Source organism: Corynebacterium sp. KPL1814 (genome assembly GCF_000478175.1).
Lineage (GTDB): Bacteria > Actinomycetota > Actinomycetes > Mycobacteriales > Mycobacteriaceae > Corynebacterium.
The window spans coordinates 114,215-166,084 of the sequence record NZ_KI515777.1 but is presented as its reverse complement, the minus strand read 5'-3'; the positions used below and the strand labels follow the sequence as shown (position 1 = coordinate 166,084).

At 61.6% G+C, this 51,870-nt stretch carries 47 protein-coding genes and 1 pseudogene (1 of these 48 running past the window's edge); 23 read left to right on the top strand and 25 right to left on the bottom strand.

Features of this window, described 5'->3' with window-relative positions:
* From HMPREF1257_RS08835 to purT, 3 genes and pseudogenes are all read left to right on the top strand, one after another.
* Positions 1-549: pseudogene (locus tag HMPREF1257_RS08835) on the top strand (hypothetical protein); the annotation flags it as partial.
* Between the two features lie 135 nt (positions 550-684).
* Entirely contained in the window at positions 685-1,422 is a 738-nt protein-coding gene (locus tag HMPREF1257_RS08830; protein WP_023024047.1) for a class F sortase, read from the top strand.
* 165 nt (positions 1,423-1,587) lie between these two features.
* Entirely contained in the window at positions 1,588-2,940 is a 1,353-nt protein-coding gene (gene purT, locus HMPREF1257_RS08825; RefSeq protein ID WP_023024045.1) for a formate-dependent phosphoribosylglycinamide formyltransferase, read from the top strand.
* A gap of 60 nt (positions 2,941-3,000) precedes the next feature.
* On the opposite strand, the gene HMPREF1257_RS08820 is transcribed toward purT, so the two are convergent.
* Entirely contained in the window at positions 3,001-4,362 is a 1,362-nt protein-coding gene (locus HMPREF1257_RS08820) for an FAD-dependent oxidoreductase (protein WP_023024044.1), read from the bottom strand.
* A gap of 235 nt (positions 4,363-4,597) precedes the next feature.
* Between HMPREF1257_RS08820 and pta the strand changes: the two genes are divergently transcribed.
* Positions 4,598-5,965 carry a phosphate acetyltransferase gene (pta, locus tag HMPREF1257_RS08815; RefSeq protein WP_023024041.1) on the top strand — a complete coding sequence of 456 codons (1,368 nt, stop codon included), beginning with the start codon at positions 4,598-4,600 and terminating at the stop codon, positions 5,963-5,965.
* The gene (locus tag HMPREF1257_RS08810; RefSeq protein WP_023024039.1) at positions 5,966-7,189 is read left to right on the top strand and encodes an acetate kinase; all 1,224 of its coding nucleotides are present in this window, start codon (positions 5,966-5,968) and stop codon (positions 7,187-7,189) included.
* A gap of 3 nt (positions 7,190-7,192) precedes the next feature.
* On the opposite strand, the gene HMPREF1257_RS08805 is transcribed toward HMPREF1257_RS08810, so the two are convergent.
* From HMPREF1257_RS08805 to HMPREF1257_RS08795, 3 genes are read right to left on the bottom strand one after another with little or no spacing between them, the layout of a single operon-like run.
* Complete coding sequence (locus tag HMPREF1257_RS08805) at positions 7,193-10,132, bottom strand: serine/threonine protein kinase (protein WP_023024037.1); 2,940 nt, start codon at positions 10,130-10,132, stop codon at positions 7,193-7,195.
* Positions 10,129-11,148: a glutamate ABC transporter substrate-binding protein gene (locus HMPREF1257_RS08800; protein ID WP_023024034.1), complete on the bottom strand. Its 1,020-nt coding sequence runs from the start codon at positions 11,146-11,148 to the stop codon at positions 10,129-10,131. The genes HMPREF1257_RS08805 and HMPREF1257_RS08800 overlap by 4 nt, the downstream gene beginning before the upstream one ends.
* Positions 11,148-12,593: a hypothetical protein gene (locus HMPREF1257_RS08795; RefSeq protein WP_023024033.1), complete on the bottom strand. Its 1,446-nt coding sequence runs from the start codon at positions 12,591-12,593 to the stop codon at positions 11,148-11,150. The genes HMPREF1257_RS08800 and HMPREF1257_RS08795 overlap by 1 nt, the downstream gene beginning before the upstream one ends.
* A 70-nt stretch (positions 12,594-12,663) precedes the next feature.
* On the opposite strand from HMPREF1257_RS08795, the gene HMPREF1257_RS08790 reads away from it, so the two are divergent.
* The 4 genes from HMPREF1257_RS08790 to HMPREF1257_RS08775 all read left to right on the top strand — a co-directional run bounded on the left by HMPREF1257_RS08790 (position 12,664) and on the right by HMPREF1257_RS08775 (position 15,801).
* Positions 12,664-13,158, top strand: a complete 495-nt coding sequence (locus tag HMPREF1257_RS08790; protein ID WP_023024031.1) for an NUDIX domain-containing protein — start codon at positions 12,664-12,666, stop codon at positions 13,156-13,158.
* Positions 13,159-13,188: 30 nt separating this feature from the next.
* Positions 13,189-14,172 carry an ABC transporter ATP-binding protein gene (locus HMPREF1257_RS08785; RefSeq protein WP_023024029.1) on the top strand — a complete coding sequence of 328 codons (984 nt, stop codon included), beginning with the start codon at positions 13,189-13,191 and terminating at the stop codon, positions 14,170-14,172.
* Between the two features lie 6 nt (positions 14,173-14,178).
* The gene (locus HMPREF1257_RS08780; RefSeq protein WP_023024027.1) at positions 14,179-14,955 is read left to right on the top strand and encodes an ABC transporter permease; all 777 of its coding nucleotides are present in this window, start codon (positions 14,179-14,181) and stop codon (positions 14,953-14,955) included.
* A gap of 318 nt (positions 14,956-15,273) precedes the next feature.
* On the top strand, positions 15,274-15,801 hold the full coding sequence (locus tag HMPREF1257_RS08775; protein WP_023024025.1) for a CAP domain-containing protein: 528 nt from the start codon (positions 15,274-15,276) through the stop codon (positions 15,799-15,801).
* Positions 15,802-16,145: 344 nt separating this feature from the next.
* Here HMPREF1257_RS08775 and HMPREF1257_RS08770 read toward each other — a convergent pair whose 3' ends face one another.
* The 4 genes from HMPREF1257_RS08770 to HMPREF1257_RS08755 form a co-directional block, all read right to left on the bottom strand.
* On the bottom strand, positions 16,146-17,609 hold the full coding sequence (locus HMPREF1257_RS08770) for a phospholipase D-like domain-containing protein (RefSeq protein WP_023024023.1): 1,464 nt from the start codon (positions 17,607-17,609) through the stop codon (positions 16,146-16,148).
* The gene (locus HMPREF1257_RS08765; RefSeq protein WP_023024021.1) at positions 17,610-18,419 is read right to left on the bottom strand and encodes an exodeoxyribonuclease III; all 810 of its coding nucleotides are present in this window, start codon (positions 18,417-18,419) and stop codon (positions 17,610-17,612) included. It abuts the gene before it with no gap.
* A gap of 83 nt (positions 18,420-18,502) precedes the next feature.
* Positions 18,503-19,504 carry an N-acetyltransferase gene (locus HMPREF1257_RS08760; RefSeq protein ID WP_023024019.1) on the bottom strand — a complete coding sequence of 334 codons (1,002 nt, stop codon included), beginning with the start codon at positions 19,502-19,504 and terminating at the stop codon, positions 18,503-18,505.
* 2 nt (positions 19,505-19,506) lie between these two features.
* Complete coding sequence (locus tag HMPREF1257_RS08755) at positions 19,507-20,130, bottom strand: peptide deformylase (RefSeq protein ID WP_023024016.1); 624 nt, start codon at positions 20,128-20,130, stop codon at positions 19,507-19,509.
* On the opposite strand from HMPREF1257_RS08755, the gene HMPREF1257_RS08750 reads away from it, so the two are divergent.
* From HMPREF1257_RS08750 to HMPREF1257_RS08740, 3 genes are read left to right on the top strand one after another with little or no spacing between them, the layout of a single operon-like run.
* A complete protein-coding gene (locus HMPREF1257_RS08750) occupies positions 20,129-20,404 on the top strand; it encodes a DUF3263 domain-containing protein (RefSeq protein ID WP_084529689.1) in 276 nt (91 codons plus the stop codon). The two genes, HMPREF1257_RS08755 and HMPREF1257_RS08750, sit on opposite strands and share 2 nt — an antisense overlap.
* A gap of 23 nt (positions 20,405-20,427) precedes the next feature.
* Positions 20,428-21,369 (top strand): LytR C-terminal domain-containing protein, encoded by a 942-nt coding sequence (locus tag HMPREF1257_RS08745; RefSeq protein ID WP_023024012.1) that lies wholly within the window; start codon positions 20,428-20,430, stop codon positions 21,367-21,369.
* A gap of 44 nt (positions 21,370-21,413) precedes the next feature.
* On the top strand, positions 21,414-22,553 hold the full coding sequence (locus tag HMPREF1257_RS08740; protein ID WP_023024010.1) for a glutamate--cysteine ligase: 1,140 nt from the start codon (positions 21,414-21,416) through the stop codon (positions 22,551-22,553).
* A gap of 126 nt (positions 22,554-22,679) precedes the next feature.
* On the opposite strand, the gene HMPREF1257_RS08735 is transcribed toward HMPREF1257_RS08740, so the two are convergent.
* The 9 genes from HMPREF1257_RS08735 to HMPREF1257_RS12270 form a co-directional block, all read right to left on the bottom strand.
* Positions 22,680-24,185 carry a glycosyltransferase 87 family protein gene (locus HMPREF1257_RS08735; protein WP_023024008.1) on the bottom strand — a complete coding sequence of 502 codons (1,506 nt, stop codon included), beginning with the start codon at positions 24,183-24,185 and terminating at the stop codon, positions 22,680-22,682.
* A 15-nt stretch (positions 24,186-24,200) separates the two neighbouring features.
* Complete coding sequence (locus HMPREF1257_RS08730; RefSeq protein WP_005279458.1) at positions 24,201-24,581, bottom strand: monovalent cation/H(+) antiporter subunit G; 381 nt, start codon at positions 24,579-24,581, stop codon at positions 24,201-24,203.
* Positions 24,578-24,853 (bottom strand): monovalent cation/H+ antiporter complex subunit F, encoded by a 276-nt coding sequence (locus HMPREF1257_RS08725; RefSeq protein WP_023018012.1) that lies wholly within the window; start codon positions 24,851-24,853, stop codon positions 24,578-24,580. The genes HMPREF1257_RS08730 and HMPREF1257_RS08725 overlap by 4 nt, the downstream gene beginning before the upstream one ends.
* Positions 24,853-25,380, bottom strand: coding sequence for a Na+/H+ antiporter subunit E (locus tag HMPREF1257_RS08720; protein ID WP_023024005.1), 528 nt, complete (start codon positions 25,378-25,380; stop codon positions 24,853-24,855). The genes HMPREF1257_RS08725 and HMPREF1257_RS08720 overlap by 1 nt, the downstream gene beginning before the upstream one ends.
* Complete coding sequence (locus HMPREF1257_RS08715; RefSeq protein ID WP_023024003.1) at positions 25,373-27,208, bottom strand: Na+/H+ antiporter subunit D; 1,836 nt, start codon at positions 27,206-27,208, stop codon at positions 25,373-25,375. The genes HMPREF1257_RS08720 and HMPREF1257_RS08715 overlap by 8 nt, the downstream gene beginning before the upstream one ends.
* Positions 27,201-27,701 carry a Na(+)/H(+) antiporter subunit C gene (locus HMPREF1257_RS08710; protein WP_023024001.1) on the bottom strand — a complete coding sequence of 167 codons (501 nt, stop codon included), beginning with the start codon at positions 27,699-27,701 and terminating at the stop codon, positions 27,201-27,203. Before HMPREF1257_RS08710 ends, HMPREF1257_RS08715 begins: the two co-directional genes overlap by 8 nt.
* Positions 27,702-30,710 carry a Na+/H+ antiporter subunit A gene (locus tag HMPREF1257_RS08705; protein WP_023023999.1) on the bottom strand — a complete coding sequence of 1,003 codons (3,009 nt, stop codon included), beginning with the start codon at positions 30,708-30,710 and terminating at the stop codon, positions 27,702-27,704.
* A 247-nt stretch (positions 30,711-30,957) separates the two neighbouring features.
* A complete protein-coding gene (locus HMPREF1257_RS08700) occupies positions 30,958-32,325 on the bottom strand; it encodes a dipeptidase (RefSeq protein WP_023023997.1) in 1,368 nt (455 codons plus the stop codon).
* A gap of 229 nt (positions 32,326-32,554) precedes the next feature.
* The gene (locus HMPREF1257_RS12270) at positions 32,555-32,698 is read right to left on the bottom strand and encodes a hypothetical protein (protein WP_156904629.1); all 144 of its coding nucleotides are present in this window, start codon (positions 32,696-32,698) and stop codon (positions 32,555-32,557) included.
* Between the two features lies 1 nt (position 32,699).
* Here HMPREF1257_RS12270 and groL point away from each other — a divergent pair, with 1 nt between their 5' ends.
* The 5 genes from groL to HMPREF1257_RS08680 all read left to right on the top strand — a co-directional run bounded on the left by groL (position 32,700) and on the right by HMPREF1257_RS08680 (position 37,795).
* Positions 32,700-34,343: a chaperonin GroEL gene (gene groL / locus HMPREF1257_RS08695; RefSeq protein ID WP_023023995.1), complete on the top strand. Its 1,644-nt coding sequence runs from the start codon at positions 32,700-32,702 to the stop codon at positions 34,341-34,343.
* Between the two features lie 631 nt (positions 34,344-34,974).
* Entirely contained in the window at positions 34,975-35,154 is a 180-nt protein-coding gene (locus HMPREF1257_RS08690) for a hypothetical protein (protein ID WP_023023993.1), read from the top strand.
* A 45-nt stretch (positions 35,155-35,199) separates the two neighbouring features.
* Entirely contained in the window at positions 35,200-35,331 is a 132-nt protein-coding gene (locus HMPREF1257_RS12610) for a hypothetical protein (protein ID WP_023023991.1), read from the top strand.
* 150 nt (positions 35,332-35,481) lie between these two features.
* Entirely contained in the window at positions 35,482-36,381 is a 900-nt protein-coding gene (gene ppk2 / locus HMPREF1257_RS08685) for a polyphosphate kinase 2 (RefSeq protein ID WP_023023989.1), read from the top strand.
* A 265-nt stretch (positions 36,382-36,646) separates the two neighbouring features.
* Positions 36,647-37,795: an alpha/beta hydrolase gene (locus tag HMPREF1257_RS08680; RefSeq protein WP_034659559.1), complete on the top strand. Its 1,149-nt coding sequence runs from the start codon at positions 36,647-36,649 to the stop codon at positions 37,793-37,795.
* Positions 37,796-37,898: 103 nt separating this feature from the next.
* On the opposite strand, the gene HMPREF1257_RS11955 is transcribed toward HMPREF1257_RS08680, so the two are convergent.
* From HMPREF1257_RS11955 to HMPREF1257_RS08655, 6 genes are all read right to left on the bottom strand, one after another.
* Positions 37,899-38,663, bottom strand: coding sequence for an Abi family protein (locus HMPREF1257_RS11955; protein ID WP_023023986.1), 765 nt, complete (start codon positions 38,661-38,663; stop codon positions 37,899-37,901).
* Positions 38,664-38,888: 225 nt separating this feature from the next.
* Positions 38,889-42,812, bottom strand: coding sequence for a Pls/PosA family non-ribosomal peptide synthetase (locus tag HMPREF1257_RS08675; RefSeq protein WP_023023984.1), 3,924 nt, complete (start codon positions 42,810-42,812; stop codon positions 38,889-38,891).
* A 2-nt stretch (positions 42,813-42,814) separates the two neighbouring features.
* Positions 42,815-43,273, bottom strand: coding sequence for a MarR family winged helix-turn-helix transcriptional regulator (locus HMPREF1257_RS08670; protein WP_023023982.1), 459 nt, complete (start codon positions 43,271-43,273; stop codon positions 42,815-42,817).
* Between the two features lie 37 nt (positions 43,274-43,310).
* Positions 43,311-43,607, bottom strand: a complete 297-nt coding sequence (locus HMPREF1257_RS08665; protein WP_023023980.1) for a rhodanese-like domain-containing protein — start codon at positions 43,605-43,607, stop codon at positions 43,311-43,313.
* Positions 43,608-43,631: 24 nt separating this feature from the next.
* On the bottom strand, positions 43,632-44,300 hold the full coding sequence (locus tag HMPREF1257_RS08660; RefSeq protein ID WP_023023977.1) for a response regulator transcription factor: 669 nt from the start codon (positions 44,298-44,300) through the stop codon (positions 43,632-43,634).
* Positions 44,297-44,995 (bottom strand): sensor histidine kinase, encoded by a 699-nt coding sequence (locus HMPREF1257_RS08655; protein ID WP_023023975.1) that lies wholly within the window; start codon positions 44,993-44,995, stop codon positions 44,297-44,299. Before HMPREF1257_RS08655 ends, HMPREF1257_RS08660 begins: the two co-directional genes overlap by 4 nt.
* Positions 44,996-45,102: 107 nt before the next feature.
* Here HMPREF1257_RS08655 and HMPREF1257_RS08650 point away from each other — a divergent pair, with 107 nt between their 5' ends.
* On the top strand, positions 45,103-45,789 hold the full coding sequence (locus HMPREF1257_RS08650) for an ABC transporter ATP-binding protein (protein WP_034669079.1): 687 nt from the start codon (positions 45,103-45,105) through the stop codon (positions 45,787-45,789).
* The gene (locus tag HMPREF1257_RS08645) at positions 45,786-47,186 is read left to right on the top strand and encodes an FtsX-like permease family protein (RefSeq protein ID WP_023023971.1); all 1,401 of its coding nucleotides are present in this window, start codon (positions 45,786-45,788) and stop codon (positions 47,184-47,186) included. The genes HMPREF1257_RS08650 and HMPREF1257_RS08645 overlap by 4 nt, the downstream gene beginning before the upstream one ends.
* A 113-nt stretch (positions 47,187-47,299) precedes the next feature.
* On the opposite strand, the gene HMPREF1257_RS08640 is transcribed toward HMPREF1257_RS08645, so the two are convergent.
* Positions 47,300-48,052: an endonuclease domain-containing protein gene (locus HMPREF1257_RS08640; RefSeq protein WP_232208559.1), complete on the bottom strand. Its 753-nt coding sequence runs from the start codon at positions 48,050-48,052 to the stop codon at positions 47,300-47,302.
* A 373-nt stretch (positions 48,053-48,425) separates the two neighbouring features.
* Positions 48,426-48,899: an inorganic diphosphatase gene (locus HMPREF1257_RS08635; protein ID WP_023023967.1), complete on the bottom strand. Its 474-nt coding sequence runs from the start codon at positions 48,897-48,899 to the stop codon at positions 48,426-48,428.
* Between the two features lie 82 nt (positions 48,900-48,981).
* Between HMPREF1257_RS08635 and dacB the strand changes: the two genes are divergently transcribed.
* The 4 genes in view from dacB to ftsH are tightly spaced (at most 12 nt apart) and all read left to right on the top strand, a layout consistent with a single transcriptional unit that may run on beyond the window.
* Positions 48,982-50,268, top strand: a complete 1,287-nt coding sequence (dacB, locus tag HMPREF1257_RS08630; RefSeq protein WP_034659560.1) for a D-alanyl-D-alanine carboxypeptidase/D-alanyl-D-alanine-endopeptidase — start codon at positions 48,982-48,984, stop codon at positions 50,266-50,268.
* Positions 50,269-51,249 carry a tRNA lysidine(34) synthetase TilS gene (gene tilS, locus HMPREF1257_RS08625; RefSeq protein WP_023023963.1) on the top strand — a complete coding sequence of 327 codons (981 nt, stop codon included), beginning with the start codon at positions 50,269-50,271 and terminating at the stop codon, positions 51,247-51,249.
* A gap of 12 nt (positions 51,250-51,261) precedes the next feature.
* Positions 51,262-51,849: a hypoxanthine phosphoribosyltransferase gene (gene hpt / locus HMPREF1257_RS08620; protein WP_005279498.1), complete on the top strand. Its 588-nt coding sequence runs from the start codon at positions 51,262-51,264 to the stop codon at positions 51,847-51,849.
* A gap of 12 nt (positions 51,850-51,861) precedes the next feature.
* Positions 51,862-51,870, top strand: partial view of an ATP-dependent zinc metalloprotease FtsH gene (ftsH, locus tag HMPREF1257_RS08615; RefSeq protein ID WP_023023961.1) — the 5' end (the start) only. Its footprint extends 2,388 nt past the window's final position; the window shows 9 of its 2,397 coding nt (coding positions 1-9); its start codon is at positions 51,862-51,864; its stop codon lies beyond the right edge, outside the window.

Genomic DNA, 51,870 nt, shown 5'->3' with positions numbered 1-51,870 from the left:
GAGGGTGAGGACACTCCGGATGCTGAGAAGCCGAATGAGGTTGCTGAGCACAAGGACATTGATGATAAGGATCAGACCGTAACCTCTGATGACTCCGATGTCCCAGGCAAGCCGTCCAAGGGCAAGATTCCTAAGTGGGCCATCCTGATTCCGGGCATTGGCTTGGGAATCGGCTTGGGCAAGATTATCTTCGGCCACCACGATCACGACCACGGCCACCATGATCACGACAAGTCGAAGGATCGTCCTGAGAAGGAGACCGAGGGCCACGGTGAGCACCCAAGCACCGAGGTGAAGGGCCAGGATACGCCGGATAAGGTTGACCAGAACTCCAGCGAAGAGCCTCGCCCCACCGAGGTGAAGGGTCAGGATACGCCGGATAAGGTTGACCAGGGTACCGACAAGGACGATCGTCCGGTCGAGGTTATGGGCCAGGAGCCTGGAAAGACTGGTAAACCGCTACCGTCCGACGCAGGACGTACGAAGATCAAGTCCGTACCGTCCGGTGCGACCGAGCTTGACCCAGGTATGCAGGACTACATTAAGTAGTGTGAGCGTACTGGTCAGGTAACAGGCGATAGCGCCTGGGCACAACATGTCCCCCTTCAGGGTGTCACCGCACACGCTGGAGGGGGCAACCCATCTGATGAACCATCGAGAAGACCACAATGAGGAGATTGGGCAATGTCTGAGGAGACAGGCCGCGAGGAACCCGTAAGCCGGGGTAAGAAGATCGGCTTTATCGTGCTGGTAGTGGCCGTAATTCTGATGTTGATCCAGCTGGCTCTCTACCTCACCACCGGTGGGGAAGATGATGAGGCTAGTGAGGGGGCATCGGAAAGCGTCTCGGCCGTTGACCCCCCGGACGATAGGGGCGATGCCTACGTCGATGATTCCGGTGCGCAGGAGCACGAATTCGAGCCGGCCCCGGGCCAATTCGAAGGCTTCGAAGGCATGTCTGTGGGCATCGACGGTGAGTACGCCGCCGTGGACCCAGTGCAGGTAACTGACCAGGGCGTGCTGCTGCCGCCACACGATGTCTCCCGCTTGGGCTGGTATTCCGCCTCGGCCGTGCCTGGCGATGCCGGCAATGTTGGCTCCAGCGTGATCACCGGCCACGTGAATTACCAGGGCCAGGGCACCGGCTATGCGGAGAAATTCACCCGGCTGCAGGAAAACCAGGAATTCACCGTGGTCATCGATGGTGAGGAGCGCACCTTCCGTGTGACGGAAAAGCCGTACCGCCTGCCCAAGGGCGGGGATTTCCCGGACGTGGTTAATGACACGGACGGTACCAACCGCCTGGTCCTTATCACCTGCGGCGGCAAGTTCGTCGGCGGTGCGCTGGGGTATGAGGACAACATCATTACCGTGGCAGAGCCAGTAGATGCCCCGGTTCCACCAGAGGCACCCCAGGCCTAGCAGTCTGCTTTAGAGCCCAACGAGCGCCCGGTTCGAGGATGAAAATCCTTGGCCGGGCGCTTGCGTTTATGCACTTCACGCATGTGCGCCCTGGGTGTGGCGGGTATCTATGAAATAATTTGGGGAAGTATCTGCTGCTCGGAGCGGAATCAAAGGAGCAAAGTCATGGATATTCCAGGCAAAATCGCCGGTCATATCGGCACGCCGCTGACGGGCAATGCCACGAAGGTATTGCTGCTCGGCGCGGGCGAGTTGGGAAAGCAGCTGGCTATTTCCTTCCAGTCCCTGGGCCTTGAGGTGCACGCGGTGGATAAGTACCAGGGGGCGCCGGCGCACCAAGTGGCGCACTATAGCTATATCGCGGATATTACTGACTCCGCGCAGGTATCAGAATTGGTGCAGCAGATTCAGCCGCACTACGTGGTGCCGGAGGTGGAAACCGTCGCGGTAGCGGCCCTCGAGCAGGTTGAGCAGTCCACCGATGCCGTCGTCGTGCCCACGGCGCGCGCCTGCGCGCTCACCCAGGACCGCGAGCGGGTGCGCGCGGTGGCAGAAGATATTGGGCTGCCGACCTCCGCCTACCGCTTTGCTTCCTCTGTGGAAGAACTGGAGGAAGCGGCGACGGAGCTGGGATTTCCGTGCATCGTGAAGCCGGACGTGTCCACCTCGGGCAAGGGCCACATGCTGGCGCGGGATGTGGAAGACGTGCGCGAGGCGTGGGAGACGGTGCGCCGCGTGTCCTCGGATTCGCAGCGCGTGGTGGCGGAGCGCTTCGTGGATTTTGACCTTGAGGTCACGCTGCTGGCCATCCGGTCCATCGATCCGGCCACGGGCAAGCTGGCCACGTGGTTTAGCGAGCCCATTGGCCACCGCCACGAGAAGGGCGATTTGGTTGAGGAATGGCAGCCCACAGGCATGAGCGAGATTGCGCTGGAGAACGCGCGCTCGGTTGCGGCGCGCATCTCCAATGAGTTGGGCGGGCGTGGCGTGTACGGCGTGGAGCTTTTCGTCGCCGGCGATGATGTTTACTTTTCTTCGGTCTCCCCGCGGCCTTCGGATACGGCGATGCTTACCGCCTATACCCAGCGCTTTTCCCAGTTCGACCTGCACGCCCGCGCCATTTTGGGCTATCCCATCGATGCCACGTTGATAACCCCAGGCGCCAGCATGTTCTTGCACGCGCAGGAGCCGCTTGCCGATGTCGCCTTTACCGGCATTGCCTCCGCCCTCCACTACGCCGAGACGGACGTGAAGCTCTTTGGCAAGCCCGATGCCTATAAGGGCCGGCGCATGGGGCTTGTGACCACGACGGCGGAAACGGTGGAAGAGGCCCGCGATCGCGCCGCACTGGCCGCGCATAAGGTGAGCGTGACCTCGACTCCTGGCCTGCTCGCGCAGGGCGGTGCGCGCGGCATCGACCCGCAAGCGGACAATGTGCCCGATATCGAGGTTGTTGAATACGAGGGTGGGGTCGAGCTCGACCCCAAGCTGACCTCAGGGGTGGACGATACCGACTAGCTTCGGGGCGCTGCCGACCGTGCCAGTCGGTGCCTAGTCAGGCCCGCAGTGCAGCGCTGATTAGCGCTGCGGGCCGGCGTGCTTGACCATCTCGTCCCACTCGACGATCTTGATGCGCTCGCGGCCGTGCGGCTCGCCGGCGGCTTGCTCGGCGGCGTTGAGGCGGTGCCAGCCGTCCCAGGTAGTGACGGCGATATCGCGGCTGCTGAGCAGGTCGAGGATATCCTGCGGATCGCGCTTGGTGGCGGAGTCGAGCTTGTCCGCCTTGTAATCCTCAAGCAGCATGCCGGTGGTGTCCTTGGCATCGGATTTAGTATTGCCAATCAAGCCCACCGGGCCGCGCTTGATCCAGCCGGTGGTGTAGAGGCCGGGAAGCTTTTCGCCGTCCACATCGGTCAGGACGTGGCCGCCGTCGTTGGGCATGGTGGCCGTGTCGTCGTTGAAGGGAATTCCCTCGACGGACTGCGGGTGGTAGCCCACGGCGCGGTAGACCGACTGCACGGGCCGCTCGGTGAACTTGCCGGTGCCGCTTACGGAACCATCGCCATTGAGCTGGGTGCGCTCGGTTTTGATGGCGGTGACGTGACCGTCATCGCCAAGCACCTCTACCGGGGACTCAAAGAAGTGGATGTAAAGCTTGTGCGGGGCATCGCCAGGCTCGCGCATGGCGTAGGACTCCAGGGTCTGGCAGACCAAGTCGGTGGACTTGGCGGCGCGGCGGGCCTCCTCGGAAGCCTCGTCGTAGATGATGTCTTCCGGGTCCACGATGACCTCAATAGTGGGGGACTCATCGAGCTCCTTGAGCTCCTTCGGCGTGTACTTGGCCTGCGCCGGGCCGCGGCGGCCAAAGACGTGGACCTCCTTGGCGCGGTTTTCCTTCAGGGAAGCGTAGACATTATCCGGGATCTCCGTCACCAGCAGCTCGTCTGCGGTCTTGGCCAAGATGCGGGACACATCGAGCGAGACATTGCCCACGCCCACGACAGCGACGGACTCCGCGGACAGGTCCCAGTCGCGCTCGAAGTTGGGGTTGCCGTCATAAAAGCCCACGAATTCGCCGGCGCCGTAGTTGCCCTCGAGGTCCTCGCCGGGGATACCCATTTCCTTATCGGCGGTGGCGCCGGTGGCGAAGATGATGGCGTCGTAGTAATCGCGCATCTCTTCGACGGTGATGTCCTTGCCCACTTCGATATTGCCCAGGAAGCGGATGTCTTCCTTCTCCATGATGTTGTGTAGCGACTGCACGATGCCCTTAATGCGCGGGTGATCCGGGGCGACGCCGTAGCGAATCAAGCCAAAGGGCGCAGGCATCTTTTCAAAGAGATCGATCTGCACGTCCACATCGGACTTTACGAGGAGTTCAGAGGCGTAAATGCCGGCCGGTCCGGAGCCGACCACGGCGACACGCATGGGGCTAGTCATTTGTTTAGGGTGTCCTTTCTTTAGGTTTTTCTCACATTCTACGCGGTGGCAGTGCGATAAATGCCACACTGCTCTGAGTTATCTACCCCCAGTTTAGGAGGTTGCGGAAGGGCGGGGGAGGGGGTGATTCACGTACAGTGGAGTCGTCACCACGTGCTAGTAACTGTGATGTACGGCATAATGTTACGGCGCGTGTTCCCAGTGTTCCCGTGACGGTAAAGGAAAGGTAATCCGCATGTCTGCATCCCAGTCCACAGTGTTAAGCTCCATCGGCCGCGGCTTCGAAGGCCTCGATATTCCCGCCTTGGCGGAAAGCCTTGGCGCTGAACTGATCCGCTTAGAAGATTTCGACCCCACCGTGGCGGATGTCTTGGCCAACGCGCCCACCGCTACTGCCGGTGCCCTCTTGGTCCAAGGCACCGGCGAGATCTCCTTCGATGCGGAGGTCGCCGCCGCGCTGGGCCTGCCGCTGGTCATTATCTCCGGCGCCCCAGAGCGCGCCGCGGAGCTGGCACGGCGCAAGGCAGAGTCCCTCGGCGCCACCGTGGCAGGCGTCTTCACTGACCTGGAGGCCGTGCCAGGTGCCTTAAGCGCGGCAGAGGAGACCGCACCCGTCATGTCCGCGGACCTCTTCCAGAAGCAGCTCATTGACCAAGCCAAGACGACTGGATCCCACATCGTCTTGCCAGAGGGCGATGATGACCGCATCCTTGAAGCCGCCGATGCCCTGCTGCGCGATGAGGTTGCCCGGCTGACCATCTTGGGCAAGGAATCCGATGTCCAGGCCCGCGCTAAGGAGCTGGGGCTGGATATTTCGGGAGCCAATATCATCGACCACCTGGAATCGCCGCTTGCGGAGGAATTCGCCGCCGATTTCGCGGAACTGCGCAAGAAGAAGGGTGTGACCCTGGAGCAGGCCCGCGAGACCATGCAGGACATCTCCTACTTTGGCACCATGATGGTGCACAAGGGGCTTGCCGATGGCATGGTTTCCGGCGCCGCCCACACCACCGCCCACACCATTAAGCCGTCCTTCCAGATCATCAAGACCAAGCCGAATGCATCGGTGGTCTCTTCCATCTTCCTGATGGTCATGCGCGGGCGCCTGTGGGCCTTCGGCGACTGCGCCGTAAACCCGAACCCGACCGCGGAACAGCTGGGCGAAATCGCCGTGGTTTCTGCGCAGACCGCGTCCCAGTTCGGCATCGATCCGCGCGTAGCCATGCTGTCTTACTCCACCGGCGCTTCCGGCACCGGCCCGGACGTCGAGCGCGCCATTGAAGCCGTCGAGGCCGCCAAGAAGCTCGACTCCTCGGTCAAGGTCGATGGCCCTCTGCAGTTCGACGCCGCCTGCGATCCCGGCGTTGCCGCGAAGAAGATGCCGGATTCTGATGTCGCGGGTAAGGCCAATGTCTTCGTCTTCCCCGATCTGGATGCCGGCAATATTGGCTATAAGACCGCACAGCGCACCGGCGGCGCCTTGGCCGTGGGCCCCATCCTGCAGGGCCTGAACAAGCCGGTCAATGACCTATCCCGCGGCGCTACCGTTCCAGACATCATCAATACCGTTGCCATTACCGCTATCCAGGCTGGAGAGAAATAAATGTCATACGTACTGGTCCTTAACTCGGGATCCTCGTCCATCAAGTTTCAGCTGGTGGACCCAACCGCTACTGCCACCGATGATCCACTCGTCTCCGGCCTGGTGGAACAGGTTGGCGAGCCGAGCGGCGCTATTACCATCAAGGTCAAAGGGGAAAAGGTCACCGAGGAACTGGAAGTTCCCGATCACTCCTTTGGCCTAAAACGCGCCTTTGACCTGATGGATGATCATCAGGTGGGCCCGAAGGACGTCGATATCATCGCCGTGGGACACCGCGTGGTGCACGGCGGCCGCCTCTTTTCGGAACCGCAGCTCATCGAGGATCAAATTGAATCGATGATCGAGGACCTCATCCCGCTGGCCCCGCTGCACAACCCGGCCAACTTGGACGGCATCCGCGTGGCGCGCAAGATCCTGCCGGATATTCCGCACGTGGCGGTCTTCGATACCGCGTTCTTCAATACCCTGCCGCCGGCCGCAGCGCTCTATGCCATCAATAGCGAGGTTGCTTCCAAGTACGATATCCGCCGCTACGGCTTCCACGGCACCTCCCACGAGTTCGTCTCCCAGCAGGTGCCGAAGATTTTGGACCGCGATCCGGAGCACACCCACCAGATCACGCTGCACCTGGGCAATGGTGCCTCCGCGGCCGCCATCCGCAATGGACGTGCCATCGATACCTCGATGGGCCTGACCCCGCTGGCCGGCCTCGCCATGGGTACGCGTACCGGCGATATCGATCCAGGCATCATCTTCCACCTGGTGCGCCAGGCGGGCATGAGCATCGACGAGATCGATAAGCTGCTCAATAAGCAATCCGGTGTCAAGGGCATTGCGGGCGTCAATGACTTCCGTACGCTGCGCGAGCACATCGATAACGGCGATGAAGACGCGTGGCTGGCGTATAACATCTACATCCACCAGCTGCGCCGCTTCATCGGTTCCTACATGATTGCCCTGGGCCGCGTGGACGCGATTACCTTCACCGCCGGCGTGGGTGAAAACGACACCGAGGTGCGCCAGGACGCGCTGTACAACCTGGATATGTACGGCATCGACTTTGATAAGGAGCGCAACCTCGTCCGCTCCGATGAGCCGCGGGTCATTTCCACCGATGATTCCCCGGTCAAGGTCCTAGTAGTTCCCACCAATGAGGAGCTGGCCATCGCGCAGAAGTCCGCAGACGTTGCCGCCAAGGCGCGCGAGGACGGCCTATTTAAGTAGGTCCTAGAAGGTAGTAATAGGCCGGACCTGGTTGGCCAAGTCCACCAGCGCGTAGCGGTGGCGGCTAAACGGGGCCTGGCGGGCAAGTGCCCGCAGGGTCTCGGCCAGGCCGGTGCGCAGGCCGCGCTGGGTAAAGGCGTACTCGAAGAGATCATTCGGCGAGGACGCCCGCGCGAGATCGGCGTTGCGCAGGAAGTTCAGGCCCGCGGAGATGACGGCGATCTTGATTTGGAGAAAGCGCGGCTCGTTGGTGGGGACTTCTTCGAGGCGTCGGGCAGCGCGGCGAATGCGCGATTCCGATAAATCGTGCACGATGAGCTGCAATACGGTGGTCAGAAGCGCCATGCGGAAGTGACGCGAGGCATTGGGGACCTTATCCAAGGTGGCTACGGACAGCTCCACTTGGCCTTCCGCGCGCAATTGGCGGGCAAGCCCGAAGGCGGAGGACACGGTCGTGGGGTTGGTGGCCCAGACGATGCCGTATAGCCGCATGGAATTAAACCGCAGCGCGCCCGGGTCTTGGGTGACGTGGGACCAGACTTCCGGCTGGCCCTCGAAGGCGGAAGAGGGGAGATCCGCCAAGGTGGTGTAGAGGTTGGAGCAGGCGCGGGCTACGGTGGCATCGATTAGCGATGTTTCACTGTAATCAATCTGCTGCAGGATGAGCTCATTGATGGCCGCGATGGCGAGCTTCGGGGCGGCCTCGCCGGGCAATAAATCGAGGACGGTGGCGAAGTACTCCTGGGCATCGACGTAATCATCGTGCAAGAGCTCGGTGATGCCGGCATACCACTGGTAGCGCCAGTCGCGGCCGAGGCGGTCCTCGATGGAGCCTAGCCACTGGCGGGCCTCGTCGGTATAGCCCAGGTCGATCATGGAGCGCACCACGCCGAGGGGAATCTCGGCGGAATGCTCGTATTCCGGGGTCCGCATGGCCTGACGCAGGGTCTCGAGGGCTTCCTGCGGCTCGGCGTACGAGGTACCTTGTAGCAGGCTGGCGCCGACATCGTCGCGGTCTACCAGGGGCGTCGGCAAGGCGGAGACCACCTCGGGGGCGGTGATTTGGATGGTGCGGTCGATGCCATCGATAAGCTGATCCGTGCGAAAGACCAGGTGTTTGGTGCCAAAGGTGGTACGTTGCGGCGAGAAGAGCGAGTGCTGGGAGGGGTACTGGCGGCCGTCGCGGATGGCGAGCACCTCGCGCAGCACGCCGTAGAGCTGGGTGCGCAGCTCCTTGATGGAGCTAAACCGGCGCTGCGGGTCGCGATGGGTCGCGCGCAACAGCAGGCGGTAGAGGGAGAGAAAGCGGCGCAGCTCCGGCTCCTTGGAGGGGTTGGGGATGCCGGGAAGGAAGACACCGTCCTCGCTGGGCAGCTTGAGGCACAGCGCCGCCAGGGTGCGGCCGATGGTGTAGATATCGCTGGCGATGGACGGCCCTTTGGAGGCAACCTCCGGGGCCTGAAAGCCCTGGGTACCGTAGATAAACCCGAAGGCTCCGATGCCGGAAACCGCGCCCAAGTCAATGAGCTTGACCTGGTCCTCGGTGACGATGATGTTATCCGGCTTCAAGTCGTTATAGACCACGCCGCGCGAGTGCAGATACTCCAGCGCCGGCAGGATTTCCAGGATATAGCCAATGGCAATGTCAACGGGAAGCAGCTCGTTGGGCTGCTTATTGCGCCTGCTTCTTAGCGATGGCCCGCCCACGTACTCCATGACGATGAATCCACCGGGCACGCGGTCATCGTCGATGAAGTTAAAAATCTTGACGATGCCCGGGTGGGTAATGTCTGCCAGAAACTCGCGCTCGGCCTCGGCAGCGGCCGTCTCATCGGCTGACTTTTGGGCCTGCATGCCCTTGAGCACGACCACGCGCCCGGAGACGTAATGGTCATTGGCCAGGTAGATCCAGCCCATGCCGCCGTGGGCGATGACACCGAGGATTTCGTATTGCTCCGCGACCATATCGCCCGGTTCCAGCTGCGGCGGCGGAACTTTCTTGCCCTTGATCTTCTCTGTGGGATCGATAAGGGCGGCGGTGGGATTGGCCGGGGTGATAAACGGCAGGCGTACCATGCCATCAGCAACCGGCCGCTCGGTGCGCTGCGTGCCGCGGCGCTCGCGGAAGGTATCGATTGCCTGCCGGCGCGAACGCTCCGAGGACTTTTCCTGCGCCGTTTTTTCATCGCGTTCGCTCTCGCGCTGGGCGCGGATATTCTCTAGGTCCGCGAGCAGGCTGGAGAGGTGATCCGGGTCGATGGATCCATCGTCGTCTTCATCGTCATCGGCGAAGGGATCGAAGGCTACCGCCGAGGTTCCCGGATCCTCCCGGTGCTCGATGGGCTCGCTGGCGAAAGGGTCATACGCCACGGCCGCCGTGCCCACTCCGCCGGTATCGCCGGCATCGTCGCTCTCATCGGCGTCGTTGCCATTTCGTACGCCCTGAGCCGCGGTGCCCTGGCCCTCTGCGCCCGGGCCAGTCGTGCGCTGGCCCGCAGCGTTTGGGCCAGCTGTGCTGCCGCCCGCTGTGCGCCTACCCGTGGCCTCCGTATCCGGGAAGGCAGCCGCGGGAGCCGTGCCGGAAACCTGCGCCGCGGCGGTATCAACATCAGCTTCGCTAGCGCCTTTATTGCTATTGCCAGCGTTATGAGGAGTGGCAGCCGTATCGACGTCGATGTTGCGGTTTGCAGAGTTGGGGCGAGCAGCGGCGGTATCCGGACCAGCGGGGTCGGCGGCGTCGGCTGTACTGGCTGTGCTGGCCGCGTCAGGGGAGTCGGTAGCGCCGAGGTCGCGGTCCTGGCTGCGGTCTTGGTCAGGGTCTTGGTCGCGGTCAGCGTCGCGGTAAGAAGCCTTGGTGGGCTTTCGGAATTGGCGCTGGGTATCGAGGTTTTCGGGCTCTAGGTACTCGAGCTCGTCTTCGCTGAAATTCGGGTTATGCTTCATGACTTATCTTCCTCGATGTATGTACCCGACGGCAGGGTGGGCTCGTCCAGGTAAGCACCTAGCCACCTGTCAAAGATGTCGGACCACGTCCCGTCGCGGCGGATGCGCTCCAAGGTGGAATTGACCTGGCGCAGCAGCGGGCGGGAGTCATGATCCTTGCTAGGGCGGCGCGCGGCAACGCCGTAATTCTCGGTCTTTAGGGGCTCGCCCACGATGGAGGTATAGGAATCCTGCGCGGCCATGCCGGAAAGCAGGGCATCATCAACCACCACGCCATCGGCCTGGTTGAGCTGCAGCGCCATGAGGCAATCGCCCCAGGAGCGGGTGATGAGGATATCGGACTTGGGGGCGCGCTCGCGGATGGTATCCAGCGCGGTGGATCCGCGCACCCCGCACAGCCTTTTGTCTTCCGCATCATCGATGGAATTCATCCCAGAGCTGGTAAGGACCAGCATGCGGGTCTGCGTGGTCATATAGGGGATGGAAAAGGCCACTTCCTTCTCGCGTTCGGGGCTAATGGTCATGGTGCGCACGATGATATCGACGGTGCCATTATCCAGCGCGGCGGTGCGGTCAGAGGATTCGACGAAGCGGAAATCCACCTTATTGGGATCGCCGAAGATATCGCGGGCAATCTCGTGAGCGATATCGACCTCGAAGCCGCGGACATCGCCGGAGGCGGCATCGCGGTAGCTCAGCAGGTTATTGGAGCGGTCCACGCCCACGATAAGGCGCCCGCGCTTGACGATGTCCGGCACCCGCTCCTTCGCCGTTTTGCCATCCGGCCGGTAGGTGCCTCTGAGTTCGGTATCGTCTTCCTTCTTGGGCGCGGTGCTACCGGCTTCTTCTATGGTGGAGCCCTCCGGCAGCGGCGGGCCGGGGCTGGCATCGAGCGCCTGCTGTTCGGGCGATTCCAGCGGCGGGGCGGAGCGAATATCGCAGCCGGCCAGCGCGAGGACACTGCAGGTGGCAACGATGGCGGTCAGCGGTGCGGTAAGCGGTGCTCGGTAGCGCATTAGAGGTACTCCTGCAGTCGAGGACGAATGCCCAGCCACACCGCGAAGATGGCGCACAGGGTGAGCAGGAAGACGGCGGAGGAGACCGCAGTCATGGCGGTCAGCCCGCGCTCTAGGTAGGTGCGCATGGCGATGCGCGCCTGGCCAATGAGCTCCGAAAGCTCGCTATCGAGCTCGTTGAAGGACTGCGCGGCGGTGGTCTCGCCATCCTCAGGATCGGTGATGGTGGCCTGGTAGACCGCCTCATCGTAGTCGCCCTCGCTCAGCGCCTCCATGAGCTTTTCGTGCGAGTCTTGCCACTTTTCGGTGGCGGCGCGGGCGCTGTGGATGAGCTCGGGATCGTTGACCTCGACGTCATCATCATGCAGCGCGCTTTCATAATCCCCCAGCGCCTTTTCAATGGAATCTACCGATCCGGAAAAGCGCTCGAGCGTATCTTCCTCAGACGAGCGCAGCACCAGCGCGAGTGTTTCTGAGGTGCGCGCCTGCTGCGCCTCAATGCGCGAGGCCGTTAGCGAATCCCACGGGCGCGAGGCGGTTTCAAAGCCTTGGTGGCCGGTGGACCAGGTGGCCAAGTTAGACAGCGCGACCCAGAAAACGGCCAAGAAGAGTAGCACAGTTGCGGTTAAAAAGCCGCGGTTAAACCGGCGGCGCGTCTGGCGCCACAGCCACCACTGCGCCACGATGAGGAAGAAAACCGCGGCCAAAAGGCCAGATAGCGGCACCCACTGCGGCGAGGTGAGCTTTTGCTGCTGCTGGTTGACCTTCGCAGTGGTCAGCTGGAATAGCTCGGATGCCGCCGGCAGGATGTGCTCGCGCATGAGCGAGGAGGCATTGGACATATAGGAGTTAGCCACGGCATTGCCGGCGCGGTGGTTCGAGCGCGCCTTTTCAATCATCGCGGTATAAATGGGCAGCTCGCGCTGGATGAAGGTGACGAGATCGCGCACGCGGGCATCGTCAGGCGTGGTGCCCAGCACGGATTCGGTCGCGGCGATGGAGGCGGCATCGATGGCATCGTTATAGCGTTCGCGATTGCCCTCTGATTCCACGCCGGCCTGCACGAACCCGGTGGTGGCGATGGTATCGGCCACCGATAGCGAGCTATAGAGGTGGTGGGCCGCATTGGACATCGGCTCGGTGGTATTAAGCAGCTCGTCGAGGTCGGAGTGGCGGGCGGCGGAAGACTGGGACATCGATAAGCCGGCGGCTCCCAATGCCACCGTGAGGATCAGGGTGACGGTAAAAAGCTTGCCCGGGGTGGTGGAAGCGAAGTAATAAAATCGCCGCAGCAGGCGCGCCGGGCCCGCAAACCATTCCATGGCCCGGTGGGTCAGCCCGCTTAGGGCCGGGCGAGAGGGCGCGGTAACCTCATCCAGCCAGTGATCGCTGGGGTGAGCGTCCTCTTCGCGCTCTGACTCTACCCGCACTGCCTGCTCAGTCATTTACTTAGAATAACGCCCCCAGTGTGCTAGGCGCCACCATTTACCCGCGTGTGTGGCTAGGATAGAAAATATGCATAACCCTCACAGTGGAGACGGCTGGGCGGCGGGCCCCAGTGGCATTCGCGTATGGGGAAAATTCGGTGCCGCCGGCCTCTTCCTCGTCGCCGGGCGCGAGGTGCTGCTGCAACACCGCGCCGCGTGGACCAATAACGGAAATACCTGGGGGATTCCCGGCGGGGCGCGGGACCTACAAGAAAGCCCCACCCAGGCCGCGCTGCGGGAAACGCACGAGGAATGCGCCATCGCGCCTGCCGATGTCGAGGTGCTCGATACCCAAGTAACGGCCGGGCCCTATCCTCCGGCGGGGGATTTGCCGGGGGAGTGGACCTATACCACCGTGTTAGCGCGCACCCGCAGCGGCCTGCGCCTGCCCACCACCGCCAACGAGGAATCGCACGAGCTGCGCTGGGTGGGGCTGGATGAGGTGGAAAACCTGCCGCTTATCGCGCCATTCCGCCATGCCTTTCCCGCCCTGCGGCAGCGGGTGGAAAAACTGTACCGGTAAAGTATCCAAAATTATGGCACTGTAGTGCTCATGATTGAAGTACAGGGACTGACTAAGGATTACGGGTCTGTCCGCGCCGTTGAGGATCTCACCTTCCAGGTAAAGCCCGGTGTGGTCACCGGCTTCTTGGGGCCCAATGGTGCCGGCAAATCCACCACCATGCGGATGATCGTGGGCTTGGACGAGCCCACGGCGGGCCAGATTCGCGTTAACGGCAAACCCTACCGCGACCTGGAGCACCCGCTGCGCGAGGTGGGCGCGCTTTTGGATGCAAAGGCGGTACACCCCAACCGCACGGCCGCGAATCACCTGAAGTGGATGGCGGCGTCCAATGGCATTCCCGCCTCCCGCGTGGATGAGGTACTGGGGCTGGTGGGGCTTTCCGATGTCGCCGGTAAGAAAGCCGGCGGCTTTTCCCTCGGCATGGGCCAGCGCTTGGGCCTTGCTGGTGCTCTATTGGGTGATCCCGGAATCCTCATCCTGGATGAGCCGGTCAATGGCCTGGATCCAGAGGGCATCCGCTGGGTGCGTCAGCTCGTGCGCGCGCTGGCTGCAGAAGGCCGCACCATTTTGATTTCTTCCCACCTCTTGTCCGAGATGGCCCAGACCGCAGACCACCTCGTGGTCATTGGCAAGGGGAAGATGGTTGCGGATAAACCCACCCACGAGTTCGTCCGCGGCCACTCGCAGTCCTTGGTGTATGTGCGCTCGAACCACCTCCCGGAATTCGGTGAGGCCCTAAAGAAGGAGGGCGTGTCCTTTACCGAATCTAAGGATGAGGAGGGCCGCCCGCGGCTCGAGGTCATCAACCAGACCACCGAGTTCGTGGGAGATCTGGCCTATTCCACCGGGGTGCCGCTGCACGAGCTCACCCTGAAAAGCGCATCGCTGGAGGATGCCTTCATGGATCTCACCGGCGATGCCGTGCAGTATCACGCAGACACGCCTGGTGCCTCGGGCGCGCAGGCAGGCCAATCCGGTGGGTTCGCCCGCCCCAACGAGCAGGAGGTTTAATCCGCCATGTTGAATATCTTGAAATCCGAGTGGATTAAGCTGCGCACCACCCGCTCCTTCTGGTGGACCACCGCGCTATTCCTTCTATTTTCGTGGGGGTGGGCCGGTGTCACCGCTGCGTTTACTGAGCCGCTCGATCCGGAAGCCGTTGATATGGGCTTTCAGCCTATTGGAGCCGAGTTCACCGTCGTATTCCTGGTATCCCTGGGCCTGCCGGTGCTGATGATTCAGGCCATCATGCTGGTGACCACGGAATACCGCTTTGGCACCCAAGCCATTACCTTCATGGCCTCCCCGCGGCGTTGGAGCGTGGCCGTGGCCAAGCTGGTCTTATATGCGGTCATCGCGGCCGTACTGACCTTCATCGGTGTGGTGGGCGCGTACCTGCTTACGGATCTGCTTGCCGATAGCTCCATTTCCGCCACCTTCGACCCCTGGAACGATGAAGTCGGCCGCGAGCAGCTGTGGAAGTACCCACTGGCCGCGGTCCTCGTGGTGGCCTTTGCCCAAGGCATCGGCATGCTCATTCGCCAGACTGCGGGCTCTGTGGCGCTGGGCCTTATTTTGTACTTGGGCGTGGATCAAATCGTCAGCATGATGCCCGTGGTAGGCGATAAGATCGGTAGCTTTATGCCCTTTACCGCTTTCCAGAACTGGCTATTCAATGTCCCAGTGGATAACGCACTGTGGACGGAATCCGCAGGCAGCGGCATCGTGTTCTTCATCTGGACCGCCGTGCTGTGGGCCCTTGGCGTGCTGGTGCTGCACAAGCGCGATGCTTAGGCGAGGGTAGGTCTGTTGTTTGAGACATGACTGGTAACCGGCTGATTGTGATCAGCCGGTTATTTTTATTGGTGGTGGTTAATAGCTCGCTCGGAAAAGCAGCCTTTCCGGATGGGAATCTATCCGAGATCCCGAAGGAAAGGCGCACACCGCAGATTAAAATCTTGGCACCATTAAATATAATTTAAGTATATCGGAAATTCAGTTTAAATATTGTCTATACACTGACAATATTTTTCTTTTTCGTTAGGGTTGGAGGTGAAGAAAAAGAAATTGTGTAGAGCAATTTAGTCAAGTTCATCCGAGGGAGTGGTAAGCGTGTCCAATGAAATGCTTCCAGATTCTGTTGAAAAGTTTGTAGCCCCGACTATCGCGGGCGCAGCATTAGTGGGAGGAGGGGTAGCCGCAACTACCCCTCCAGCCAAGGCGCAAGGACCTATCGGTAACGCTTCTGAAGTGGTTAGCAACATGAAACCTGACGGGGTGCGTGCGCACTCTATTGTTAACGAAGTCAATGCAGCAAGGGCGGATCATGGTTTAAATCCCGTGACAGAAAACCCTGCGTTAAACAATATCGCTCAAGACTGGGCCGACCATTTGGTGGGAACAGGGGATTTGCAGCATCGGCCAAATCACTGGGAAACCTATCCGGATAGTATTCCTGCCGGTGGCGAAAACGTCCTTCAAGCATGGGACGATTTCGCAGATGCGAAGCTGGTGAATATGTGGCTGAATTCTCCCAGCCACAGGAAGATTTTGCTAGACCCAGAAGCGAAAACGGTTGGCACGGGCGTTGCCGTTGGGGCGAACGGTGAGCTTTTTGCCGTACAGAATTTTGGACGTTAAAGCAGCGCCTTTTAATAATCCTCTTCGGAATAGGCGCGATATGATCACTCTTGTATTCCCTAAGCTTTTGATACGCTCTCGCGCATAGGCAATGTCAGAAGCTAGGATCAGGCTTTACAGTAAAAGCAATAGACAAGAGGGAAATCTGCGGAGAATCCGGCGTATCTTTCGCAATTAGTTCCAATAATGAACGCCGAGCCGGAGTCAATTAAGTAGGCTACAAACTCATCTCTGCGGTAACACAGTGCGCGGTTTAATGCGCGGTGTTTTATCCTGGCTCTGCAAAAGAAAGCTTGTGTTTAGGTAGCCTATGAGCGGGCTATTGGGGCATCGGCAAGCAAAGCTTATTGCAGGGCCGAAGTTAGCCGCATGACGTTATCGACGTAGCGGCGGACAAAACCGCGCTGGTTCCACTCCTCGAGGGTGAGCTCATGGCACACCGCGCGGTAATTGGCGGCGAGCTGGTTGAACTGGGCGAGGAGATCGCCTTTGGCCACGAGCATGGTGGTCTCATAGTTGAGGCCGAAGGAGCGCGGATCCATATTGGACGAGCCGAACATGCACAGCGGATTGAACTCCTGGTCATCTGGATCCGTGATGATGAACTTGGAGTGCAAAACGTAAGGGTAGGGGAATTGGTAGATATGCACCCCGGCCTCAAGCAGTGCCTGGTAATACGAGGACTGGGCGTGGTTGACCATGAATTGGTCTGCGGTATCGGAGACATAAAGCTCCACATCCACCCCGCGGTAGCAGGCGGTGGTCACGGCCTCTAAGAGGGATTCATCCGGCACGAAATACGGCGAGCACAGCACGAGGCGCTGCTTGGCGTGATGCACCAGGGAGTTAAACATGCGCAGGTTCGGCTCGGTGGTATAGCCGGGGCCGGAGGGAATCATCTGCAGGTAGTTGGCATCGACGGTTTGGGCATCGTCATAGGGCAGCTCATCTAGCGGGAGGTTCTCGCCGGATTCGGTGTACCAATCCACCGCGAAGACCGCGTTCATGGCGGTGACGATGGGGCCGGATAACTCCACCATGTAATCGATCCAAAAGCGGTCAGTGGTTTTATATTGGCGCTTGATCAGGTTGATGGAACCGATAAAACCTACCTCGCCATCGATGATGACGAGCTTGCGGTGGTTGCGCAGATCCGGGCGGCGGAACCTGCCCTTGTGCAGCTGGATGGGCAGCATGAGGCGCCAATCCACGCCGATCTCTGTCAGTTTGTCCCCCAGCGAGGAATAGCCCTTGTACTTAAAACTGCCAATCTGATCCAGCAACAGGCGAACCTTGACGCCGCGCGCGGTGGCGCGGGCGAGGGCCTGGAAAAATACATCCGTGACCTCGTCCCAGGACTGGATATAGACCTCGATGGAGACGTACTTTTCGGCGCGGTCCACGGCCGCGGCGATGGCGCGAATGCATTCATCATAATCCGCATGCAGGCCCAGATTGTGGCCAATGAGCGCCGGAAAGCCGGTCAGTTCGCGGTTGAGTTTGATGACGGATTCCACCTCCGCCGACAGGATGCCCCTGGGATGATCCGGGGTGCGGGCGGAAATATCCTCAAGGCGTTCATTGGCCTCTTGCTGGATGCGGTGGCGGCGCCGGTTGATATACGGCGAGCCCATGAGCAAAAACAGTGGCAGGCCGATGACGGGCAGCACCAGAATGGCCAGCAACCACGCGGTGGAATTGGAGGGCCGGCGGCCTTCTGGCACGAAGCCGACGGCGATGATCTTGATGGAATAATCAATGATGAGGAAGATCAGCTGCCAGAAGCTGAGATCAAGCGACCAGGTCATTTAACGCACGGAATCGAAATCGGGCAGATCGAAATCTGCACTAAGCGGGCAGTGATCGGAGGTCTTTTCGCCAGCGCGTTCTTCCATGTCTACGTGCGCGCCGGTGACGTGCTTGGCCAGCGGCGGCGAGGCCAGCTGGAAATCGATGCGCATGCCCTCGTTCTTGTGAAAGCGCATTCCCTTGTAATCAAAGTAGGTATAGCGCTGGTCTTCGGTAAAACGGCGCGTGACCTCTTCGAGGCCGGCCTCCTCGAGCATCTGGAAGGCGGCGCGCTCGGGTTCGGTGACATGCGTCTTGCCGCGGAAGGCCTCGATATCCCACACGTCCTTATCGCGCGGGGCGATATTGAAATCGCCGGTTAAAAGCAGCTTGGATTGGGCGCGGCCGGCGGCGTAGTGGGAGAGCTGGTAGAGGAAATCCAGCTTGTAATCGTAGTGGCGGTCCGTAATCTCGCGGCCGTTGGGAATATACAGCGACCAGATTTCTACCCCGCGGATGCGCGCACCAAGCGCCCGGGCCTCGCGGTCCTGGGGCTTTTCAGGGTCCTTGGCAAAGCCAGGCTGGTGGGGGAATCCGGTAAAGACTTCTTCTGGTTCTTCTTTGGAAATGATGGCCACGCCATTCCATTGGTTCAGGCCATGGCAGGTGACATGGTAGCCGGCATCCTCGAAGGCCTCGCGGGGGAATTTATCGTCCTTGACCTTGGTTTCTTGTAAGCACAGCACGTCAATATCGTGCGTGTGGAGAAGATCCAGCGCCCGCTGGATGCGGGTGCGAACGGAGTTGATATTCCACGTGGTGATGCGCATGGATAATACAGTACCGCGCGGGCAATGGCCCGGACTAGTCCAGGCCGCGGCCGGCGGGCTAGGCAGACTTGCCCAGCGCGGGGTTAGTCGCGCAGCTGGGCGTAGATCTGGCGGTGCTGCTCGATGAACCCCAGCTTTTCATACAGGCGAATGCCGGCGGTATTAGATGCCAAGACATCGAGGTAGGCGTGCTTCGCGCCCTGCTCGCGCCCCCAGCGCAGCATGTGCTGGCCCAAGAGGGCGCCTAAGCCCTGGCGGCGATGCGAGGGTGCTACCTCCACGGCAGAATATCCCAGCCAGGCGGTGCCGTCGCCGGATTCGGTGATGGTGCCGCGGGTGATGGCAACGGTCTCGCCGCCAATAATCAGCCGCCCAAAGCCCATCGTGCCCTCGATGCGGGCGCGCAGGTATTCCAAGGCCTGGGCAGGCAGCGCCTGGCCGCGGAAGTGGTACATCTCTAACCACGCGTCATCGGGCTGGTCATCGATGCGGAACTCCGCGCCGCTGGGGTGAGAGCCCGGGACCTTGGCGGATAGACCCTCGAGATCGCGCAGGACCATGACGAGGATTTCGGGTTCGGTCTCCCAGGTGGCATCGGCAAGCAGGCGCTCTGCAGGCTTGCCAATGCGCTCCGGGATGAGCAATCGCACCGGGAGATTGTGGCGGCGGTAGAACTCCGTGATTTCCTCGAGCGGGACCGGATTAAAGCCCGCGGAGGGCCCGAGCGGGACGGCGGAATTGGACCGGCCCGTCACGCCATCGCCGGCGCGCATGAGCCAGGAACTGTCCGAGGTCCACGTGTGCTCCTTGCCGGGAAAGGCCTGGGCGGTGGCGTATTCGACGGCGCGAATATCGGAATTGCGCACCATGCGCGGCGAAAGCCGCTTGATGATCTTCAGCTGCTCGGGCGCGATCTCCACGGCCTCGAGGTCAGAGGGGTAACCGCCGACCTGTTGCGGGCGGATGACCAGCGGCTTAAGGCTAAGGACGTGACCAATGACATCGCTGTGCACATCGCCAAAATCGCGCCGGGCCACGACGCGATCGCCTACCTGCACGTCATCGGAACGAAAGATGCGGGACATGATTAATCGTCGTGCCCGAAGGGATCTTCGTCTTCACCCGGCATCCAGGTGTAGCCCGGCTCGGTCCAGCCATTGCGCTTAATGGCCTTCTTGGCCTGGCGCTTGTAGCGGCCGATGAGGGTATCGGTATAGACGTAGCCATCGAGGTGGCCGGTCTCGTGTTGCAGGCAGCGGGCAAAAAAGCCGTAGCCCTCCACGGAAATGTCGTTGCCGTGCTCGTCCTTGCCGGTTACGCGCGCCCAGTCGGCGCGGCCGGTGGGAAAGCCCTCACCCGGCACGGAGAGGCAGCCTTCGTCGTCGGAGCCGTCATCGGCAGGCATGGTCTCTGGAATCTCGGAGGTCTCCAGCACCGGATTGATGACGCAGCCCTTGCGCATGCCGGCCTTATCGGCGGGCAGCTCGGTGCCGTCCGGGCCTTCGGTATCGGGGCAGTGGTACACGAAGAGCCGCTTGCCGATGCCCACCTGGTTCGCAGCCAAGCCCACGCCGTGGGCGACCTCCATGGTCTCGTACATGTCCGCGATGAGCTGTTGCATCTCAGGGCTGGAAATCTCGGATTCTTCCACCGGCGTGGTGGGCTGATGAAGCACGGGGTCGCCGTGGATAACGATGGGGCGAATAGTCATGCTTTACAGTTTAGGCATGAACCCCTTGTCTGACCTAGACGCCGCCATCTTAGATTTTGAGGAAACCGCTCCGCGCAGCATTGGCCGCAAGGAAGAGGCCATCCGCGCGCAGCTGGATATCTCGCCGGTGCGCTATCACCAACGCCTCAACCTGCTTCTTGATGCCCCCGCTGCCGCCGAATCCCATCCTCTCTTGGTGGCCCGGTTGAAGCGCCTGCGGGAGGAGCGTGAAAACACGCGGCGCGCCGCGCGGGGAAATACCCCACCGCGTTAGAACTGGCTACTAATGTTACTGAAGTGACTAAAGAGAATCCGGATAATCTATACGACCAGCAATTCGACGACGCCCCAGATGGTGCCGCTGCGGAGGATGCCGCCGCGGCCGATTATGGCGATGCTTATTATGACGACGCCTACGACGGCGCTAATGACGATGAGATAGGCGGCGAAGACGCTGCTGCTGGCGCTGCGGGTGCCGGCGCAGGAGCCGCTGCGGCCGCAACCGGCGGCGGTGGGGGAGGCGCCCACGCCAAGAAGGGTGGTTTACCACTGCGCGGGCTTGCCATGGTGTTGATCGCCGTGGCCGTGATGCTTGGCCTCTGGGGCCTTTATGCCATGACCTCGGAGGATGACGATTCGACCGTCGCTTCCGATTCCGAGCAGTCGAAGTCAGACGGCTCCGCCAATGGTGGCCAGGAGGGCAACGGCGCCGGCGGGCCTGCCGCGGATGGCGCGCGCGGCGATGGCTCCCGCGACGGGGCTAATAACCAGCCGCCTCGCGAAGGCGAGGGCGATAACGCGCACCCGAACGCCGGCGCCGAGGGCGAGGCTAACCGCGATGCCGGCCGCGATGCCGGTGCACGCGGCGGAGGTAACGATCGCGGCGGGGATGAAGCTCGGGCTGGCGGCAACGATGCGCCGTCCGCTGCGCGCGACCGCAATGACATTAAGGTCAGCGTTCTTAATAACTCCGGTGAATCCGATAAGGCCAAGAACGAAGCCGACGTGTTGAAGGACGGCGGCTTCAAGGTGGGCTATGTGGGCAACCTGCCAGGCGACGTCCTGACCGTGCCCAAGACCACCGTCTTCTACCCAGAAGGCGATACCTCCGCGGAGTCCTTGGCTAAGGAAGTCGCCGCGCGCTACCAGGCGGAAATCAAGCCCATGAATAAGGACCTGCCCAAGGAAGCTACCGAGGACGGCGCCGTTGTGGTCGCCCTCGCCGTCCCCCAGGCCTAAATAAAATTCATGGAATATTACCTGCCACCCGTTAAGCTGGACCAGTGAAGATTCCGGCAGAAGTATTCGCCCGTTCCCCCGAGCCCACGCTCGGGGTGGAATGGGAAGTCGCGCTCGTGGACCGCGACTCGCGCGATCTCGTCCCGCGCGGGGCTGAGCTTATTGATCTCGCCACTGCCGCCCACCCAGATATTCACGTGGAAAAGGAATTCCTCCAGAATACGGTGGAACTAGTCACGGGCATTTGCACCACGGTGCCAGAAGCCATTGCGGAGCTAGAAACCTCGCTGGCGGCCGTGGAAGAAGCAGCTGCCAAGCTCGGCATCGATGTGTGGGCCTCTGGCGGGCACCCGTTTACGGATTTCCGGGAAAACCCGCTTTCAGATAAACCCAGTTATCAAGAGATCATCGCCCGCACCCAGTATTGGGGAAAGCAGATGCTGCTGTGGGGCACACACGTCCACGTTGGCATCAGCCACGAGGATCGCGTCTGGCCCATCATCAATGCGTTGATGACGAAGTACCCCCACCTTTTAGCCATTTCTGCCTGCTCGCCTGGGTGGGAAGGCCTCGATACGGGCTACGCCTCCAACCGCACGATGCTCTATCAACAGCTGCCTACCGCTGGCATGCCGTATCAATTCTTCACGTGGGACGAGTGGCAGTCCTATATGCGGGATCAGGCCATCTCCGGGGTCATCAACCACACCGGCTCGATGCACTTTGATATCCGCCCAGCCTCGAAGTGGGGCACTGTAGAGGTCCGCGTATCCGACGCCACCTCGAACCTGCGGGAGCTATCCGCCGTCGTCGCTCTCACGCACTGCTTGGTCGTGTACTATGACCGCATGATTGATGCGGGCGAGGAGCTACCCGTCTTGCAGCCGTGGCATGTGGCGGAAAATAAGTGGCGCGGTGCGCGCTACGGCATGGATGCCCTCGTTATTACATCGCGCGATACGGACGAGGCTTGGGTCAAAGATGAATTGGCCCAGATGATAGAAGAACTCACGCCCTTAGCCCGCGAGTTGGGCTGCGCGGAAGAGCTGGCCTTGGTGCACGAAATCATCGACGGCGGCGCCGGATACGAACGCCAACGCCGCCTTTTTCAAGAAACCGGCAGCTGGCGCGATGTCGTCGAAGAAACCTGCCGCGAGCTCCACACCTTCCGGCCGGTGCGCTAATTAGCTAACCGGTCACCGACTAGGCGTGTGCTCAGTGATCGCACGCCTAGAGCCACACCGGAAGTAGCTGGGCGCGGCCGGCGCAGGGTGCGCAGATTGCTGCCGCGCCCCGCTGCTGCGTACCGCTTAGTCGTTATCTAGGGCGTGGCGGCCGCCGGGGGACGGGGGAGCCGGAATATCGGTATAGCCCTCGGTGGAGGGAAACTCGCGGGTCTCAGGGTTAAATACTGGGAACTCTGCGGTTTCGTCGGTAGTGGCAGAACCCCGTGCGGTAGCGCCAGACGCGTGAGCTCCGGCTGTCTGAGTGCGTTGCGGCTGGGCGTGCTGCGGCTGGGCGTGCTGGGGCTGCTGGGCGCGGTGCTGTTGGGCGTGCTGCGGCTGAGCAGCACGCTGTGCCGCGTGCCGGCCGCCGCGGGCGTCTTCCTCGCTGGGCTGGGTGCCGGGGATAAATCCCCACAGGGCATAAAAGGCGATGTAGAGGATGCCGGAGGCGGTGAAAAGGAGCATGGCCCAGGGCTGGAAGTCCAACTGGTTCAAAGAGCGGTTGGAGCCCTCGAGCCAGAAGGCTGCGGAGACAAAGGGCAGCAGTACGACGCACATGGCCGCGAAGGAAATGAGTGCTGCTACTTGCGCACCGATGACGCCGTGCAGGCGCTTGCCCAGTGCCTGGTTGACGGAGATGAGGACCACGATGGCCAGCGGGAAGACCCAAACCCAGTGGTGGTACCAGGAAAAGGGAGAGACCAAGCACGCGCAAATGCCGGCAAGGGACATGGCGGCGGAGTTATTCTTGTGCTTCATCGCGGTGCGCAGGGCCAGGCAGGTCAATACGAAGACGACCGCGACGGCGGCGAGCCACATCCAACCGCCGTCGATGCCCCACGCGCGCACCATGACCGAGCGGATGGATTGCGCACCCGGGTTGGTGTGTTCACCCACGCGGGAGGAATTGAAGATGGCATCGGTCCAGAACACCCCGGCATCCGGAATGGTGACGAAACCAATCGCAACGGTCACCGCGAAGGTAAGGACGGAGATAACCGCCTGCCACCAGCGCCTCTGGAATAGGAGCACCAAGCCCATAAAGGCCGGGGTGAGCTTCAAGCCTGCGGCGAGGCCGATGCCAATTCCGGGCAGGGCCCTCTTTTTTGGAATGACGTCGAGGGCGACCAAAAACATCAAAAAGACGTTGATCTGGCCATAGAACAAGGTGCCGTACATCGGCTCTACAGCCGGGGCGCACAGCACCAGTAGGATGGCAACAACCCAGGTCAGCGGAGAAAGTTTAAGGCCGCGCTCGTGGAAGACCATGAGGATGACGGCCAATAAGGCAAGGATGGTGCCGCCTTGCCAGAGGATGATAAGGGGGTCATCGGCAAGCGCGGAAATCCACTTGAACAGCGTGCCGGCAAAGGGCGGGTAGGTAAAAGGAAGGTTGCCAATATAAGCGTTGTCATAAAGGTTGGCGCCGTTAGCCACCTCGCCGCCGGCGAGCCAGTAAATCTTCAGATCCAGCGGCACGCGCCAGATAAAGGCATTGGGGCCGTCGTATTGGCTATAGCGGGAGATGCTGAAAATAAAGAAGGCAACCAATAGAGCGGCCAGAGTAGGCAGTCCGTAGAGCTTTTTCACGGTTAAAGGTGCCTCCTATTTGCGGCGCAGCGAACGGCCGGCGGGGCGATCATTGCGCGACATCGATTCCTCGGAACCATACAGGCCTTCACGGCGTGCAATGCGTGAGGTGCGCTGCGCGGTCACCGGGCTGGTAAACATCGCAAACAGTACCAGCAAAATAAGCATACCCAAATCACCACGCTCGGCCATACTGAATGATTCCGCGCCAGTAATGCGGATGAACGCACCCATGATGGTGAGGATGAGCCCGGTGGTCTGCGGCTTGCTCACGGCGTGGACGCGGGACATCGTGTCCTTAAAGCGGGCCAGGCCAATGGCGGCGGCGAGGATGAGCAGGCTGCCGCTGATGACGAGGATGAGCGAGAGGATATCTGCGATTAGAGACCAACTCATTGGTTATCCCTCTTCCTAAACCTGGTAACGGACACGGTGGAGATGAAGCCGAGCAGCGCGATGACCAGCATGGCCGAGACCACGGAGGTATCTAGTGACCAGCACATGTAGGTCGCCAGCGCGCATTGGAACATGGCGGTAAAACCGTCCATTCCCACCAGCCGGTCGAGGGAGTTGGGCCCAGTGATAATGCGCCAGACGGTAATTAATACGGAGACCCACAGCAAGAATGCGGGAACCAGCAGGATGGCGTGATAGATCTGCGGATCCATTATGGGTGGCTCCTTTCAAAGATCTCGATCATGGAAGATTCTAGGCGGGATACGGCATCGATTTCGCGCTGGATCTGCGCCTCATCCCGGGCATCCAGGATGTGGATGGTGATCATGCGATTGGCGATGTCAATGTCTGTCACCGTTCCTCCCGGCTGCAGGTTGTACAGCGTCACCGCGAGGGAGAGGATGAACTCATTTTCTAGGCGCATCGGCAATTCCAGGATGGCGGTTTGGGGCAGCGGCTGCGGCCGGGAGGCCAGCCAGCCCACCTTGAGGGAGGCATAAAACAGCTCCCAGAACCAGCGCAGCATGTAGCGGAAGAATTTGCCCCACGCGACCTCGACGCCGGCAATGGGCATCGCCGGCAGTGGCAGGGCGAAGACGATGACCAGGGCGACGAGGAGGCCGCCGACCACATTGCCCACCGTGATTTCGCCCATGAGCATGCACCACATGACCGTGATCCAGACGGTAAACCACGGCCGGAAGCGGTAGCGCAGACCGGCAAAGCGGCTCTTAGTCATCGCGGGCCTCCTTCTTTACTGGCGTAGGGCTTTCTGGTGCCCTCGATTTCGTCGACGCGTCCGAGCTTGGTGTCTCCGAGCTCGACGTCTCCTTGGCAGCAGATTCCGGATCGTGGGTCGGGCCGGGGTCCGGCAGCAGGTGGCTGCGCTCTTTGTAGGAGTCCGCGCCGCCTTCGTAGCGGTCCTTCTGGTCAAGGTGCCGGGTGGGGTTATCGGCATTTTCGCCCAATACGGCGTACTGATAAATGGAGGTATCCTGCGCGGATTCGGCCGCGCGGGAGGTGACACCGGAAATCGGGCCGGCTAGGAAGGTGATCGAGGTCGAGGCGATGACCAGCAGCGCGGTGGCGCCCACCATGCCGAACGGCACGCGGCCGACATCCTGGCGGGAGGAGAACTCGACCTCATCGGTGATATCAGAAAGCGGGGCGGGGCGTGCTAGGGCGACGTTGCCCTCGGGGGCATCGGCGCGGTCGCGCTGGAAGCCCTTGGCCCAGACCAGCATCATGACGTACAGGGTCAGCAGCGAGGTCACTAGCGCGCCACCGATAAGCACCCACGCCAGCCAGGAGCCTTCGTTGGCGCCCGCCTGAATGAGGATGATCTTGCCCAAGAAACCAGAGAACGGCGGCACGCCGCCCAGGTTGATGGCCGGAATGAAATACAGCACGGCGATAAGCGGGGCGGAATACATCAGCGAGCCCAGGCGCCGCAGCGAGGAGGTACCGGCCTGGCGCTCGATGAGGCCGACGACGAGGAAGAGCGCGGTTTGTACCAAAATGTGGTGGATGGCGTAGAAAATGGCGCCGGATAGCCCCTGGGCGGTGCCCAAGGAGACGCCGAAGATCATATAGCCGATGTGGCTGACCAGGGTAAAGGACAGTAGACGCTTAATATCGGTCTGCGCGATGGCGCCCAAGATACCTACCAGCATGGTGGCCAGCGCCACCCACATCAGCACGGTATCGAGGCCACCATTGGTAAAGATGGACGTGCGCGCGCGGATGATCGCGTACACACCAACCTTGGTGAGCAGGCCGGCGAACACGGCCGTGACCAGCGAAGGCGCGGTGGGGTAGGAGTCCGGCAGCCAGGCGGCCAGCGGCACCACCGCGGCCTTGATGCCAAAGGCCACGAGCAAGGTGGCGAAGATGGCGGTGCGGGTGCCCTCCGGGATGTCCTGCATGCGCTGGCCAATCTGGGCCATGTTCATGGTGCCGACGGAGGCATAGACATACGCTAGCGCCAGCAAGAAGATCATGGATGAGGCCATCGAGACCATCACATAACCCACGCCGGCGCGCACGCGGCCTGCCGATGCTCCCAAGGTCAACAGCACGTACGAGGCGACGAGGAAGACCTCGAAGCCGACGTAGAGGTTAAAGAGGTCGCCGGCCAAGAACGAGATATTCACGCCCATGGTCAGCAGCATGTAGGTGGGCAAAAAGACCGCGACCGGTTCATCCTTGGTGCCATCGCGCACACCCTGGGAAATGGCGTACCAGATGACGGAGAACAGCACCACAGAGGAGGTAAAGAGGATCATCGTGGAGAGCCGGTCCGCCACCAACGTGATGCCCACGGGGGCGTCCCAGCCGCCTATCTGCAGGGTCTGTATGCCATGGAAATCCACTATTATGATCAGGCTCGCGTTCACCGCAGCCGTAATCAGCAGGGAGAAAAAGGCGATCTGGCGTTGCACATTAGGCATGCGGGCAAACAGCAGCGAGAGCGCCGCGGCCACAGCCGGGATGATGACGGGCAGCGGGATGAGGGCGCCGACGTACGGGTACATTGTTTCGGCCGCCTGGTGGAATGGCTCAGTCATCTTCGGCTCCCTTCACCGGCTCCTCGAAGGATTCGGGGCCGAAATTATCGCCTTCCTTGGTGGCCCGTCCGGTGGCGGGGTCATTGGAGGCATCATGATCCGCGCTCGCCGCGGCGTTGCCGGGCTTGGAGGCCTTAGCGGCAATCGCGGTATCTTCGGCGTCATCTTCAATGACGTCGGCGGTGCGGTAGCGGTACTGGCGGTAGGCCAAGGTGAGAATAAAGGCCGTCAGCGCCATGGAAATGACGATGGCGGTAAGGATCATCGCTTGGGTAAGAGGATCCGCAATATCGCTGCCATAAGGCTGGGCCTCGCGGCCATCGATGGGCGGCGAGCCCGCCGGGCCACCGGCCTGCAGCATAAAGAGGTTGGCGCCATTGCCCAGCAAGAGCAGCCCGAGCATCATCTTGGTCATGGCGCGGTCGAGCAAGAGGTAGATGCCCGCAGAAACCATTACTCCGGCGGCGAGCAGGAGGAAGAGGTTGGCTTGCATTTATTTCTCCTTTCCTGCGTTATCCCCGGAACCTGTGCCGGAGGAGCTCGTTGCGGCTGGTATCTTTTCTTTTTTCTTCTCTTGTTTTTGCGCCCGTTGGGCCTTTTGCTTGGTGCTGCGCTCCCGGTTCTTCCGCGCCAGCGAGCGGGCGCGGTCGCGGGCGCGCTGCTTACGCATCTCTTCTTCTTCATCCAGCTTGGCGCCGAGCGAGCTGAGCACGTAGAGCGTGAGCCCCACGACGATGAGGTAGACGCCCAAGTCAAAGACCAGCGCCGAAGGCAGCGAGACCGCGCCGATAAGAGGGATCTCGGGCGAGGTATATCCGCTGGTAAGCGGCGGATGGCCAAAGAACATAGGCACCACCACCGCCAAGGCAGAGAGGGAGAGGCCAGCGCCCATGGTGCGCCCGGCATCGATGGGCAGGGCCTCATCGAGCTCCGCGCGGCCACCGGCCAGGTAGCGCAGGATGAGCGCGAGTGCGGCCACAAGGCCACCGGCGAAGCCGCCGCCTGGCGCGTTGTGCCCGGCAAAGAAGAAGTAGAAGGACAGCGCCATCATGGAGGGGAAGAGCACGCGGGTGGAGACATCGATCATCAGCGAGCGGTTGAGCGCCTGCTCTGATTCCGAGCCCGCGGCCAGCCAGCGCCGGCCCGTGACCTGCAGGGTAGGCCGGCGGCTATCCCTAGAGAAGGATTGGGTGCGATAAATCAGGGAGGCCACGCCGAGCGCGGCGATGATAATCACCGTGATCTCGCCAAAGGTATCCCAGGCGCGCAGGTCCACCAGCAAGACGTTGACGGCATTGGCGCCGTGGCCTATCTCCTTAGCCAGCTCCGGCATGTACTGCGAGATAGGTTCTGCCGAGCGCGCGTTGATGGCAAACATCGCCACGATGGTGACGGTCAGGCCGGTGCCAACGGAGAGCCAGGCGCGCAGGCGTCCCATCTTCGGGTCCTGCTTCCACTCGGTAGACGCCGGAATGCGGCGCAGCACCAGCATGAATAGCACCATGATGATGGTTTCCGTGAGCAACTGGGTCAGCGCCAAATCCGGGGCACCGTGGATGGCAAAGACAAAGGACAACGAGTAGCCGGTGATGCCGACGATGATGACGGCGGAGAGACGGTTATCGGTGACCGTGGCTGCGATGGCGGCCACCATCATGATGATGGCGGCGACGACCTGCCAGGGGTTTTCTGCAACCACCATGCGGATATCCGTGAGATCACCGGTAATCAGCATGGTCAGCGGCAGCACCATGAGGGTGGCGAAGATGACGGTCAGGTTGAGCTGCAGCGAACCGCGCTGGGTGACGGCCGTGGTGCGCAGGGAGAGCTTGCGCAGGGTGGAGATGACCTTGTCGTAGACGGCGTCGGCATCGCCAAGTGCGGGGTACGCAAACTGCCATTGCTCCAGGACCTGGCGGCGCCAGTGCACGATGATTCCGGCCACGATGATGATGGCGGATACGCCCAAGGTCACTGACCACCCGTGCCAGAGGGCTAGGCCGTGGTGCTCGCCTGCCCCAAAGGTGGAATCGAGGTGCTGATCGATGGTCGCCGAGAGCGCCTGCGGCGCGAGGCCGAGCGTGATGGTCAGCGCGGTGAGCACGGCGGGGGCGAGCCACAGGCCCACGTTGACCTTGTGCATCGTGGCCACGGCCTTAGAGACGCCGTCTTTATCCTCGGGGAGGTTCTTGGTGGCAAAGGCACCCCACAAAAAGCGCAGGGCATAGGCCATGGTGAGGATGGAACCTGCCACATAGGCTACCAGGATCATATTGCGCGGCATGCCAATAAGCAGCTCTTCGTGCATGGTGGATTCCAGCACGGCCTCCTTGGAAACGAAGCCAAAGAGCGGGGGAACGCCCGCCATGGATAGGGCGGAGATAATGGCGATGCCGTAGAGGAAGGGCTGCTTGCGGCCGAGGCCGGATAGCTTCGTAATATCGCGCGTGCCAGAGCAGTGGTCGATGGCGCCGACCACCATGAAGAGTGCGGCTTTAAAGAGCGAGTGGGCAAAGGTCAGCGCTAGGCCCGCCTGCATGGCCTCCCGGGAGCCAACCGCCACGATGGAGGTGATAAAGCCCAGCTGGGAGACCGTGCCATAGGCCAAAATGAGCTTGAGGTCTTTTTGCTTCAGCGCCATCCAGCCGCCGAGCAGCATGGTAAATACGCCTAAGGAAATGACCACGAGGTGCCAGGTGGCTACCTCGTACATATCCGGTGCCAGGCGAGCGATCAGGTAGATTCCGGCCTTGACCATGGCCGCGGAGTGCAGGTACGCCGAGACAGGCGTTGGCGCTGCCATAGCACCCGGCAGCCAGAAGTGCGCCGGCACGATGGCGGACTTGGTGAGCGCGCCGACCAGGATGAGCACGATGGCGACGGTGACGTATGGGGTTTGGGGGAAGTGATCGTAGGCGTGGATTTCGCTAAACGTCCACGCCCCTGTTTGCCGGCCGAGCAGGCAGATGCCCATCAGCATGGACAACCCACCCAAGACGGTGACCATCAGGGCTTGCTGCGCGGCGCGGCGCGAAGAGGCGCGCTCGGCATAGTAGCTGACCAACAGGTACGACAAGAGGGAGGTGATCTCCCAGAAGACGTACATGAGCAGCAGGCTATCGGAGGTGACAAGCCCAAACATGGCGGTGGCAAAACCCACCATCTGGCCGGCGAACATGGCAAGGCGGCGGCGCGTGGAATCGAAATAGCCCCAGCAATACAGCAGGACCAACGCGCCCATCCCTAAGATGATGAGGCTAAAGAGCCCGCCCAGGGCATCCATGCGCAGATCCACGGCGAGGTGCGCGGCCGGCATCCACTCGATGGTGTAATTCAGCGCGCCGCCGTCGTGGAAGGTACCCCGGGCAAAGTGCGCGAGGGTCCACACGAAACCGACACCGGGAACGATTGCCAATAAACCAAAGGCTGGGCGGCCCACATTCATAATGAGCAGCGGTGCAACCACGGTGGCAACGATGAGGGCACCCAGAAGTATTAGCACGTTGGAATCTGCGCTCCTTAGGTTGTGTCAAGTTCTCAGACCCTCATTGCCGCGGGGCGTGGCGATATGCGCCATAGTCATATACACACCAAGACAGTTCGTACTCGGCCGAGTACGAACTATCCCACGTGTGCAAGCAGCGTGGCCGGAAACGGGGTCAACTCGTCGAAAGTTTACCGGTTTTTCCACAACTTCGAAAGATTATTTTTAGCACACAGTATTATATGCCGCCGTTGCGCGCATGTTCTTACGCGTAGCGCTGCAAGAAAAGCGCCTCCGCAGCGGCGACGTGCTCGATCTCGGTGGGATCGACGGACTCATTGGCGGAGTGGATGGTGCACTTGGGTTCCTCCACGCCGTAGAGGGCGATTTCCGCGTTGGGGTGTGCCTCTTGCAGCTCGGTGGTCAGCGGGATGGAACCGCCCATGCCCTGCGCCGCGGTTTCCTTGCCATAGGCCTCGGAAAGGCACTGGCCCAACAGCGCCACGGCGGGTTTTTCCGGGTCGGTGGAAAAACCGGCATTGGCCTCCACGACCTCTGCCTTGATGTGCGCGCCCCAGGGGGCGTGGTTTTTCACGTGCTCGCAGACGGCCTCGCCAATGGCGCGGGCATCGGTGCCGGCCGGAACTCGCAGGTTCAGCTTGGCCGCCGCGGTAGCGGGAACGGCGTTGACGGCCTCAGCCACTGGGGTAGAGGTAAAGCCGGTCACGGAAATGGCCGGGCGGGACCACACCATGTCTGCCACCGGGGTAGCGCCCTCCGGGTCTTTGGAGCCCATGATCTCGGTGCCCTCGAGCAGCTGTGCGTCGCCGCGGAAGGCCTCGGACGGGTATTCCTGGCCTTGCCAATGGGCGCTGGTATCCACGCCATCGATGGTGGTGCGACCGTACTCATCCGTGAGCGAATCCAGCGTGCGCATTAGCGCCTTCACTGCGTCTGGGGCAGCGCCGCCGAATTGGCCGGAGTGCACGGGCGCGGCCAGGGTATTGACCTCGACCTCAATCTGCGCGCCGCCGCGCAGGGAGGTGGTCAAGGTGGGCTGGCCCACCGCGGCATTGCCGGCATCTGCAATCAGGATGGCATCGGCAGCGAAAAGCTCCGGGCGGTCCTTGATGAGCTGGGACAGGCCCTCGCCGCCGCGCTCCTCGGAGCCCTCGATGAGGTACTTCAGGTTTACCTTCGTGCCGCCATTGGCCTCGAGGGCGCGCAGGGCCGCCAGGTGCATGGCCACATTGCCTTTGCAGTCTGCCGCGCCGCGGCCGTACCAGCGGGTGGTGCCCTCGGCATCGGCGCGCTCGGTCAGGGTGAACGGATCGGATTCCCAGGCTGCGCGGTCTCCTGCAGGCACGACATCGTAGTGCGAGTACAACAGGACGGTCTTGGCGCCTTCTTCACCCTTGCGCTCGCCCAGAATGGCGGTGGAACCATCCGCGGTGGTGATGGTTTCTACCGTTGCCCCGGCTTTTTCCAGCGCGGCCTTCACCCACTGGCTTGCGCCCTGGGCCTGGTCCTCCAAGCCCGGCTCATTGTGTACGGAGTTGAATCCCACGAGCTCGCTGAGCTGGCGGAAGATGGTGTCACGGTCGCTACGTATGGTGTCAATCATATCTGTCATGCAATCCACGGTACCTTGAGCGCTTGGGCCGCAAGACCGATCCTCACGACAATTCCTATGCATTCCTGCCCGCGCTTGCCGATGCCCCCACCTTCCCCACCGCGCCACCTTCCGCCTCAGCCGTCCTTCCGAGGGGAAGTGCCACAGCGCGGTGTGCGGCGGGCAAAAGATCGCTACAGGCAAGCGCGTTGTTTCTTGCAGTAGGGGTAGGAGAGTGCCAGAATGGGCGTTAGCACTCGGACAGGATGAGTGCTAGATAAATCTCCATCGTTGTGGTTGAGGTTGGTCCACACTCACCAGCCATGCCGTCGCGGGCGTCCGCAGCGAGAAAGACGTGAGTGTCGTCCTCAATAAATCCAAGGAGCACAAACACTATGGCAAAGATTATCGCTTTTGATGAAGAGGCCCGCCGCGGCCTTGAGCGCGGCCTGAATACTCTGGCTGACGCAGTCAAGGTCACCCTCGGACCCAAGGGCCGCAACGTCGTCCTAGAAAAGTCCTGGGGCGCACCGACCATTACTAATGACGGCGTTTCCATCGCTCGCGAAATCGAGCTCGAGGATGCTTACGAAAAGATCGGCGCCGAGCTGGTCAAGGAAGTTGCCAAGAAGACCGATGACGTCGCCGGCGACGGCACCACCACCGCAACCGTTCTGGCACAGGCACTCGTCCGCGAAGGCCTGCGCAACGTAGCCGCTGGTTCCAACCCAATGGGCATCAAGCGTGGCATCGAGACCGCAACCAAGAAGGTTGTGGACTCCCTGCTGTCTTCCGCCAAGGAAGTAGAAACCCAGGAGCAGATCGCTACCACCGCTGGCATTTCCGCCGCAGACCCGGCAATTGGTGAAAAGATTGCCGAAGCTATGTACACCGTGGGTAACGGTTCCGTAAACAAGGACTCCGTTATCACCGTGGAAGAGTCCAATACCTTCGGCGTGGACCTCGAGGTTACTGAGGGTATGCGCTTTGATAAGGGCTACATCTCCGGCTACTTCGCTACCGATATGGAGCGCCAGGAGGCGGTGCTGGAGGATCCGTACATCCTGCTGGTCTCCTCCAAGATCTCCAATATCAAGGACCTCGTTCCGCTGCTGGAAAAGGTCATGCAGTCCGGCAAGCCGCTGCTGATCATTGCTGAGGACGTTGAAGGCGAAGCCCTGTCCACCCTCGTGGTCAACAAGATCCGCGGCACCTTCAAGTCCGTTGCCGTGAAGGCCCCGGGCTTCGGTGACCGCCGCAAGGCCACCCTGCAGGACATGGCCATCCTGACCGGCGGCCAGGTCATCTCCGAAGAGGTTGGCCTTTCCCTAGAGACCGCCGAGCTGGAGTACTTGGGCCAGGCACGCAAGGTCGTTGTCACCAAGGATGAGACCACCATCGTCCAGGGTGCTGGCACCCAGGAGCAGATCGATGGCCGCATCAAGCAGATCCGCGCTGAGATCGAGAACTCCGATTCCGATTATGACCGCGAGAAGCTGCAGGAGCGCCTGGCTAAGCTCTCCGGTGGCGTGGCCGTGCTCAAGGTCGGTGCAGCCACCGAGGTTGAGCTCAAGGAGCGCAAGCACCGCATCGAGGACGCTGTCCGCAACGCCAAGGCAGCCGTGGAAGAAGGCATCGTTGCCGGCGGTGGCGTTGCCCTGCTGCAGGCCGCTACCGTTCTCGACTCCATCGAGGCCGAAGGCGATGAAGCCACCGGTGTAAAGATCGTCCGCGAGGCACTGTCTGCACCGCTGAAGCAGATCGCTCACAACGCTGGCCTGGAGCCTGGCGTCGTCGCAGATAAGGTCTCTGGCCTGCCCGCAGGCGAGGGCCTCAACGCCGCTACCGGTGAGTACGTCAACCTCATGGAATCCGGCATCAATGACCCGGTGAAGGTCACCCGCTCTGCACTGCAGAACGCTGCGTCCATTGCAGCACTGTTCCTGACCACCGAGGCTGTTGTGGCCGATAAGCCAGAGCCTGCCGGCTCCAACAACGCTATGCCTGACGCTGACGCTATGGGCGGCATGGGCTTCTAAGAGCCCTCCACCACGCCTGGCGCATACTGAGCTCCCGCTCTTATATGCGCTTGAGTCTGGCGAAAGCTGCGCCCCTCACTGTGTGCTGAACGCACGCGGCGAGGGGCGCAGCGGCGTTTTATGCCCCTTTTGTGAAGCGCTGGGGCGGATCCCCCTTTGAGGAACCAGAGGATACGAACGGATCCGTTTGTATAGCTTGGGATCTACTTTTCGTTACATCGTCAGCCGCTTCAATCGCCTTTAGTTACCGGAACTAACCCCGTATTAGGGTAAAAAGCGGGCAAAAACCGCAGTAATGAAAACTAATTCCATATAAATCTCCAGCACCGCATTGATAGGAAAATTCATCATCAATCCTTACGATGTTAATTTTTCCTTAACCTTGCGACGAAGGGGCTGTGCGGTAGCCCCAGTTCAGTGGCATACAGCTGTAATTAAGGTAAACAGTTGAAGTAAAAATCCAGTGAAAATTTTTTATGAAAACTTAAGGAGCTGAGAAGGTTTCTGGAAATCTGGGGTTGCTTCCCTGAAGCCCTATGGCAAAATACTTCTCGTAGCGCCCACCGAGGGTGCCTGCACATTGCACAGCCCTTTCGGGGTACAAGCTTCGGACCTATTCGAGGAGAAAAACATGAACGTGGATCTCGCCACCATCCAGATGCACCTAGACAACTTCGTAAACACCCAGGAAGGCTGGTACAAGGTACTGTCCGGCGTTACCGAGATTCTTTCCTTTGGTAACTTGAAGAACGCAGCTGAGACTGCTACTGAGGCAGCTTTGCCGGACGCAATCACCGAACTGTCTTCCTAGTAATCTAAACCGGATTACTTTCCATCCCATTTTAAGGAGACCATAATGGAAATCATCACTTTTTCCTCCAAGGCAAACGGCGTAGCTAACACCATCGTAGAAGCTGGCCACGACATTGTTAGCCCGTTCATCGACATTGCTAACGGTGCATCCCAGCTGATCGGCATGTTCGTCTAAGAGCATCCTCGGGTGAGCCTTAAGGCTTACTAAACAAGGAAGACCTACCGGTTTCGGTAGGTCTTTTTTCGTTTTTCTTTCCTTTATTTTTGGGGTGCACCTGCGAAAAGTTAGCGCGCTAGATGTCTAAATTCGGGTTACACTTGGTGCATGGCTGATATTAAAGACGACGACCTTCCTGAGATTGACCTTGCAAAAACCGACGGCTTCGTCGTTGACGGAACGGATGAGGATGATCCGTCGCTGATCATGCCGGATGGCTCTCCGGTGCAGACGTGGCGGGAGAATTACCCTTATGAAGAGCGTATGACTCGCAATGAATACGAGTCCATTAAGCGCGCACTTCAAATCGAGCTATTGAAGTGGCAGAACTGGACCAAGGAAACTGGCCAGCGCCACATCATTTTATTTGAGGGCCGCGATGCTGCCGGTAAGGGCGGAACCATCAAGCGTTTCAATGAGCACTTGAACCCGCGTGGTGCGCGCACCGTCGCGTTGGAAAAGCCATCCCCACGTGAGTCCACCTCCTGGTATTTCCAGCGCTATATCGAGCATTTCCCGGCTGCCGGCGAAATCGTCTTCTTTGACCGCTCGTGGTACAACCGCTCCGGCGTTGAGCGGGTGATGGGCTTTTGTACCGAGTCGCAGCACGCGGAGTTCCTGCGCGAGGTGCCCATGCTAGAAAACATGATCCTGGGATCGGGCATTTCGCTAACCAAGCTGTGGTTCTCTGTTACCCGGAAGGAACAGCGCACGCGCTTTGCTATCCGCCAGATTGACCCGGTGCGCCAGTGGAAGCTTTCGCCGATGGACCTGGCTTCTCTGGATAAGTGGGATGACTACACGCGTGCGAAGGAAGAGCAGTTCCGTTATACGGATACTGAGGAATCGCCGTGGATTACCATCAAGTCCAATGACAAGAAGCGCGCTCGCGTCAACGCGATGCGGTATGTCTTGTCCAAGTTTGAATACACCAATAAAGATTACGACGTGGTGGGTGAGCCGGACGGGAACATCGTCAAGCGCGGTCGCGACCAGATTGGTGATTAGTAGCGTTAATCCCTAGCGCCGTTGAGCGGGAAGATCGAGGAGATCGGTCTTCCCGCTTTGCTATGTCTAAGGCCTCTGATGTCGCTTAACCATCTTCATGGCGGCAGCCTGAGGGTGCCTGATAATTCTCACAGCTATTTCTTAAAAAGCTGGCAGCCATAAATAAAAAATACTTGAATTACGTTCCCGGGGAAACTACTATCAAGGTGACCTAAAAGTCATCCTATCAATATGCGTGACACAAACCACTAAAAGGAGTACGTACATGATGAGGGAGAAACTGTGCGTTCTGGCTACCGCAACCGCTGTATCCATGGCGCCCATCGCAGTATCAGGAACGCTCACCGCTACCGCCTTTGCAGAAGGCGGCCAGCCAGTAGCAGAGGTGGCGGCAGATAAGACCGACGTTCTCGGTCGCTCCACCGTTTCTGATAAGCAGATCGCCGATGAAGACGGCTACTTCGATAGCCACGACGGCGAGGGCGTGAAGATTTACTACCGCAAGCAGCTGGTAGAAAACCCACGCGGCAACGTCGTGTTGGCACACGGTGTGTCTGAGCACTCTGGCCGCTATGACTACGTGGCCAAGCGCCTGCTGGACGCTGGCTACAACGTCTACCGCCTGGACCACCGTGGACACGGTAAGTCTGCCTCCGGCAGCACGCCGCTGGGGCACATCGATAACTTCCAGTACATTCTCAATGACTTCGACCGCGTCGTCGATATGGCTAAGGGTGAGCACCCCGATGTAAAGACCTTCCTGCTGGGCCACTCCATGGGCTCGTTGACCGTTCAGGCATACGGTATTCGTGAACCTGGCAAGGTTGATGGCATCATCACCAATGGCGGTGGTGCACCGTTGAACCTGTCCGGTAAGAAGGCGACGGGCGAGACCATCACGCCGGACGAGATCTCTGAGGTGCAAAAGCAGCTCGACCCCACCCTGTTCGAGCGCCTGCCGTTGGCGGATATCACCAGCTTCAACGCCCACTACGCGCAGAACCTGATCCCGCACCGCACCTACATTGGTGCGCAGTCGCCGGAGTTCACGAAGAAGATCATGCTGTCCAACCCCTTTACGGAAGGCATTTCCACCAGCCAGGCCGTAAAGGACGAGTACGCGTCTAGCCCGCTCATCGCGCAAAAGACCAGCGCCGGTACCGCGCTGCAGTTGGGTGCTATCGCTACCTACGATGCTGTGAACGCGGACCTGTTCACCGCGCCGACGCTTATCATGCACGGCACCAAGGACGGCATCGTTCCGCCGTACTTCTCCCAGGACTGGTACAACTCCATTTCCTCTGATGACGTGGAATACATCAACTGGGAGGGCCAGAAGCACGAGGTCTTCAACGAGCCAGCCGCTGACCAGGCCCTCGACACCGTGGTGGACTGGCTGGACCGCCACGTGTAGAAGATAGCGTGTCTCGGGTTCAATAGGCCCGGCACATAATGACCTGCTTTCCCTGCCGTTGGGTTGGTACTTAGGCTTTAGCGGCCTGGGGAAGGTGGGTCATTTATGATTTGTTTGAATTATTTAGACCTGCGTAGAAGGTGTCCAACTCGGTGAGAATTGCTGTTGTTGGCAGGTTTTCCGTGAGGTAAGAGGCTAAATCACGGTCCAACATCGCTGCTACATCTTGGCAGGCCTCGTGGCATTCTCTAGGCCGTAAACGAGTATCTGTGCCCGTGACAGGGATGCCGCGAAGGACTACAGACTCGTGATGCGCAACCCTATTTCTAATTTTCTTTATCTCGAGGATTTTGGAATGAACCCACTTACGGGTCAGACCGTGAGTGGAATATTCTGGATCTTTCTTCCGAGCTACTGAATTCGCACCTGGGAAGACAGAAATTAAGGCTTGGCGGGACCAAATTCTGTCATGATCAGCATTGTTGAAAGGGGCTGGTAAGCCCGTGGAGCCTCCTGTATCGAGGATATTTGTCCAAGTTCTAAACATCGAAGCAGCAATGACCCTTCCTCCTAGCCTTCTGCTTCGTTCGGTATTCTTGGTGAAGTCTCTTGGCAGGCTATTCCATGCTTCTGTGATATTGTCTCGAACCCGTTTATCGAACCCCATCTCGAGCTTGCAATACCAATCATCTCCGTATTCGGTGCTGAGATATCCAGAAACTGAGTTACGTAATGCTACTTCGATGAAGGCTATCTCGTGAAAAAGGGAAGCACTAAGGTGGCGATCGAGTTCGTAGAGCTCAAAAGCCTTATCTGTGGATCCACCGGTTTTGTAAGGTAGGGCTCCAACCTGTTTTCTGATAACCACTCTTTTTTAATCCGTTTACTACTCATGGCTACCAACTTAAGGGCTCTTTAAAAATATTTTTGATTGAGGCGGCACGTCCGATTATACTCGGTATAGTATTCCCCTCCTTGTGGTGGTCAACCGTTCAGCGGCTTGGCTGAGGAGGGGTCTTTTGCTTACAGAACCCCGGCTTGAGGTTGACCTTGTGGTGGTCCCTCTAAAGCCGGGGTTCGGTGTTTGCGTGGGTTAACCCCACGGCTCGATGGGGTTGCCCTGCCAGGTGGCGTTGGCGGGGACGCGGTCACCGCGCATGACCAGCGAACCGGGGCCGACGGTGCTGGATTCGCCAATGAGCGAGGCGGGCAGCGCCACCGAATGAGAGGCGAGCGTGGAGCCGGCCTCGATGGTGACGGTATCCAGGCTCATCACGCGGTCTTGGAATAGGTGGGTCTGCACCACGGTACCGGGCCCCACGGAGGCGCCGGCGCCGACGTGGCAGAGATCGGTTTCCGGGAACCAGTAGGAATCGATCCAGGCGCCCTTGCCGATGTCCACTCCCAGCCCCTGCAGGCCCAGGTTGATCTCTCCTGTGCCGTAGGTGTGCTGGAAGAACCACGGGGCGGCGACGACCTCCACGAAGGTGTCCTGTAGCTCGTTGAGCCAGACGAACACACTCCACAGCGGGTGGTCGGCCGCGCTGTGCGTGCCCACGCAGATCCACTTCACGGCGATGGTCACCGCCATGGCGATAGCGCCCATGGCCATGAGCACGAGGCCGGAAAGGGCCCAGGTGGTGGGGAAGCCGACATCGGCAAGCAGGTAATACAGCGTCCCCAGGGTGGCGGCGAGCAGCATGGCCGAGAACATCGGCGCGAGGAGGCGCATGGTCTCCACGACGCCGCGGGCGGCCTTGAGCTTGAAGCCCGGGTTGTAGGTCAGCGCCTCGGCGGACTCGGCGGGGGCATCGATCTGCGCGGTAACGCGCCGCATGCGCTCTGGCGGGGAACCCCACCAGTTGGCCCCGGACTTCGTCTTCTTCGGGGTGGAGGACAGCACCGCGACCAGGGAGTTCTTGGAAAGTTTGCGCCCAGGTGCGGTAATGCCGGAGTTGCCCACGAAGGAGCGCTTGCCCACCTTGGCCTCGCCGGAGTGAATCCAGCCGCCGCCGAGCTCGTAGCCGCCGATCATGGTGTCATCGGCAAGGAAGGCGCCGTCTTTGACGTCCGTGAGCGCTGGGATCATCACGGCGGTGGAAATCTCCACGTCCTTGCCAATGCGCGCGCCCAAAGCGCGCAGCCACCGCGGGGTCAGCTGCGAGGCATAGAGCGGGAAGAGCTGCGTGCGGGCCTCATCCATGAGGCGCTCGATGGCCCACAGGCGCCAGCCGGCGGCAGAGCGCACCGGGTTCACGCCGGGCGAGATGCCGATGGACAAGATGCGCACGCCCAGCCAGGTCTGCAGCATGTAGGTGGCAAAGGCCGCAAGCGCCGCGAGTGGAGCGAAGAGCACCGCGCCGACGAAGCGGTTCCCGTCCGTGGAATGCACCAGCGCCAAATCCACGATGGCGCCGACAAGCACCGCGATGAGCGGCTGCGCGGCCAGGAACAGCGAGGTCGCACCGTAAATAGCCACCCACCAGGGGCGGCGCTTCGGCGGCTTGGAGGGGAAGCGGTGCTTGGAGCGGCCCACCTTCTTCGCAGGAGAGCCGGACCAACGCTGGCCGTCCTTGATCTTCTTGCGGCCGGTGACGGTGGAACCCGCCTCCACGTGGGCGTACTTGCCCACCACGGTGCCGGGCAGCAGGGTGGAGCGCGCGCCCACGCGGGCGCCTTCCTTGATGTCGATGGCGCCGACGTGGAGCACGTCGCCGTCGAGCCAGTAGCCGGTGAGATCGACCTCCGGTTCCACCGCGGCGTGCTTGCCCAGGGTGAGCAGGCCCGTCACCGGTGGCAGCGAGTGCAGGTCCACGCCGCGCTTCATCTTCACGCCCAAGGCGCGGGCGTAGTTATTGACCCAGGTAGCGCCCGCGATAGAGCGCGATCCGGAGGCATCCGCCCACCGCTCCGCGGCCCAAATACGCAGGTGGGTCGAACCACCGCGCGGATAATCGCCGGGCGTGATGCCGGCGGTAATCAGGCGCGCACCAAAGCCACCGATGGGTATGCGCCCCAGCGGCGTGGCAAAGATGAGCACCAACGCAATGACCAGCCACCACGGGAAGGGCTGCGCCCGCTCCACGCCCAGAGCGGAGGCCACCGTTGAGCCCAGCATGAGCCAGGCCAGCCAGGTGGTCGCCGCCAGCGTCATGGCGGGGATCTGCAGTAGCGTTTGCGCCACGCGGGTCTTCGCGCCGACCGGGGTGACCTCGCGCAGCGGTTTCTGTTGCTCCGCCACGGGGCGCGGTTCGGCGCCGGCGATGAGCTCCGCCAGCGAACCAAGACGTGGGTGATCGTAGAGATCGCGCACGGCCACGGTGGGGTAGCGATCGCGGATGCGGCCCACCAGCGTCGCCGCGGCCAGGGAGGTACCGCCAAGGTCGAAGAAATCGGCGTTCTCATCCTCCACGGATACGCCGAGGGTCTCGACCCAGAGCTCGGCCAGCCACTTCTCGGTCTCCGTCAGCGTGGTCGATTCCACGCCAACGCCGGGCAGCGGCCACGGCAGCGCCTTCTTATCCACCTTGCCGGAGGTGCGCACCGGCAGCTCATCCATCACACAGATACGCGGGACCAGCGCCGCAGGCATGGTTTCCGCCAGGCGTTCATGGGCCACGCCGTGGTTAAAACCGCGCGCCTCATCTTCCAGCGAGACGTATCCCACCAGCACGGATTCACCGCCCGGGGTCTTTTGCACAGCCACGGCGGAGTTATAGACGTTATCCAGCGCGGCGACGTTCGCGTCGACCTCACCCAGCTCAATGCGGCGCCCGCCAATCTTTACCTGGTCATCCACGCGGCCCACAAAGTACAGGCCGTCTTCTTCCAGGCGCACGTGATCGCCGGTGCGGTAGGCGCGCTGCCAGCCCATGGATTCCAGCGGCGCGTACTTCTCCGCATCCTTCTGCGGGTCCAGGTAGCTAGCCAGGCCCACGCCACCGATGACCAATTCGCCGGTCTCGCCCAAGCCAACGGGTTGCCCCTGCTTATCGATGACCACCAAATCCCACCCGTTCAGCGGCAGCCCGATCGAAACCGCGCGCCCCGGAATCATCCGTTGCGCACAAGCGACGACCGTTGCCTCCGTGGGGCCGTAGGTATTCCACATCTCGCGGTCCTCGGTGGCCAGGCGGTCCACCAACTCCTGGGAGCAGGCCTCGCCGCCGACGATGAGCAGGCGGATATTATCCAGCGCTTCCGCTGGCCACAGGCCCGCCAGGGTAGGGACCGTGGAGACGACGGTGATATCGCGGCGAATCAGCCACGGTCCAAGGTCCATGCCAGACCGCACCAAGGAACGCGGTGCCGGGACCAGGCAGCCGCCGTGGCCCCAGGCCAGCCACATCTCCTCACAGGATGCGTCGAAGGCAACCGAAAGCCCGGCCAGCACGCGGTCTTCCGGGCCGAGCGGGCCGTGGGGGTGATCGACGAGGAAGAGGCTGGCCTCCGCGTCCACAAAGGCGGCCGCCGAGCGGTGGCTGACGGCAACGCCCTTCGGCTTGCCCGTGGAACCGGAGGTAAAGATGATCCACGCGGTGTCTTCTGGCCGCGGGGCCTCGATCTCCTCGGCCGCGTGGCGCGGGTTCTCACGCAGGAAGCGGAAGCCCTCATCGCTGAACAGGCCATCAATATCGGCCTCACCAAAGACCATCTCCGCGCGCTCATCCGGATCGTCCGCATCCACCGGCACGTAGGCCGCGCCGGCGGCCAGAGTAGACAGGATGGCGAGGTAGAGATCACGCTTGCCAGACGTCATCCGGATGCCGATGCGATCGCCGCGGCGCACGCCATTGACGTGCAGCTCTGTGGCCCACAGCTGGACCTCGTGGACGAGTTCGGCGTAGGTGATGATCTCGCCATCATCAAGCGCGGCGGCTTCTGGGTGAATCTCCGCGGTGGTCGTGATGATGTCCCACAACGTCCGCGGGCGCGGGGCCAGATCGCGCAGGAGGTACTGCTGCGGGACGCTGGGAAGTTCTGTATTAGACCTACTACATTCTTCGGGCTCGTCCATGCTTATGCCTCGTCCTCGTCTGCGGCGATGATGGCCTTGGCCAGCTTGCGCAGGTGCTTGAGCTGCTTATTGGTGGATACGTCGAGCGCGTCATCCTCGGCGTTGGCGACGAGCTCCGCCAAGTCCTTGTGGGTCTTGGTGCCCTTCTTGGTGCACGCCACGATCTGGCGGCGGCGGTCCTTGGGATCGCGCTCGCGCTTGGCCCAGCCGCGCTCCTCGAGGGCATCAATAAGCCGCACCATATCGGAGGCATCGATGGCCAAGGTCTCAGACAGGAAGGACTGGGAGGCGGCATCCGCCTCGACGAGGCAGGTAAGCACCCAGAACTCGCGGATGGTCGTCTGCTTGGTCTGCAGAGCCACCTCGACGCCATCGCGGGTGCGACGGCGCAGGCGCTCTAGCTGGAAGGACGGGGATTCGAGCAGGGAGGTTGGTATGCCAGAATTATTAGTGGAAGCCATACCATCATCATAATCTCAAAAGATGGGTAAAGGCCAATTAATTGCGAACGACGGGCAGGCCATCCGCTTCCCACTTATCGGTGCCGCCCTCAACATTAATAACGTCCCAGCCCAGGGAGTTCTCCAAATACTTGCAGACCTGCGCGCTGCGCCCGCCTAGGTGGCAAATCACATAAATATCGCGGTCCGGATCGATTTCCTGGATGCGACCCGTTATCTCGCTCATGGGAATATGGGTGGCGCCCTCCGCATGCACGGTGGCCCATTCGTCGTTTTCGCGCACATCGATAAGCTGCGCGCCTGCTGGAACTTCGGTTGGCTGTACGTTTTGCATACCCCGCAGTCTACGTGCCGCGCGCTAGCCGCCGTAGGTGGCCGCGGACAGATACTGCAAGATTGCCTTCACGCGGCGGTTATCCTCGCTGGGGTCCAGGCGCAGCTTGGTAAAGATATTGGAGACGTGCTTGGCCACCGCAGCGCCCGAGAGCATCAGCTCGGCGGCGATGTCCTTATTGGACTTCCCGCGCGACATGAGCTCCAGGACCTCGCGCTCGCGGGGGCTGAGCTCGCCCAACCCGCTGCGCCCAGAGCGCATGAGTGCCTGCGCCACCGTCGGATCGATGACCGTGCCGCCCTGGGCCACCACCTCGAGGCTGGCCAGGAAATCGCGCACCCCAGAGACGCGATCCTTAAGCAGGTACCCGGTGCCCGCATCCGGGGAATCAAAGAGCGCTACCGCATACGCCGGCGCCACGTACTGCGATAGCACCATCACCGGCAGGCCCGGATAGGCGCGGCGCAGCGCCACCGCCGCCTTCAGCCCATCATCGCCCATCTCCGGTGGCATGCGCACATCCGTTATCACCACATCCGGCAACTGGGCACTCAGCTTGCCGATGACCCCCTCCAGCTCCACCGCCGTTCCCGCCCTGCCCAGGACCTCGTGGCCGCGGCGCTCCAAGAGCCCGGCAAGGCCCTCGCGTAGGATCGCGGAGTCATCCGCAATCACAATCCTCAATCCACTCATGCTGATACTCCCGTCTGCCCACGCTCCAAGAGGAGCGGAATCGTGCACCTTACCCGCGTTGGGCCGCCTTCCGGCGAGGACAGCGACATCTCCCCGCCAAAGGCCGCCAGCCGCTCGGCCATGCCGGAAAGCCCGCGCCCCGGCTCCACCCGCGCTCCGCCCGGGCCCTCATCCACCACCGAGATATGCAGCGCCGCATCCGAGGTGATGAGCACCGAGACCGGCGCGCCCGGCGCGTGTTTCGCGGCATTGGTCAGCGCCTCGGTACCGAAGAAATAACCGCAGGCCAGTACGCTGGCGGAAAGCTGCGGCAACGGGTGTGGGGCGTAGACGCTGACGTGGGGGCCGTGGGCGGAGGCGGCATCGGCAAGCGCGGCGACCAAACCGTGATCCTGGAGGACCTGCGGGTGAATGCCGTGCACCGTCGCGCGCAGCGAGCGCAGGCCGCGATCCACGTCCCGCTTCGCGGCCTCCAGCAGCTCGGCCTCGGCGCCGGTGGCATCGAGAAGGGCCTCGCCCAGCTTCATGCTTGCCGCCACCAAATATTGCTGCGCGCCATCGTGCAGATCCCGCTCGATGCGGGCGCGCTCCACCTCGTAGGCATCCGCAATCGCGCGGCGCGAGGCCGTCAGCTCCGCGATGACCCGCGCCTGCCGCTCCTCATTGCTGGTGGCCTGCTTCTTGCTGAAAAACACGCCCCCAAGCCTAATCGCGCGCCCCGGGCAGGGGTAAAGCTAGCACTACCCGGAAAGTATCCTTAGCGCTGTAGGAATAGCGCGCCCGGCACGGTGAAATGAACAGCATGACACAGACACTTTCCCTCCACGACATCACGAAGGATTTCGGCGGCGGCCCCGTGCTGGCCGGCATCACCCTAGACATCACCCCTGGCGAGCTCGTCGCCATCATGGGGCCCTCCGGCTCCGGCAAGTCCACGCTGCTGCACTGCATGTCCGGCGTGCTCACGCCCACCGACGGCAGCGTAAGCTTCGGTGACGAAGTCATTTCCACGCTTTCCGATGCCGCCCGCTCCCGCACCCGCCTCCGCCACTTCGGCTTCGTCTTCCAAGACGGCCAGCTTTTGCCGGAGCTGACCAACCTGGACAATGTGGCACTGCCCGCGATGCTCAACGGTCTAGGCCGACGTGCGGCCCGCGCAAAGGCGCTGTCGCTGCTCGACCAACTGGGGCTCGGCGATCTCGCGGACCGCCGGCCCGCCCAAGTCTCCGGCGGCCAGGCCCAGCGCGTGACCATCGCCCGCGCCCTCGTGGCCAACCCCGGCGTCATCTTTGCCGATGAACCCACCGGCGCCCTCCACCAAGCCACCGGCCACGAGGTCATGCAGATGCTGACCACCACCGTGCGCCAATCCGGCGCCAGCCTCGTCATGGTCACCCACGACCCCAAGGTGGCGGACTGGATGCAGCGCCGCGTGGAAATCCGCGACGGCATCATTCACGATGACCGCCGCCTGGGGGTGCAGCCATGAATACCGCGACCCTAGTCCTTGGCCTCCAGCGCGAATCCGTCCGCGCCCGCTCCGGTGCGGGCATTGTCAGCGTGCTGGCCATCGTGAGCCTGACGCTGGGTTCTGCCATCGCCTTTCTCGTCGCCGGCGGCACCTGGATGTTCTGGCAGCGCGCCCACCACCCAGAATCCGCCGTGCCCGCCCTGCGCGCCGCTGCCGGAGACACCCCGGAAGATTACTTCCTGCCCTGGTTCGTCCTCGCGCTCATGGCTTGCGCTTTCATCGTTCCCGCCCTGTTTAACCTGACCGCGCAGGCCGCCGTCCTCGGCGCCTCCGGCAGGGAACAGCGCCTGTCCACCCTCCGCCTTCTGGGCCTAAGCTCCCACCAAGTTGAGCGCATGGCCGCCGTCGAGACCGGCATCCAAGCCCTCATCGGCATTGTGCTCGGCTGGCTCGTCAGCGTGCTCATCGCCCCGGTCTTCACGCACGTGAAATTCCAGGACCGCCCCGTCGCCTTTGAGGAAATCATCCTGCCCTGGTGGGGATACCTCGCGGTGGCCGCAGTCCTCTTCCTCCTCGCCCTCGCCGCGGCCCTTGCCGGCATGCGGCGCGTGCGCGTCAGCCCCCTCGGCGTGGCCAAGCGCCAGATGCCCGCCGCTTTCAGATGGTGGCGCCTCATCGCCTTCCTCCTCATCGTCACCGTCGGCGGTGCCCTGCTCAAAGGCAAATCCGGCGCACCCGAAATCTCCGTGGCCGTCGTGCTCTTCGCGGTGGTCATGAGCATCAACCTGGTCGCGCCCTACCTCCTGCAAATCGGCGCCCGCCTTTTGGCTTTGCTCCCCGGCACCGCACACCTCGTGGCCTGCCAGCGCGTCAACGTCAACGCCCGCCGCGCCTGGCGACAAAGCGCGGCCATCGGCTTCTTCGGCTTCCTCGCCGGCTTCCTCTTGGGCGCGCCCATGGGCACCGATGCGCTTGCCACCGCGATGAAGGAAGAACAAGAAACGGGCATCATGTTCCGAGACGTCTCCACCGGGGTCGTCCTGACCTTGCTCTTCGGCTTCGCGCTGACCAGCATGTCCATCTTCCTCGGCCAAGTATCGTCCGCCTTCGAGGACAAGGAACTTATCCGCTCCCTCGACCTGATGGGCGTGCCGCGCCGCTTCCAATTCCGCACGAACACCCTCGCCGTGATGGGACCCATCGTCGCGCTCAGCCTCTTCGGCTTCCTCTTCGGCGGCGGCATCGCCGGCCTGATGTTTTTTAGCACCGTTTGGGAAGAAGGCGTCGACCTCGCCGGGCGGCTCCTCATTTCCTTCAGCTTCCTCGCCGTGGGTTGGGCGGTGACCTTCCTCGCCATCGCGCTCGTCGAGCCCCTGCGCGGCCACGTTCTCCGCAGCGGCCGCCGCAAGGAATAACCGGTTTCCTGAGCTTAGCTCGCCCTGTGCCCGGGCTTGGCCCTAGCCCAGGCTCTGGCCAGGCTGGGCCTGTGCCAGACTTTGCGCTGGTCAGCTGTTGCGCCAGCTTTGCTTCAGCGCCGCGCGCCTTCATGCCTCCACAAGCGGTGCCACTGCCACGGCGGCCGCGCAAAGGGCCGCTTATTCTTCGCCGTGGCCAGTACCTGCTGCACCACGAAATCCGGGTAGTGGTCAATCGTCGTCGCGGTGAAGTGGAGGGGCTTCCAGCCGCGATGGACGGCATCGTTAAGCTTGTGCCTGTCCAACTCAAACTGGCGGCGGTTTTCGCCCCGGTGGTAGGCGTAGCCATCGACCTCGATGGCTATCTTGTGCTCCTCAATCACCAGATCCCAGTGGTAGGGGCCTATTTTTATGTTGTTTTGCACCGTGAAATGCGGCGCGAGGGCGCGCGTTAATTGGCGCTCCGGCACGCTATCCGTGCCGATGATTGCCCTGTCCAGGGCGCGCTTTACCGGCCGCGGAAACCGCTGGTAGTCCAGCTTATTCAGCTCCAGCCGGCTGACCCCATCCTTGCCGGAGTAAAAGTCCTCGAGGAAGGCGACCGCATCATCCTCCGGCATCGCCTCGACCGCCTGCAGTGGATTGCATACGGTGACGCCGTCCCAGGTCAACGCGCCCTTCGGCCGGGCGCGGCGTGAAGTGAAGTACTTACTCGACGGCAGCGATGAGCTGCGCAGGAACTCCAGCGGAAAGTGCAGCGGCTTTTCGACGTGCTTGAGCGCCGCCGAGTAGCCGTCGAGCGCGCAATCCGGCCATTGCTCGCTCATGATGCGTGCGAGCTGGTTCGGCGTCGGCTCCTCTGACAAGCAGAAGCCGTTCGCAATCCGGACGGCGCCGTGTCGTACCGCTTGCTGAGCGGCACTTTTCCCCCGAAAAATTTCCATTCGTATCCCTCGATCCCCCGAAACGAAGGTTGTGCGGCCCGTTTGGGCGGTTTTCAGCGCGGCTGGGCGTTTGGGTGGTGCTTGGTTGGTGCGTTTTGATGCCTGTTTGGTGCGTTTTGACAAATAGTGGCCGCAAACCCCATGGTTTCCGTGGCCTATTTGCAAAAACGCATCAGCTGGCCGCCAAGAACGCATCACGCGGCCACCAAAAACTCATCAGCTGGCCGCCACAGCAGGTTTCTTGGCCGCGAAAATCCGCGGCCAACCCCCGAAGCCCCCGAGAAACCCCCGCAGCCTACTTCAGGCGAGCCTTGGCGTCTTCCAGAATCTTCTCGGCCTCGGCCTTGTCGCCCCAGCCGGAGCCGGAAACTTCCTTGTTGGGCTCGAGGTCCTTGTAGTGGACGAAGAAGTGCTCGATTTCGTCCTTGATGTGCTGTTCCACATCATCGATGTCCTGGTAGCGCTCCCAGCGTGGGTCATCGATGACGGCAAGCAGCTTGTCGTCGCCGCCGGCCTCATCGGTCATCTTGAACACGCCGACGATGCGGGCTTCAACGATGACACCGGGGAAAACGGGCTCGGGGAGGATGACGAGGGCGTCGAGGGGGTCGCCGTCTTCGCCAAGCGTGTGGTCGATGAAGCCGTAGTCGGCGGGGTAGGCCATTGGGGTGAACAGGTAGCGGTCCAGGTAGACCTTGCCGGACTCGTGGTCCACCTCGTACTTATTGCGGGAGCCCTTTGGGATTTCAATGGTTACTTCAACGCTCACAGCGATGTCCTCCATGTGGGATTGGGTGTTAATTACCGTCAATAGTCTAGCGCGTCGCCCATCCGCGCTAGGGTTGGTGGCGATGAAAGCTAAGAAGGTTTGGTGGTCAGTAACCGCGCTGGTGGTCACGGCGGCGGTCGGGGGCACGGCTGCGCTGGGGGTTACCATCCAGCGCGAGTACGGCGATCTTTCGCATGGCGAGGCCGAAACGGTCCAGGCCCCGGAGAATCCCCTGCAGCCGGCTAAGGCGCAGGACGTGGATTTTGCGGCGCTCAGCGCGAAGCTCGATGAGCTGGGCAAGAACGAGGATTTGGCCACCTTTGGCGGGCAGGTCATCGATAGTGAGACCGGCACGGTGGTGTGGGAGCGCGATGCAGATAAGGCGCTGACCCCGGCTTCCTCGACGAAGGTGCTGACCACCGCCGCGGCAACGCTCGCCCTGGATGAGTCGAAGCGGATTACCACCAAGGTCTACCGCGGCAAGGACCCGAACAACGTGGTGATCAAGGCGGCTGGCGATGCCTGGATGACCAACGAGCAGCTCGATGACCTGGCGGATCAGATTAAAAAGACCGGTACCCAGGTCGCGGGCGTGTACATCGATACCTCCGCGTGGGCGGGCGAGCCGCAGGCACCGGGCTGGGATCCGGAAAACGTCGATGAGGGCTTCGTCGCGCCCATGGAACCGGCCATGCTGTATGGCGGGCGCATTGGCGCTACGGAGGGCGATGTGCCGCGCAGTCACACCCCGGCCCTCGACGTCGCGGGCGAGCTGGCCAAGCGCCTGGGCACGGATAAATTCGCCGCGGGCACGATGGCTGACGGTGCGGAGGAGCTGGCCAGCGTCGAGTCGGATCCCCTGGGCGAGCGTGCGCTGGAGATGGTGCGGCATTCCGATAACGTCATGGCAGAGGCAATTGCCCGCGAGCTTGCCGATGCCCGCGGCAAGCAGCCCAGCTTCCAAGCCGATACCCAAGCCACGCTGGACGTGCTGCGCGAGCACGGGTTCGATGTAAGTGGCGTGGATATCAAGGACAACTCGGGTCTTTCGGTAGATAACCGGTTGAGCGCGAGCGTGCTGGCTGAGATTGTCAACGGCGCGGTGGAGGACCCGCAGCTGCGCCCCTTGGCTGCGTATTTGCCGGTAGCAGGAGGTGACGGCACGCTGCACGAGCGCTACGGGGAGTCCACGGCGCGCGGGTTTGTCCGGGCGAAGACCGGCACATTGACCGGCGTATCCGCGCTGGCGGGCACCGCGCAAGGCCAATCCGGACGCGTGTATTCCTTTGCGTTCTTGGTCAATGATGGCGAGATTATGGCGGCTCGCGCGGCCCAAGACGACCTCGCTGCGGCGCTGCATGAGTTCTAAATGAGCCCACAGCCTGGAGTAACGCCGTTTTGGCCGCGGGTCTCACCGCACTTTTTGGCCTGCCGGCGCGCGGTCCGCGCGGCAAAGATGGAACACACCGTGGCGGTGGGGCTTTCCGGCGGCGCGGATTCTTTAGCGCTGTGCGCGGCGATGATCGCGGAGGGCCACGATGTCATCGCGCTGTGCGTCGACCACGGTTTGCAGGACGGTTCGCGTGCGCAGGCTGAGAAGGCGGCTCGGCAAGCAGAGAGCTTGGGCGCGCGGGCGCGGGTGCTCGTGGTACAGGTGCCGGACGAAGCGGGGAATTCGCTGGAAGCGGTGGCTCGGCAAGAGCGCTACCGAGCGATGTCCGCGGCCGCGCGCGAAGACGGAGCTTCGCGCAGAGGAGGAAGGTCGTTGGAGATTGCCGTGGCGCATACGGCCGATGACCAGGCGGAAACGCTCCTTCTTGGAGCCCTGCGCGGCCGGGTGGCCGGCATGCCGGAGCGGACAGTAGTGGAAGGCGCGCGGGTAGTGCGGCCATTTCTGCAGGTGCGCCGTGCCGATACGGAGGGCGCGTGCGCGGAGCTGGGGTTAGAGGTGTGGCAGGACCCGCAGAACGCGGATACGGATTTTCGGCGGGTAGCGCTGCGCCGGGAAATCATCCCGGAGCTATCGCGGGTAATGGGCGGTGATGCGGTACCGGCGTTGGCGCAAGCGGCGATGGATACCGCGCGCGATGAAGGATACCTCGCCACGCCGGCCACCGCGGACTGTGCGGAATTGGCCGCGCTGCCGGAGCCGCGACGCCGGCGCGCTATTGCGGCCTGGCTTGTCGAGCGGGGAGTGAAGGTGACGAGGGAGGGGCTTGGGGGCATCGGCAAGCTGTGTACCAACTGGCACGGACAAGGGCCGGTGGCTGTGAGTTCGGCGCGGCAAGCGGGGCAGAGGTTGGAAGTAGCACGTATAGGTGGCAAACTGGCACTATTGTCTGGTCATTAAAGGAGCGCACTCGTGCACGACAAGAAAGACTTCGCCGTCCCCGCAAACCGCTACGGAGACGATGTAGAAGCAATCCTCATCACGGAAGAGGAAATTAAAGACCGCGTCCAGCAGCTGGCGGATGCGGTATCTGAGAAATATGCCGACGCCGAGCAGGACCTGCTTTTGGTCTGCGTATTAAAGGGTGCGGCCTTTTTCCTGACGGACTTCGCGCGCAAGCTATCCATCCCCTCGGAGCTGGAGTTTATGGCCGTCTCCTCGTACGGCGCCTCCACGTCTTCTTCAGGGGTGGTGCGCATCTTGAAGGACTTGGACCGTGATATCGCCGGGCGCGATGTGGTCATCGTGGAAGACATCATCGACTCGGGCCTGACGCTATCCTGGCTCATTCGCAACCTGCGGGGGCGCAACCCGAAGTCGCTCAACGTGGTGACCTTGTTGCGCAAACCGGAAGTGGTAAAAGCGCAGATCGATCTGCTCGATGTCGGCTTTGATATCCCCAATGAATTCGTCATTGGCTATGGCCTTGACTACGCGGAACGCTACCGCGACCTGCCCTTTGTGGGCACCCTTCACCCTGATGTCTATACCACCAACTAAAATCGCGCAGTAATGAAAAAC

Excerpts from the sequence above, each read along its gene's own strand:
- purT (WP_023024045.1), top strand. The coding sequence starts at position 1,588 with ATGGATATTCCAGGCAAAATCGCCGGTCATATCGGCACGCCGCTGACG.
- HMPREF1257_RS08805 (WP_023024037.1), bottom strand. The coding sequence starts at position 10,132 with ATGAAGCATAACCCGAATTTCAGCGAAGACGAGCTCGAGTACCTAGAG.
- HMPREF1257_RS08790 (WP_023024031.1), top strand. The coding sequence starts at position 12,664 with ATGCATAACCCTCACAGTGGAGACGGCTGGGCGGCGGGCCCCAGTGGC.
- HMPREF1257_RS08750 (WP_084529689.1), top strand. The coding sequence starts at position 20,129 with ATGCTTTACAGTTTAGGCATGAACCCCTTGTCTGACCTAGACGCCGCC.
- HMPREF1257_RS08675 (WP_023023984.1), bottom strand. The coding sequence starts at position 42,812 with ATGGACGAGCCCGAAGAATGTAGTAGGTCTAATACAGAACTTCCCAGC.
- tilS (WP_023023963.1), top strand. The coding sequence starts at position 50,269 with ATGAGCCCACAGCCTGGAGTAACGCCGTTTTGGCCGCGGGTCTCACCG.
- HMPREF1257_RS08680 (WP_034659559.1), top strand. The coding sequence starts at position 36,647 with ATGATGAGGGAGAAACTGTGCGTTCTGGCTACCGCAACCGCTGTATCC.
- HMPREF1257_RS08650 (WP_034669079.1), top strand. The coding sequence starts at position 45,103 with ATGACACAGACACTTTCCCTCCACGACATCACGAAGGATTTCGGCGGC.
- HMPREF1257_RS08725 (WP_023018012.1), bottom strand. The coding sequence starts at position 24,853 with ATGGATCCGCAGATCTATCACGCCATCCTGCTGGTTCCCGCATTCTTG.
- HMPREF1257_RS08765 (WP_023024021.1), bottom strand. The coding sequence starts at position 18,419 with ATGCGCATCACCACGTGGAATATCAACTCCGTTCGCACCCGCATCCAG.
- HMPREF1257_RS08760 (WP_023024019.1), bottom strand. The coding sequence starts at position 19,504 with ATGTCCCGCATCTTTCGTTCCGATGACGTGCAGGTAGGCGATCGCGTC.
- HMPREF1257_RS08690 (WP_023023993.1), top strand. The coding sequence starts at position 34,975 with ATGAACGTGGATCTCGCCACCATCCAGATGCACCTAGACAACTTCGTA.
- HMPREF1257_RS08665 (WP_023023980.1), bottom strand. The coding sequence starts at position 43,607 with ATGCAAAACGTACAGCCAACCGAAGTTCCAGCAGGCGCGCAGCTTATC.
- HMPREF1257_RS08710 (WP_023024001.1), bottom strand. The coding sequence starts at position 27,701 with ATGCAAGCCAACCTCTTCCTCCTGCTCGCCGCCGGAGTAATGGTTTCT.
- HMPREF1257_RS08810 (WP_023024039.1), top strand. The coding sequence starts at position 5,966 with ATGTCATACGTACTGGTCCTTAACTCGGGATCCTCGTCCATCAAGTTT.
- HMPREF1257_RS08785 (WP_023024029.1), top strand. The coding sequence starts at position 13,189 with ATGATTGAAGTACAGGGACTGACTAAGGATTACGGGTCTGTCCGCGCC.
- HMPREF1257_RS08645 (WP_023023971.1), top strand. The coding sequence starts at position 45,786 with ATGAATACCGCGACCCTAGTCCTTGGCCTCCAGCGCGAATCCGTCCGC.
- HMPREF1257_RS08670 (WP_023023982.1), bottom strand. The coding sequence starts at position 43,273 with ATGGCTTCCACTAATAATTCTGGCATACCAACCTCCCTGCTCGAATCC.
- HMPREF1257_RS08720 (WP_023024005.1), bottom strand. The coding sequence starts at position 25,380 with ATGACTAAGAGCCGCTTTGCCGGTCTGCGCTACCGCTTCCGGCCGTGG.
- HMPREF1257_RS08800 (WP_023024034.1), bottom strand. The coding sequence starts at position 11,148 with ATGCGCTACCGAGCACCGCTTACCGCACCGCTGACCGCCATCGTTGCC.
- HMPREF1257_RS08820 (WP_023024044.1), bottom strand. The coding sequence starts at position 4,362 with ATGACTAGCCCCATGCGTGTCGCCGTGGTCGGCTCCGGACCGGCCGGC.
- HMPREF1257_RS08730 (WP_005279458.1), bottom strand. The coding sequence starts at position 24,581 with ATGAGTTGGTCTCTAATCGCAGATATCCTCTCGCTCATCCTCGTCATC.
- pta (WP_023024041.1), top strand. The coding sequence starts at position 4,598 with ATGTCTGCATCCCAGTCCACAGTGTTAAGCTCCATCGGCCGCGGCTTC.
- HMPREF1257_RS08770 (WP_023024023.1), bottom strand. The coding sequence starts at position 17,609 with ATGACCTGGTCGCTTGATCTCAGCTTCTGGCAGCTGATCTTCCTCATC.
- groL (WP_023023995.1), top strand. The coding sequence starts at position 32,700 with ATGGCAAAGATTATCGCTTTTGATGAAGAGGCCCGCCGCGGCCTTGAG.
- HMPREF1257_RS08660 (WP_023023977.1), bottom strand. The coding sequence starts at position 44,300 with ATGAGTGGATTGAGGATTGTGATTGCGGATGACTCCGCGATCCTACGC.
- HMPREF1257_RS08715 (WP_023024003.1), bottom strand. The coding sequence starts at position 27,208 with ATGACTGAGCCATTCCACCAGGCGGCCGAAACAATGTACCCGTACGTC.
- HMPREF1257_RS12610 (WP_023023991.1), top strand. The coding sequence starts at position 35,200 with ATGGAAATCATCACTTTTTCCTCCAAGGCAAACGGCGTAGCTAACACC.
- dacB (WP_034659560.1), top strand. The coding sequence starts at position 48,982 with ATGAAAGCTAAGAAGGTTTGGTGGTCAGTAACCGCGCTGGTGGTCACG.
- HMPREF1257_RS08780 (WP_023024027.1), top strand. The coding sequence starts at position 14,179 with ATGTTGAATATCTTGAAATCCGAGTGGATTAAGCTGCGCACCACCCGC.
- HMPREF1257_RS08755 (WP_023024016.1), bottom strand. The coding sequence starts at position 20,130 with ATGACTATTCGCCCCATCGTTATCCACGGCGACCCCGTGCTTCATCAG.
- HMPREF1257_RS08795 (WP_023024033.1), bottom strand. The coding sequence starts at position 12,593 with ATGACTGAGCAGGCAGTGCGGGTAGAGTCAGAGCGCGAAGAGGACGCT.
- HMPREF1257_RS08830 (WP_023024047.1), top strand. The coding sequence starts at position 685 with ATGTCTGAGGAGACAGGCCGCGAGGAACCCGTAAGCCGGGGTAAGAAG.
- HMPREF1257_RS08700 (WP_023023997.1), bottom strand. The coding sequence starts at position 32,325 with ATGACAGATATGATTGACACCATACGTAGCGACCGTGACACCATCTTC.
- ppk2 (WP_023023989.1), top strand. The coding sequence starts at position 35,482 with ATGGCTGATATTAAAGACGACGACCTTCCTGAGATTGACCTTGCAAAA.